This window comes from Rhodococcus sp. T7 (assembly GCF_009872365.1).
Classification (GTDB): Bacteria; Actinomycetota; Actinomycetes; order Mycobacteriales; family Mycobacteriaceae; genus Rhodococcus_F.
In genome coordinates this window covers 1-56,119 of record NZ_WXYH01000198.1, presented here as the reverse complement: position 1 = coordinate 56,119, position 56,119 = coordinate 1, and the positions used below count along the sequence as shown (strand labels likewise).

Here is a 56,119-nt window from a genome sequence, read left to right as displayed (position 1 = left end):
AAGGAGACGGACAAGGCGTCCGTCGTCTACCGGCGGCACGCGTTCGACTACGGATTGATCCGTCTGGCGTGACGTACTCCCGTTCCGTCTGACGATCCGAGCGGTCGGTCTACTCGTCCGATCGCGGAAGCGCCTACCATGGAATCCGGCCGGGGTTCTCGGACCTCCGGCCGGATTTTGTGTGTCACCCATCCACTGCCGAAGATTGAGGACGAACAAGACTGTGCCGTCGCTGTCGCTATCGAAGCTGCTCCGTGTTGGTGAAGGTCGCATGGTCAAGCGGCTCAAGCACATCGCCGACCACGTTTCCTCGCTGTCGCCCGAGGTCGAAGACCTGACCGACGAGCAACTCCGCGCGAAGACCGAGGAGTTCCGCGCCCGCTACCGTGACGGCGAGACGCTCGACGAACTGCTGCCCGAGGCGTTCGCCGTCGCCCGCGAGGCGTCCTGGCGGGTCATCGACCAGCGGCACTTCCACGTGCAGATCATGGGCGGCGCCGCCCTCCACTTCGGCAACATCGCCGAGATGAAGACCGGTGAGGGCAAGACCCTGACCTGCGTGCTGCCCGCGTACCTCAACGCGATCGCCGGGGACGGCGTGCACGTCGTCACGGTCAACGACTACCTCGCCAAGCGCGACTCCGAGTGGATGGGCCGCGTCCACCGCTTCCTCGGACTCGACACCAGCGTGATCCTGTCCGGCATGTCGCCCGCCGAGCGTCGCGCGGCCTATGCGGCGGACATCACATACGGCACCAACAACGAGTTCGGGTTCGACTACCTGCGCGACAACATGACGCACTCCCTGGACGATCTCGTCCAGCGCGGTCACAGCTTCGCCGTCGTCGACGAGGTCGACTCCATCCTCATCGACGAGGCCAGGACCCCCCTCATCATCTCCGGCCCCGCCGACGCGTCGAGCAAGTGGTACGCGGAGTTCGCCCGCATCGCGCCGCTGCTCAAGCGTGACGTGCACTACGAGGTCGACATCCGCAAGCGCACCATCGGCGTCCACGAGGCCGGCGTCGAACTCGTCGAGGACCAGCTCGGCATCGACAACCTGTACGAGGCCGCCAACTCGCCGCTCGTGAGCTACCTGAACAACGCCATCAAGGCCAAAGAGCTGTACACGAAGGACAAGGACTACATCGTCCGTGACGGCGAGGTGATCATCGTCGACGAATTCACCGGCCGCGTCCTCGTCGGCCGCCGCTACAACGAGGGCATGCACCAGGCGATCGAGGCCAAGGAGAAGGTCGAGATCAAGGCCGAGAACCAGACCCTCGCCACGATCACGCTGCAGAACTACTTCCGCCTGTACGACAAGCTGTCGGGCATGACGGGTACGGCCGAGACCGAGGCCGCCGAGCTGCACCAGATCTACAACCTCGGCGTCATCCCGATCCCCACCAACCGGCCGATGGTCCGCGTCGACAACGGCGACCTGATCTACAAGACCGAGGAAGCCAAGTTCGACGCCGTCGTCGACGACGTGGTGGAGCGGCACGAGAAGGGCCAGCCGGTCCTCATCGGTACGACCAGCGTCGAGCGGTCCGAGTACCTGTCGAAGCAGTTCACCAAGCGCGGGGTGGCGCACAACGTGCTGAACGCGAAGTTCCACGAGCAGGAAGCCCAGATCATCGCCGAGGCCGGCCGGTCGGGAGCGGTCACCGTTGCAACCAACATGGCCGGTCGTGGTACCGACGTCGTGCTCGGCGGCAACCCCGACATCATCGCGGACATCGCGCTCCGCAAGCAGGGCCTCGACCCCGTCCATACCCCCGACGACTACGAGGCGGCGTGGGACGACGTCCTCGACCAGGTCAAGGCCGAGGTGAAGGCCGACGCCGACAAGGTGCGCGAGGCCGGCGGGCTGTACGTCCTCGGCACCGAGCGGCACGAGTCCCGGCGAATCGACAACCAGTTGCGCGGCCGGTCCGGCCGTCAGGGCGATCCCGGTGAATCGCGGTTCTACCTGTCCCTCGGCGACGAGTTGATGCGACGGTTCAACGGTGCGGCGCTCGAGTCGATCATGACCCGGCTCAACCTGCCCGACGACGTTCCCATCGAGGCGAAGATGGTCTCGAAGGCCATCAAGAGCGCTCAGACGCAGGTCGAGCAGCAGAACTTCGAGATCCGCAAGAACGTCCTCAAGTACGACGAGGTGATGAACCAGCAGCGCACGGTCATCTACAACGAGCGCCGTCAGATCCTCGAAGGCAAGGACATGGAGGGCCAGGTCGAGAAGATGATCACCGACGTGGTCACCGCCTACGTCGACGGCGCCACCGCGGAGGGTTACGTCGAGGACTGGGATCTCGAGCAACTGTGGACGGCCCTCAAGACGCTGTACCCGATCGGCGTCGATTACAAGGAACTGGTCGGCGACGGCGACGACGAGACGAAGGACATCACCGCCGACGAGTTGCGCGAGACCCTGCTGAAGGATGCGCACGACGCCTACACACGGCGTGAGGCCGAGATCGACGGCGTCGCCGGTGAGGGATCGATGCGCGAACTCGAGCGCCGGGTCCTGCTGAGCGTCCTCGACCGGAAGTGGCGTGAGCATCTTTACGAGATGGACTACCTCAAGGAGGGCATCGGCCTGCGGGCGATGGCTCAGCGTGATCCGCTCGTCGAGTACCAGCGCGAAGGTTTCGACATGTTCGGCGGGATGCTCGAGGGCCTGAAGGAGGAGTCGGTCGGATTCCTGTTCAACCTTCAGGTCGAGGCGGCCGCCCCGCAGGCGGCGCAGGCCCCGGGCGTCAGCGTCACTGCGGCTTCCGCTGCGGCGACGGCGTCGGCTGCACCCGCTCCGGCGGCGCCTCGACCGCTACCCACCCAGGAGGCCGCGCAGCAGGCGCAGGGCACGGCGGCACCGTCCGCCCTCCGCGCGAAGGGACTGGACGACGGGGAGCCCCGCGGGCTCACGTACTCCGGGCCTGCCGAGGACGGCAATGCCCACCTCAGCCGCCGCGGAGCGGCCGAATCGGACGACGCCGCCGACGCCGGAACCCGTCGTCAGCGGCGGGAGGCCGCGCGGTCGCAGTCGAAGGGTAAGAAGGCCCCGCGCACCAAGCGCAAGCGCTGACCACAGGCGAGCCGATCAGCCGATCATCAGCGAGGTGACGGTCCAGCCCGTGTCGGACTGTTGTTCGACACGGGCTGCGATCACGAAGACCCGTGGTCCCCGGCCGTAGGTGCCGAAGGCCTCGAACACACAGGGCTCCACCGCGCGCAGATGCACGCGGACGAGTGTCGCGACACCGAGTCGCCGGGCAGGTGATTCCGCGAGCGCGAACGTGCGCACCACGTCGACGAGTGACGGCGTCACCATCGGCCGCAGTTGCCGGACGTTGCGTCGCCGGTCCAGCACTTCGAGGACGAGCCGGAACGCCTGCTCCGTGAACCGCTGAACGTCCGGCGACGGAATCGGCAGAGTTCCCGGGTGCGTCGCGGCGCCGCGCGGCGACGCACCCGAGTGGGGCGACGACCGGTGCCTGGCGTGCCCGCGAGTATGCAGCGCACCCGGCGGCTCCGAATGCCCCGGCAGGATCGGCGCGGCGTCGTCGCCGACCGCCGGCTCGAAGCGTGGCACCCGTGACAGGAACGTGTAGGACTCACTCATTTCTTACCCCCCGGTTTCGGCATGAGACGGCCGTCGTAGCGGTCATGATCGCACGGATCCCGTCGTCGTGTCGCTGAACCGCGGAGCGGACTCGTGTCGCTGAACCGCGGAGCGGACTCGTGTCGCCGAACCGCGGAGCGGCCCATAGGGTGGGGACGTGCGGGGATTGATATTGGACTTCGGCGGCGTTCTCGCGGGTCCCGGTTCGGACATGGACGGCCTGTCGTCCGTCCTCGCCGGTGCCCGGACCCGTGGTGTGCGGACCGCGATCCTCAGCAACGATCCCGGCGGTCCCGGCGCGCAGTGGTTGCGGGAACTCGGCGACGGCCGGCTGGTCGATCAGGTCGTGCTGTCCGGGGATGTCGGTGTCGCCAAACCTGATCCGCGGATCTATCGGCTGACGGCCGAATCGCTCGGTCTGGATCCGGGCGACTGTATCTTCGTCGACGACCTGCCGGTCAACGTGCGGGGCGCGGTGGCCGTCGGGATGGTGGGCATCCACCACGTCGACGGCGCGGCCACGGCGGACGAGATAGCGATACTTCTCGAGGTGGATCGAGACGGGATGCAAGGGGAACAGGCGCCGACATGGTGACGAGACTGACTACGCAGGATGCATCGTTCTACTTTCTCGAGGCGAGCAGTACGCCGATGCACGTGGGATCGCTGGCGATCTTCCGGAAGCCGCGAAACGGGTTGTCCTACGAGGAATTACTGAGCCTCGTCGAGGAGCGGTTGAGCCTGGTGCCCCGCTACCGGCAGAAGGTGCGGGAGGTGGCGCTGGGACTGTCGCGTCCGGTGTGGGTGGACGATCAGGACTTCGATATCGAGTACCACGTCCGGCGGTCGGCGCTGCCGAAGCCCGGATCGGACGCCCAGTTGCACGATCTGGTCGCACGGCTCACGTCCCGGCCCCTCGACAACACGCGTCCCCTGTGGGAGATGTACCTGGTGGAGGGGTTGTCGAACAACCGCTTCGCCATCTTCACGAAGTCGCATTCCTCGCTGGTCGACGGCGAGACGGCGCTCGAGATCGGTCAGGTGATCCTGGACCCGGCGAAGACCCGGCGGCCGATGGCGGAGGAACTGTGGATGCCGAGCCCCGCCCCCAGTGAGTCCACTCTCATCGCGGGGGCGCTGGCGGAGATGGTGTCGAGGCCGGGGGAGGGTCTGGCGGCGCTGCGGATGACGTTGGGTGACATGGCGTCTGCGCTCGGTGAGACCGTGCGGACCGTCGGCAAGCTCGCCGCCGTGGTCCGCACCGCGACACAGGTGGCGCCGTCGAGTCCACTGAATGCGACGATCTCCCGCAACCGGCGCTTCGCGGTGGTCAAGACCGAATTGGGCGACTACCGGAAGATCCGCGCACAGTACGGGTGCGAGGTCAACGACGTCATCCTCGCCGTCGTGTCGGGTGCGATGCGGTACTGGCTGCTGTCCCGCGGCGAACCGGTGGCCGAGTCGACCACGGTCCGGGCCATGGTCCCGATGTCCGTGTACGCGACGGACCCCGAGGCTGACGACGAGGGGTCCCGCCGCGGCGAGTGGGCGGACCCGCGGAGCATGGTGTCGTCCTTCCTCATCGACCTGCCGGTCGGCGAACCGAACGCGGTGGTGCGGCTGTCGCACGTGGCGCACGCCATGGAGGCGCACGCGAAGCAGAGTCAGCGGGTCACCGCGGAGACCCTGGTGCGGTTGTCGGGGTTCGCGCCCGCCACGCTGCACGCGATGAGTGCCCGTGTCGCGAGCAGCTTCTCGCAGCGCATGTTCAACCTGATGATCACCAACGCGCCGGGTCCGCAGATGCCGCTGTACGTGGGTGGAGCGCGGATGCTGGAGATGTATCCGGTGTCGCCCCTGCTGAAAAACCAGACTTTGAGCATCGGCCTCACGTCCTACGACGGCAACGTCTACTACGGTTTGAATGCAGACCGTGACGCCATGGCCGACGTGGACGTGGTGGCGGCGCTGCTGTACGAATCTCTCGAGGAGTTGTTGGATGCCAGCCGGTGAGAAGTCCGCGGTGCGAATGACGGGTGACGCATGACGAGGGTGTACGTTCCCGCGACGATCGAGATCCTCCAGCGGCTCGTCGCCGACCAGGAGTTCGATCCGATGAGCCGTACCGCCTTCGCCGTCACCGCCACGCTCCGCGAGGCGTACTCGTCGGGCGACGACGACGAACTGGCCGAGGTCGCGATGGCCGAGGCCGCCCGGGCTTCGCTGCGTCTGATCGCGGGCCGGGTGGGGGAGAGCGGGACAGACGGGGTCCGCTTCCGCCGTGCCGTGGTTGCCGCGGACATCGACGACGTGACACCCCGTCCGGATCTCGACGACGCCGTGGTCCGGTTGCCCGGTCCGGTGACGATCGGCCGGGTCGCGTCGGTGCACGTGGACCTCGCGGAGGCGGAGCCCGACATCGAGCGGGCCGTGTCCGCGATCGACGAAGCGGATCTCGGAGATCCGGACGCCGAGTTCGTTCTCGGTGACGCCGAGGATCACGTACTGGCGTGGTACGCCATCCAGGAGCTTCCGTTCCTGCTCGAACTGCTCTGACCGGTACGTCCTCTTACCTTGGGGTAACCTACGGTACCGTAACTTAAAAACCTACGGTAGCGTAGGTGGTGACGGAAAAGGTGGAGGTCGGATGGGTCTGAAGGATTGGATCGAGGCGCCCGCAGCAGCGGTCGTGCCCGCCAAGCGGTCCAAGCTCAATTGGTTGCGCGGTGCGGCGGCACGTCTGACGACGCCGTTGCTCCCCGACGACTACCTGCACCTGGCCAACCCGCTGTGGTCGGCCCGCGAACTGCGCGGACAGATCGTGGAGGTGCGCGCGGAGACGGCGGACTCCGCCACGATCGTCATCAAGCCGGGCTGGGGATTCGATTTCGACTACGAGCCCGGCCAGTACATCGGCATCGGCCTGCACATCGACGGACGCTGGCACTGGCGTTCGTACTCCCTCACCTCGCCCCCGAACTGGGACGACAAGCTCATCTCCATCGCCGTCAAGGCGATGCCCGAGGGATTCCTGTCCAGTCACCTCGTCAACGGTGTGCCGTCGGGGACGATCGTCCGGCTCGCGACGCCCACGGGCAACTTCGCGCTGCCCGACCCGCCGCCGCAGCGCATCCTGTTCCTGACCGCGGGCAGCGGTATCACGCCGGTCATGGCGATGCTCCGCACGATGAACCGGCGCGGCCAGCTTCCCGACGTCTTCCACGTCCACTCGGCGCCCACCGACGCCGACGTGATGTTCGCCGACGAACTCACCCAGCTCCACGAGGAGCACGACGACTTCCGGTGCAAGATCCAGCTCACCCGCAGCCAGGGCAAGTTCGCGTTGTCCTCGCTCGACGAGGTGTGCCCGGACTGGCGCGAACGGCAGACGTGGGCCTGTGGGCCGCTGCCGATGCTCGACGAGATCGAGACGCTGTGGCGCGACGAGAACATCGAGGACAAGCTGCACCTCGAGCGTTTCGCCGTCTCCCGTGCGGACACGTCCGGCGAGGGTGGGACGGTGACGTTCGCCAAGGCCGACAAGACCGTCACGATCGACGGTGCCACCACTCTTCTCGAGGCCGGTGAGAAGGTCGGTGCACTGATGCCGTTCGGCTGCCGGATGGGGATCTGCCAGACCTGTGTCGTTCCGATTCTCGCCGGGCACGCCATCGACCTGAGGTCCGGCAAGCAGCACGCCGAAGGTGACCGAGTCCAGACTTGTATCTCGGCGGCGGCAGGGGACTGCACGCTCGACGCATGAGCGTGAGCGTGTTGTTCACCTGACTCCGCTATTCTCGGACTCTCACCAGACGGAGGAGCACGGTGGCGATCACCGACATCAAAGAGTTCGCGCATCTGACCGAAGCGGACATCGAATCGCTCGGACGTGAGTTGGATGCGATCCGGCTCGACGTGGAGGATTCGCGCGGCGTCCGCGACGCCCGATACATCCGCCGGGCCATCAGGGCGCAACGACTGCTGGAACTCGGTGGCCGGCTCGCGCTGTTCGGCAGCCGATACCGGCCGGCCTGGCTCGCGGGCACCGCGATGCTTTCCCTCTCGAAAATCATCGAGAACATGGAACTCGGCCACAACGTGATGCACGGCCAGTGGGACTGGATGAACGATCCGGAGATCCACTCGATGTCTTGGGAGTGGGATCAGACGGGCCCCTCGGAGCATTGGAAGCGGGCCCACAACTACTCCCACCACACGTTCACCAACATCGTTGGAATGGATTCCGACGTCGGTTTCGGCATCCTCCGGATGACCCGCGACGAGGAGTGGCGGCCGATCAATCTGCTGCAGCCGTTCGCCAACATCGTCCTGGCCGCCACGTTCGAGTGGGGGATCGCGCTCCACGACCTCACGTTCGCGGCCGAGTTGGAGGGCGCCGAGAAGGGGCAGCTCAACTCGCAGGCCAACAAGGATTTTGCCCGCAAGATCTTCCGTCAGGTCGGCAAGGACTTCCTCCTGTTCCCGGTGCTCGCGGGGCCGGCGTGGAAGTCGACGCTGACGGCGAACACGACCGCCAACCTCATGCGGAACCTGTGGGCGTACGTGGTGATCTTCTGCGGGCACTTCCCGGACGGCGCCGAAAAGTTCACCGTCGACGAATACGAGAACGAGACCCGGCACGAGTGGTACCTCCGGCAGATGCTCGGCAGCGCCAACTTCGACTCCGGCAAGATCATGGGTTTCATGAGCGGAAATCTCAGCTACCAGATCGAGCATCATCTGTTCCCCGATCTGCCGAGCAACCGGTACCCGGAGATCGCCGTGAAGGTGCGGGCGCTTTGCGAGAAGTACGACCTCCCGTACACCACGGGGTCGCTCGCCAAGCAGTACCTGCTGGCACTGCGCACGATCCACAAACTCGCCCTTCCCGACCGCTTCCTGCGTGCGACGGCGGACGACGCCCCCGAGACGTCCTCGGAGCGGAAGTTCCGCGATGCCCGTGACGCGGGTGCCGCGATGGTCGAGACGCTGCGCACCGATCCCGTCACGGGACAGCGCCGGGGTCTGCTGTCGGCGCTGCGCGCCCACGCGGAGGCCAAGATCCCGCGCCGTCGTCGGTGATTTCACTCACACCTACAATCAAGTAACCTACGGTGCCGTAACTTACGGTACGGTAGGTCATGTCAGCGCCTATCCGGTGTGAACTGTCGACCCAGCCAGGAGGAGGTTCCCCATGGCGATTGCAGATGTCAAGGAATACGCACATCTCACCGAAGCCGATGTCGAGGCGCTCGGGCGCGAGTTGGATGCGATCCGCCGCGATATCGAAGAATCTCGCGGGGAGCGCGACGCGCGCTACGTGCGGAACACCATCAGACTGCAGCGTGGACTCGAGATCAGTGGCCGCGCAATGCTGTTCGCGAGCAAGCGGCGTCCCGCCTGGCTGGCGGGCACGGCTCTGCTCTCCCTCTCGAAGATCATCGAGAACATGGAACTCGGCCACAACGTCATGCACGGCCAGTGGGACTGGATGAACGATCCCGAGATCCACTCCACCTCGTGGGAGTGGGACGTGACGGGACCGTCCGCTCACTGGAAGCAGACGCACAACTACATCCACCACAAGTACACCAACGTCCTCGGTATGGACGACGACGTGGGATACGGCCTGCTGCGCGTCACGCGTGACCAGCGGTGGAAGCCGTTCAATACCGGCAATCTCCTCTACAACACCCTGCTCGCGCTGTTCTTCGAGTACGGCATCGCGGCGCAGCATCTCGAACTCGGCAAGGTCGCCAAGGGGCGCGTGCCGAGCGAGGAGACCCAGCGCAAGCTCCGCGAGGTCGGCGAGAAGGTCGGCAAGCAGATCCTCAAGGACTACGTGATCCACCCCGCGGTCACCGGTCCTGCGTGGAAGAGCACGCTCACCGCCAACATCGCCGCGAACATGATCCGCAACGTGTGGACCAACGCGATCATCTTCTGTGGGCACTTTCCGGACGGCGCCGAGAAGTTCACCAAGGCCGATATCGACAAGGAAACGCCCGCGCAGTGGTACCTCCGGCAGATGCTCGGTAGCGCGAACATCGACGGCGGCAAGCTGATGGACTTCATGTCCGGCAACCTGAGCTACCAGATCGAGCACCACCTGTTCCCCGACCTGCCGAGCAACCGCTACGCGGAGATCGCCGTACGGGTGCGGGAGTTGTGCGAGAAGTACGACCTGCCGTACACCTCCGGGCCGTTCCTGGTGCAGTACGCGAAGTCGTGGCGCACCATCGCCAAGCTGTCGTTGCCGAACAAGTACCTCAAGGCGACCGCGGACGACGCGCCGGAGACGGCGTCGGAGCGCAGGTTCGGTGGAAACACCACGGCGACAATCGATCCCGTGACCGGTCGCCGTCAGGGGCTGAGTTCCGCGATCAAGCGCACCCGCAAGCGTCGCGGTCTGCGCGCACTGCTTTCCCGCTAGGCAACTCCGCTAGACAGTTCCGCCACGGCGCGGTTCGTCCCTCACCAGGCCTCGTTTGACGCGATGGCCGTGAGGAGGTGACGGACCGCGTCGACGCGTTTGGCGGCCTTGCCCTCGAGGTGGTCGAGCGCGCATTCCGGGTCCGCGGGCGGGCCGAGATGGGTACAGCCTCGCGGGCAGTCCTCGATGGCCGCGGCCAGATCGGAGAACGCGGCCACCACGTTCTCCGGGGAGATGTGGGCCAGCCCGAACGACCGGATGCCCGGGGTGTCGATCACCCAGCCGCCCGACGGGAGCGGCAGCGCGACCGACTGCGTGGACGTGTGCCTGCCCTTGCCCACGCCGGAGACCACGCCGACGGCACGGTCGGCGTCGGGAACGAGGCGGTTGACGAGAGTCGACTTCCCGACCCCCGAATGCCCGATCAGCGCGGTGAGCCTGCCGGACAGCATCGACAGGACCTCGTCGACCGGATCGTCGCGGCCCGCCACGACCACGGGGACGTCGAGGTCGGCGAACGTGCTCGCGAACTCCTCGGGCGGCTCGAGGTCGCTCTTCGTCAGGCACACGACGGGGCTCAGCCCGCCCGCGTATGCGGCGACTAGCGCGCGTTCGACGAATCCCGTCCGCGGCGGCGGGTCGGCGAGCGCCACGACGATCAGCAACTGCTGCGCGTTGGCCACCACGATCCGCTCGTAGGGGTCGGTGTCGTCGGCGGTGCGCCGGAGCACGGTGGCGCGCTCGGCCACCCGCACGATCCGCGCGAGGGTGTCGGGTTTGCCGGACAGGTCGCCGACGACGCTCACCTCGTCGCCCACCACGATGGGGGTGCGGCCCAGTTCGCGGGCGCGCATGGTCACGAGGGGACGGTCGGGGTCGCCGCCGAGAACGCAACCCCACCGGCCCCGGTCGACGGCGACGACCATCGCCGACTCCGCGGCGAGGTGCTCCGGCCGGGTTTTCGTGCGCGGGCGCGTTCCTCGGCCCGGGCGCACCCGGACGTCGGACTCGTCGTACTGCCTGCGACTCAGAAGCTCGCCTTCCGACCGGTGCCCGCGGCCGCGGACAGCATTGTGGCCCACAGGTTCTCGAAACCGGGCAGTGTCTTCGCCGTGGTGCCGATGTCCTCGATCTCGATGCCGTCGACCCGCAGGCCGACGATGGCTCCCGCCGTCGCCATCCGGTGGTCGGCGTAGGACCGCCACGTCCCGCCGTGCAGGTCGGCGGGCACGATGGTGAGGCCGTCCTCGGTCTCGGTGACGTTTCCGCCCAGCGAATTGATCTCGTGTGCGAGCGCGGCCAGCCGGTCGGTCTCGTGTCCGCGCAGATGCGCGATACCGCGCAGGTGGGACGGGCCGTCCGCGAGCGCGGCGAGCGCCGCGACGGTCGGGGTGAGTTCGCCGACGTCGTGCAGGTCGATGTCGATGCCGGTCAGCTGCTGCGGGCCGCGGACGGTGAGGTTCGCCCCGTCCCGCCGGACGTCGGCGCCCATCGCCAGCAGGATCTCGCGGATCGCGTCGCCGGGCTGCGTCGTCTCCGCCGGCCACAGCGGAACGGTCACCTCACCGCCGGTGACGGCGGCGGCGGCGAGGAAGGCGGTGGCATTCGACAGGTCGGGCTCGATCACCCGGTCGACGGCCCGCACCGGACCGGGGCTAACCCGCCACGTGTCGGCCTCCCCGCCCGTCGCCGGGGTGGAGACCTCGACACCCGACTCGCGCAGCATCTCCACCGTCATGTCGATGTGCGGCATCGACGGAACCGTCTTGCCGTCGTGATGAACCGTGACGCCCTCGTCGAAGGCGGCCGCCGACAGCAGCAGCCCGGACACGAACTGCGAAGAACCGGACGCGTCGATCGTGACCCGGCCCCCGCGCAGCGAACCCGCGCCGCGGACCGTGAACGGCAGGGAGTCGCCGTCGATGTCCGCGCCGAGACCGCGCAGCGCGTTCAGGATCGTGTCGAGCGGGCGGGTGCGCGCCTGCTCGTCGCCGTCGAAGTCGACCGTGCCGTCGGCGAGCGCGGCGACCGGCGGAAGGAACCGCATGACGGTGCCTGCCAGGCCGCAGTCGACCGCACCGCCCCGGAGGGGGCCGGGGGTGACCCGCAGCGTCGTGTCGTCGCCGGCCGTCTCGATGCCGATTCCCAGCGTCCGGAGTGCGTCGATCATGAGGTCGGTGTCCCGGCTGCGCAGTGCCCCGGTGAGGGTGGACGGACCGTCCGCGAGTGCGGCGAGGATCAGCGCGCGATTGGTGATCGACTTCGATCCGGGGAGGGCGACCGTCGCGACGACGGGCGCTTCGGCACGGGGGGCGTTCCACAGGCTCAGGCTCACGGTCTCCATCTTCGCCTATCGGGCGGGTGACCGGGCGGGGTGGGCGGCGTGTCGCAGGTGTCGGTGGTTCGTGCCACTCTGGTGGACATGTGCGGCAGGTATGCGACCACTGCGAATCCGGCGACACTCGCGGCCGACCTCGACGCGATCAACGAGGCGGGCGAGGAGGAGAGTCCGCCCGACTTCAACGTGGCGCCCACCACACAGGTCCTCACGGTGGTCGACCGGCACGACGCCCGTCGGATCCGGCGGATGCGGTGGGGTCTCGTGCCGTCCTGGACGAAGGAACTCGGCAAGGGCCCGGTGCTGTTCAACGCCCGGGCGGATTCGGTCGACAACAAACCCGCGTTCCGGACCTCCTTCAAGTACAAGCGCTGCCTCGTGCCGATGGACGGCTGGTACGAGTGGCAGACCGAGACCGAGCCGTCGGCCGCCGGGAAAAAGGCGGGCAAGGCGAAGAAGATTCCGTACTACATGTCCCCGGAGGACGGCTCACGCCTGTACATGGCCGGGCTGTGGTCGGTCTGGCACGATCCCGCGGTCGAGGAGTCGCCGCCCGTCCTGAGCTGCAGCATCATCACGGTCGACTCCGCCGCCCAGCTCGAGAACGTGCACGACCGGATGCCGCTCGTGATGCCCCGCGACCGCTGGGCCGCGTGGCTCGATCCCGAGCACCCCGCATCGACCGACCTGCTCGCGGTGTCACCCGACGCCATCGCCGACATCACCGTCCGGCGGGTGTCCACGCTGGTGAACAGTGTGAAGAACAACGGACCGGAACTCCTCGACCCCGACGCGGCCGGTCGTGACGACGCGCAGGTGGGGGAGCAGATCAGCCTGCTGTGACCGCCGCGGTGACGGCTCCGCTGAGCCGCACCAGATCGGCGGGCGCGAGTTCGATCTCGAGCCCGCGCCTGCCCGCGCTGCACAGCACCCTGTCCCAGTCGAGCGCCGACGCGTCGACGACCGTCGGAAGTGCCTTCCGCTGCCCGAGCGGGGAGATGCCGCCGAACACGTACCCGGTGGAGCGCTCGGCCTCGGTGCGGTCCGCCATCACGGCCTTGCCCGCGCCCAGCGCCGCGGCCGCCGCCTTCAGGGACAGTTTCTCCGGGACCGGCAGGACCGCCACCGCCAGCTTGCCCGTGTCGAGTTTGATCACGAGCGTCTTGAACACCTGATGGGCAGTGACGCCGACCGTCTCGCCCAGCGCGTCGACCGCCTCCGAACCGTACGACTCCGCCCGCTCGTCGTGCGCGTAGCTGTGCACGGTGTGGTCTATGCGCTGTGTGACGAGCAACTTCGTCGCGGGAGTGGCAGTTCCGGCCATGGACGAACACTCTGCCACGCGGTGCGGGAACACCGCGGACGGGAGCCGTGTTGGTACCTGCAGAAGACCCGTGCATCGAAGGGAGTGGTCCGTATCGTGATGTCCTCGGTAATCGAGCCCACGTCGCGTCTGCAGTTGGCGGTAACGTTGACGCCCACGGCGACCGAAGGGATCAGCGTGCAGGAACATGACCGTCCGACGGCAGAGAAGGCCGAGCCACAGGACGAGTTGATCGCGCGTTTCGAAAGGGATGCGCTCCCACTTCTGGATCAGCTGTACGGCGCTGCTCTGAGGATGACCCGGAACCCGGCTGACGCCGAGGACCTCGTGCAGGAAACGTACGTGAAGGCCTACACGGCGTTCCGTTCGTTCCGCGAGGGCACCAACCTCAAGGCGTGGCTGTACCGGATTCTCACGAACACGTACATCAACTCGTACCGCAAGAAGCAGCGGCAGCCCGCGCAGTACCCGACCGACGAGATCACCGACTGGCAGCTCGCGGCGACGGCGGAGCATTCGTCGACCGGGCTGCGGTCCGCCGAGGTCGAGGCACTGGACGCGCTCCCCGACGACGACATCAAGGAAGCCCTCCAGGCCCTGCCCGAGGAGTTCCGGATGGCCGTCTACTACGCCGATGTCGAGGGCTTTCCCTACAAGGAGATCGCCGAGATCATGGGCACCCCGATCGGGACCGTGATGTCGCGGCTGCACCGCGGGCGCAAGCAGCTGCGGGGTCTGCTCGCCGATGTCGCACGCGAACGAGGATTCAACCGCGGCACCGACGAGGTGGCCGGCGACAGTGTAGTGAGCGCGGAGCAGGAGGTTTCTCGGTGAGCGAGCAGGACGAATTCGAGCAGCTCGACTGCTCCGCCGTCATCGCGGACGTCTGGCTGATGCTGGACAGCGAATGCGACGAGGCCTCGCGGGCGCGGCTGCAGCGGCATCTCGACGAGTGCGGGTCGTGCCTCGAGGCGTACGGGATCGAGGAGAAGGTCAAGAGCCTCGTGAACCGCAAGTGCGGCGGTGAGCACGCACCGGAAAGTCTGCGTCAGAGGCTCTCCATCGAGTTGCGGCGGACGATCCTCATCACGAATACCGAACCCGAGTCGTAACCCGTCAGAACAGCAATCAGGGGCCGGAAAGCATCGCTGCTTTCCGGCCCCTGGTGCGTTCTACGGCGCGTCAGGCGTTGGGACGCTTGCCGTGGTTTGCGGCGTTGCCCTTGCGACTGCGCTTCTTACGACCACGCTTACCCATGAGTAGATCTCCCTTCTTTTCACCACAGTCTTCCACGTGTGGTTGGGTGTCCTTGCAACAGGGCTTTCTCGACACCCGGGAGTGAAGGATCACAATGGCAGAAGACGTGCGCGCCGAAATGGTTTCGACGGTGTATCAGGTTGTGGTGAGCGCGGGTGACGAGGTGAAGGAAGGCGACACCCTCGTCATCCTCGAGTCGATGAAGATGGAGATTCCCGTCATCGCCGAAGAGCCCGGCACGGTCACCTCCGTGGACGTCAAGGTCGGCGACGTGATCCAACAGGGCGACCTGATCGCGGTCATCTCCTGAGCTGACTGACACACCCCACGATGTCGACCCTGAGCGATCTGCTCGCCGAACACACCGACCTGCCCGGCGAGGCCGTCGACCACCTCCAGCGCGTCGTCGGCGAATGGCAGTTGCTCGCCGACCTCTCCTTCGCGGACGTCCTGCTGTGGGTCGGAGCGGACTCCGCGGCCACCAACCCGACCGGCACCGTGATCTGCGTCGCGCACTGCAGGCCCACCACCGCGTCGACCGCATTCCCGGAGGACGTCGTCGGGACCGTCGTGTCGGAGTCGGAACACCCGCAGGTACTGCAGGCGCTGCTCGAGGGCAACGTCGTGCGCCCCGAGGACGGCGGCGGGCACGCGGGTCTGCCGCCGCGCGGCGACGCGGTCCCGGTGCGGTGGAACGGCGAGGTGATCGCCGTCCTGAGCCGGGACACCAACCTGTCGCACCAGCGGGCGCAGAGTCCTCTCGAGGTCGCGTATCTGGACTGCGCCGAGGACCTGTGCCAGATGATCAGCGACGGCACGTTCCCGATCCGGGAGGCCCGCTCGGACACCAACTCGAGCCCCCGCGCCGGCGACGGCTTCATCCGCCTGGACACCGACGGCAGCGTCGTCTACGCGAGTCCCAACGCGCTGTCGGCGTACCACCGGATGGGCCTGAGCTCGGACCTGATCGGCCAGAACCTCGCCGCCACCACGCGATCTCTCGTGACGGATCCGTTCGAGTCGCAGGAGGTCGCCGGGTACATCCGCGACACGATCGCCGACAAGCCGGGCCGCCGGATGGAGATTGAGGCCAGGGGAGCGACCGTCCTGCTGCGGGCCCTGGTACTCAAACCCGGCGGGAAGCGGGTCGGCGCCGCCGTCGTCGTGCGGGACGTCACGGAGGTGAAGAGGCGGGATCGCGCCCTGCTCAGCAAGGATGCAACGATCCGCGAGATCCACCACCGGGTGAAGAACAATCTGCAAACGGTGGCGGCGCTGCTGCGGCTGCAGGCCCGCCGCACCAACAACGAGGAGGCCCGTCAGGCGCTCAGCGAATCGGTGCGACGTGTCACGTCGATCGCCCTCGTGCACGACACGCTGTCGATGTCGGTGGACGAAGAGGTGAACCTCGACGAGGTCGTCGACCGGCTCGTGCCGATCCTGTCCGACGTGGCGACGGTGAGCACGCCGATCAAGGTCCGCCGGGAGGGCAGCTTCGGGGTGTTCTCCGCGGAGCGGGCCACCCCGCTGGTGATGGTGCTGACCGAACTCGTGCAGAACGCGATCGAGCACGCCTTCGAACCGGGCGCCGCGGGCACGGTCACCATGAGGGCGGAGCGGTCGGCGCGCTGGCTGGACGTCGTGATCCACGACAACGGCAGGGGATTGCCGCCCGGTTTCAGTCTCGAGCGGTCCGACCGGCTCGGTCTGCAGATCGTCCGGACCCTGGTGGCCGCCGAACTGAACGGTTCACTGGGGCTGCACCCGGGCGCGGAGGGGGGAACGGATGCCGTGTTACGGGTACCGCTGGGCCGTCGTGGACCGCGGTACTGACCGGCGGGCAAGCAAAAGGCCCGGCACCATGTGGTGCCGGGCCCGTCTCCTTCTGAAGTATCAGACGGTGGTGCGGGCACGCGTCCGAGCGTTGCGGCGCTTGAGTGCGCGACGCTCGTCTTCGCTCATGCCGCCCCACACACCGGCGTCCTGGCCCGACTCGAGTGCCCACGAGAGGCAATCGGCGGTCACCGGGCAGCGGTTGCAGACAACCTTGGCATCAGCAATCTGCGCGAGAGCCGGACCGCTGTTGCCCACAGGGAAGAACAACTCGGGGTCTTCGTCGCGACAGATTGCCTTGTGGCGCCAGTCCATCCTTCTGCTCCTTAACTGGGTGCGTCGTGCACCGTTTCGTCTTCATGAGTTCATGTGTGCGTAGAGAATGTTTCCGCACTGTTGCTTGTGAATGCTTTCACGAACTGGCGGGATGTCAATAGAAAACCGCCGCACCGTGGGGGAGCTCACGTAGTTAGGCTGCCCTTCGAGGCGCGCCGTCCTTTTTACCCTGCGCCGGTGCTTCCCGCTAGGTGAAAACAGGGATTCTCGAGAATTGCTCAGGGTCGCGGCGGCGCGACGACATCCAGCGCGTCGGGCACCGACACGAACTCCACCACATTGCGAAGTCCGATGTAGTCGCCGTCCATCTGCAGTCCGATCGGCTCCGACGCGGAGATCCGCACACACGGCACGTCGTCGACCCGGACGAGTTTCTTCGCCTTCGGGCGGGTGCCGGGGGACAGCAGCTGGCGGGCGACCCGCAGGGTGGTGAGGATCGCGGTGGACCGCATCGCGAACACACCGAGGCCGGTGTCGTACGTGGTGTCGGGATTGGTGTGGACTTCCCGCTTGTTCAGATACGTCCAGGGACTCGCGTTCGACACGAAGGCGTAATGAACACCCTCGACGGGATCGCGATCGGGAACCTCGACGGTGAGCGTCGGCTCCGCGTACTTCGACCGGAAGAACACGCGCACCGCCGCGCGGACGTATTGCGCCGGTGTGGCGGGGCGCCCGTTCTTGCGGTGCAGGTCGACCGCCTCACACACCTGGGCGTCCCAGCCGACGCCCGCGTTGAACGTGAACCAGCGGTGATCGCAGTGGGCGAGCCCGATCCGGCGACGCTGCCTGTTGGAAAGGAGATCGATGAGCTGGTTGGTGGCGTCCACGGGGTCGGGCGCGATTCCGAGCGAGCGGGCGAACACGTTCGCCGACCCGCCGGGGACGACGGCGATCGGGGGGATCGGCCCCAGCGTCACCGCGCTCATCGACCTCGGGTCGGGGGTGCCGAGCAGCCCGTTGACCACCTCGTTCACGGTGCCGTCGCCGCCGTGCACGATGATCAGGCCCATCCCGTCGACGCAGGCCTGCTGTGCCAGTTCGGCAGCGTGGCCGCGATGCGTCGTGTGCGCGACCGTCAACCGGACCCGGCTCGACAGCGCGTGCGCGAGCAGGTCCCGCCCGGCCGGGGTCGTCGATGTGGCATTGGGGTTGACGATCAGCAGCGCGCGCACGGGGCCCAAGCCTAGCCGGGGCGGCACGTGTCACCGTCCGAGGCCGCCGGCGGCGCGGTGTTCTAGGCTGGCCGACGTGCCGAAGCCGTCTCTCAGCAAGTCCACGCCCACCACGGTCCGCGCGGCGGGCGCCCTGGTGTCGCTCGAGGGCGCGGTGGCGGTCGGTGTCGCCGTGGTACTGGTGGTCCGGGGGTTGCTCGGACACGACCAGAGCGTCAGCAGCGGATACGGCACCGCGGCCTGGTTCGCCATTCTCGGTGGCGCCGTGCTCGCCGCCGGGCTCGCCCTGATCTTCGGCAGGCGCTGGGGGCGGGCGATCGCGATCGTCGCCCAACTGCTGCTGCTTCCGGTGGCGTGGTCGCTGCTCACCGATTCGCACCAGCCGTTCTTCGGTGTGCTGCTCGGTGTCGTCGTGGTGGGAGCCCTCGGGTGCCTGTTCAGCAGCCCGACGTCGAAATGGATGGCCGCCGAGTACGGCGAGGAAGCCGACGTCGACAACCCGACGGAGCGCTGACCCACCGCGCGCGGAGCGCTAATCCACCTCGGACGCGAGGCGGCCGAGCGGATCCCCGGTGAGCCGGTACGTCGTCCACTCGTCCTGCGGGTGCGCGTCGAGGGACTCGTAGAACGCGATCGATGGCTTGTTCCAGTTGACCACCGACCACGACAGCCGCGTGTAGCCGTTGTCGACGCACTCCTTCGCGAGCGTGGCGAGTAGGGCCTTGCCGTGACCGGAACCGCGTTCGGACGGGCTGACGAACAGGTCCTCGAGGTAGATGCCGTGCGTTCCGTCCCAGGTGGAGAAGTTCCGGAACCACACCGCGATCCCGACGACCCGGTCGTCGTCGTTCGTCGCGACGTGGGCGAACGTGGACGGCTGCGGACCGAACAGGGCGTCGTCTATCTGGTCGTCGGTGACGGTGCACTTGTCGCGGGCCTTCTGGTGTTCGGCCAGTTCGTAGATCATCGCGGTGATCGCGGAGACGTCCTCGGGTACAGCGCGTCTGATCATCGGGCACCTTCCGTCGTCACGTTGTGGCTGACCACCTGTTGCGCCCCGTGCTCGAAGCCGAGAACGGAGTACGCGCCGGGCGACATCGCGAACCGGCGCCCCTCGCTGATGGGAAGCTCCGCCCAGCGGGCGATGAGCGCGCGGGAGAAGTGGCCGTGTCCGACCAGGATCACGTCGCGGTCGACGAGCTGGGAATGCGCGACGGACAGGACGAGGTCGCAGCGGGTGTGTACCTGCTCGGCCTGTTCGCCGCGCGGACACGGATGCGTCCACACGGTCCAGTCCGGCACCTGCTGCCGGATCTCGGGCGTCGTCATGCCCTCGTAGATGCCGTAGTCCCATTCGGCGAGCGCGTCCCAGGTGCGCTGGATTTTCAGACCCGCCAGCTGCGCCGTCTCCTGGGCGCGTTGCCGCGGGCTGACGATGACGAGGGGGTCGCGCAGGGCGAGGGCGTCCATCGCCGGGCCCACCTGCCGCGCCTGGGATTCACCCAGTTCGGTGAGGTGGACGTCGGTCCGGCCGGTGTGTTTACCCCAACGGGCCCATTCCGTTTCGCCGTGCCGGAGGAGGACGATCCGACGGCCGCGCGGCGAATCACTGGGTGGCATCCATCCATCATGTCAGTCAATCTGCGTGTATGGCTCGCCTCCGGCGACGAAGTAGGTAAGGATCGAGCCGTGACAACGGTTCTTGCAGTGGCAAATCAGAAGGGTGGGGTCGCGAAGACCACCACGGTCGCCTCTCTCGGCGCAGCGCTCGTCGCGCTGGGTCAGAAGGTTCTGGTGGTGGATCTCGACCCGCAGGGGTGCCTGACCTTCTCCCTGGGACACAACCCGGACCGCCTGGACGCCTCCGTCCACGAGGTGCTGACGGGTGACCTGGGGGCGCGCGAAGCGGTGATCGACACCGAGGACGGTGTCGCGCTCCTGCCTGCGACGATCGACCTCGCGGGCGCGGAAGCGTTGCTGCTCATGCGTCCCGGTCGTGAGTTCGCCCTCAAACGCGCACTGGCGCCGCTGCTGGACGACTACGACACGGTCATCATCGACTGTCCGCCGTCGCTCGGTGTGCTCACGCTCAACGGGCTCACGGCGGCGCAGTCGGTACTGGTTCCGCTGCAGTGCGAGACGCTCGCCCACCGCGGTGTGGGGCAGTTGCTGCGGACGGTCACCGAGGTGCAGCAGATCACCAACCCCGACCTGGTGCTGCTCGGCGCGCTGCCGACGCTGTACGACGCGCGCACGACCCACAGCCGGGACGTGCTGTCCGATGTGTCCGACCGCTACAACCTGCCGGTCCTCGCGCCGCCGATTCCGCGGACGGTACGGTTCGCGGAGGCGACGGCGTCGGGTGCCACGGTGCTGGCGGGGCGCAAGAACAAGGGCGCCCAGGCGTACCGGGACCTGGCCGAGAACCTCGCCAAGCACTGGGCGGGATCCGAGCTCGCTACGTTTTCGCCTGGAAGTGCCGAGTAAGTTCCTCCGGCGTGGGATTCCACGCGGCGGGCCAATCCTGTTGGCGTAACTGGGCATCCGTGCCGCCGTCGGCGAACACGACGCTTCCGCAGAACAGTGTCGACCCCGGTCCGAGCAGGAATTCGACGAGTGCGGCGATTTCGTCCGGACGGCCGCGCCTGCCGAGCGGCACCGGATAGAAGTCGAGGGCCTTCGCCAATTCGGGGTCGAGGTCGTCCCCACTGGTCATCGGCGTGTCGATCATTCCCGGCGCGATCGCGTTGAGCCGGATTCCGTTGCCGATCCAGTCGGGCCGCACCGCTTCCCGTCGAATCCACCAGGCCAGCGCGAGCTTGGACGCCGGGTACGCGGGGATGGCGGTCACTTCGTCACCGATCCGCACCGCGTCCGCCTCGGCGGCGCGCAGGCACGCGGTCACCAAATTTTCGGGAACTCCGGGCTGGGTGGTGGTGCTGCTCGACGAGATCACCACCACCGAGGCGCCGTCGGCGCGTTCGAGGGCGGGCTTCAGGGCCGTCACGAGTTCCACGGCCCCGAAATAGTTGACGGCGATCAGCTTGCCGCCCGGGACCTGGGACAGCGACCCGAGTCCGGCGCAGCAGACGAGGCCGTCCACGACACCGCCGCTCGTCTCGGTCACGGCGGCGGCCGCCGCGGCCCGGCCGCCGGGGGTCGACAGGTCGGCTGTCACGTCGGTGTGTGCGAGGTCGACGCCGATGACGGTGTGGCCGCCGGCCTCGAGGGTGCGGCGGCTCGCCGCCCCGATGCCCGAGGCCGCGCCGGTGATCACGTAGGTTGCCATGCCGTGAATTAGAACACGTTACACCGCGCAGTGGGTGGGGACTTCGGCGTCCGATCCGCGTGTCCCGGACTTCGCGTCGGTGTAATGGGCGCGCAGTCCCGTGACGCCGGGTGCCCGGTCCTCGCGGAGCACGAACCGATCGTCGTAGTCGCCGCCGTTCTGCGAGCGGAAGGGCAACGGCGCGTCGGTGAACAGGCTGGACACGCGATCGATCAGGCGGGCCGCGACGCCGGGGTAGTGCTCGGCGGCCAACCGGTCCGCACTGTCGATCAGGGCCGGCGGCAGCACGGACATCCCTGTGTACCAGAAGATTCCGTGGTGGATCGGGAACAGGACCTCGTCCATCTGGCCGTTGATTCCGCGCGGGCCCGCGCTGTCGGCGCTGCCGCCGAAACTGACGACGGTCATCGCCCGCTTGCCGGCGAGGGTCCCCTCGCCGTACCGCCGGGTGGAACCGTCCTCGCGGCGTATCCCGTACCCGTAGCCCTCGACGAACACGCGGTCGAACCAGCCCTTGAGGATCGCGGGCATGCCGTACCACCACAGCGGGAACTGCACGATCACCGCGTCGGCCCACCCGAGTTTGCGCTGCTCGGCCAGGATGTCGGGAGCCAGGGTGCCCTCGGCCAGCGCCTGCCCGGACCGTGCCCCCACCAGCAGGCGGCCGCTCGGATCGTGTGCGAAGTCGTCCGCGGTCACCACGGGATTCCATCGCATCGCGTACAGGTCCGAGGTCCGGATCTCGTGGCCGGCGCCGCGCAGTGCCGCGAGGGCATCGCTGCGCAGTGCCGCGTTCAGGGACTTCGGCTCGGGATGTGCCGACACCCACAGGATCTTCATGGTCCACCTTTCGCTCGGTCGCCTTCGGCACTTCCGATCATGGATCCGCGCACGCCGCCGCACCAGTGGCCGGCGAGACACTATGTGAAATAATCGGGCCATGTACGAATCGAGGGGTGAGCGGGCCGGGCGACGGCATCGCGTGGTCGTGTTCGTGCGCGACGGCCTGCTCCCGATCGAGTTCGGTATCGTCCACCGACTGTTCGGCGAAGCGCGATCGCGGGACGGCGAACCGCTGTACGAGGTCCTCACGTGCGCCCTCGCTCCCGGTCCCGTTCGCACCGACACCGACGTGACGCTGTCGGTCGAGCACGGCCCGGCGCTGCTCGGCACCGCCGACACGGTCGTGGTCCCGGCGTCCGATCAGGATTACGACCCGCCGGCGGACGGCGGGCTGCCCCGCCACCTCGCGGACGCCTTCGCGCACATCCGGCCGGGCACGCGCGTGGCCTCGATCTGCACCGGTTCGTTCGTTCTCGCGGCCGCCGGTCTGCTGGAGAACCGGCGCGCCACGACGCACTGGAAGTCGGCGGACGCGTTCCGGCGGCTCTACCCGGACGTCCACCTGGACCCCGGCGTGCTCTACACCCACGACGGCCCCGTGCTCACCGCCGCCGGCGTCGCCTCCGGAATCGATCTGTGCCTGTACATGATTCGTGTCGACCACGGTGCATCGGTGGCCAACGAGGTGGCGCGCGGAACGGTCGTGCCGCCTCATCGCAGCGGCGGTCAGGCGCAGTTCGCCACCGCGCCCGTCCCGGAAACGGACGGTGCATCGACATCGGGAGCGCGGGCCCGGGCGCTGGCCCGCCTCGATCAGCCGCAGTCGCTGCGGGAACTGGCCGCGGGGGAGTCGATGAGCGTGCGCACGTTCACCCGGCGATTCCGCGCCGAGACGGGGATGTCGCCGACGCAGTGGATTCTCGAGCAGCGGATCACCCGCGCCCGTGAACTGCTGGAGAACACCGACCTGCCGGTGGACGACGTGGCCGGGGCCGCGGGATTCGGCACCGCGACGTCCTTGCGGCAACACCTCGCGCGCACCGTCGGCGTCTCACCTTCCGCGTACCGAGCCACCTTCCGCTGACGGGCACGCGGTGTGCCCATTCGTCCAAGTGCGGCGCAGTGCCCGGCGCTAACGTCGGGCCCATGACGGACACGCCTCGGAACAACGCTCTGACGATGCGCGCTCAGCCGCTCCTCACCGTCGACGACGTCGAACGGGCAGGCGAGTGGTACCGGAAGGTCCTGAACGCGCGCAGCGGTCACGGTGGACGGGAATACGAGCAACTCCTCGTCGACGGGCACATGATCCTGCAACTGCACCGACTCGACGAGGGCCATCACCACGGCACCATCGGCGATCCGTCACTCGCGAGGGGAAACGGGGTGGCGATCTGGTTCGAGACGACCGACTTCGACGGGACCGTCGCGCGGGTGCGGGAGGCGGGAGCCGACGTGGTCACGGACGTGCACGTCAATCCCAATGCAGGACATCGCGAGATCTGGCTCCGCGATCTCGACGGCTACCTCGTGGTGTTCGCCGAACCCGCCTGAGCGGCGACCTCAGCGCAGCGCCACGACACCGTCGCCGCGCTGTTCGAGCACGACGTCGCCAGCCACGGTCGTGGTGATCGGCTCGGTCGTGGTATCCCGCGCGACCGGGATCGTGCGCAGCAACGCGCCGTTCGACAGATCGAGCACGGCGATCCCGGATTCCACCGGAACCAGCAGGTTCCCGGCCATCACGGCGCCCGGGCCGAGAGCGCCCGGGAAGGTCCAGCGGGGAACGAGATCGGACGCGCCGAGCGCGACGACATCCGAACCGGTCCACCAGGTGACCACCGAACTGCTCGCCGACGTGACGGAATCCGGTCCGATCTTCAGGGCCAGCGCGTATTCGGACACGGCGTTGCCGGTGCCGTCGAACAGGCCGATCCGTGGTCCGGTCGTCCTGCCCGCGGGCAGATAGACGGCGGTGGTCTCACCCGACACCCCGAGGATGCGCGCACCCTCGACGCCGGCATCGACACCCGCCAGGACGCTGGACCCGTACTCCTCGGGTTCCTGATTGTCCTTCGGCGAGGGGTTCATGACCGTCAGCCGATCGGCCACCTCGCCGGGGCAGCGCTCGAGCACGGACAGCTTGCTGCTGCTCGAACCGGCGTCGATCAGCGTGCATCCGTTGCGGGGCTGCTTCTTGGGATTCACCGGAGCGTCCACCCGCCCGTACTCGACGGTGCGCACGAGGTCGGAGCGCCACAGTTCCAGACGGCGGTCGCCGAGGGACGCCACATAGGTTCCGTCGGCGGTCAGCGTCACATCGGGATCGGCGTCGCTGTTCCGCTGCGCCAAACGCTCACCGGTGCCGCCGTCGAGTTCGGTGACCTGGGAGCATCCGCGGTCGTCGCGGTAGACGGCCACGACCTTCTCCCACGACGCCGTCACACCGCACAGGTCGAGATCACGCTCGTACCGCCACAGCTCGGTGCCCGACATCCGGTCCCGGCCCACGACGTCGCCGCCCTCGGCGGTGACGACGGCACCGCCGACGACGAGAGGCGCGGTGGTGACGGAACTGGCGGAGTCCCAGATCGGGCTCAGCGTCTCGGGGACCGTCAGGGCCGTGACGAGCGCAGGCGGCGGTTCTGCGGCGGTGATCGAGGTGGTACCGCGGGCATCGCTGCGGAACCACACCACGGTGAGGGCGACCACGACCGCGACGGCGATTCCGGCAGCGACGACGAGATCGGCGCGTGTGCGCCGCTCAGGTGCGAGCACGGTGGTTGGTTACTCCGCGTTCGTCGCGGCGGCGCCGACCTTCGTGGTTCGGCGGCGACGGCGCCGGCGGGGCTTGGAACCCTCGCCGTCGGCGTCCGTGCCGGGCGCTGCGGATTCGGGTGCCGTCGGCTCCGGCGACTTGGGGCCCACGGAATCCGCGGGACGGCCACCACGCGTGCGGCGACGGGTGCGGGTGCGGGCCGGACGCTCCGTGCGCTCGGCCTTCTCACCCTTCTCGCCGTTCTCGGTGTCGGTGTTCTCGGTCTGGGCGGGCGCAGCCTTCTCGGCCCGGGGGCGCTTGATCGTGCCGGTCGCCTCGGCCGGGATCGACAGTTCCTCGAACAGGTGCGGGGAGCTCGAGTACGTCTCGACCGGATCCGGGATACCGAGGCCGAGAGCCTTGTCGATGAGCTGCCAGCGGGGGATGTCGTCCCAGTCCACGAGCGTCACGGCGATGCCGGTGCGGCCTGCGCGACCGGTGCGGCCGATCCGGTGGACGTACGTCTTCTCGTCCTCCGGGCACTGGTAGTTGATGACGTGGGTGACGTCGTCGATGTCGATACCGCGGGCCGCGACGTCTGTCGCGACGAGCACGTCGATCTTGCCCGAGCGGAACGCCTTGAGGGCCTTCTCGCGGGCCACCTGGTTGAGGTCGCCGTGCACGGAACCGACGGCGAAACCGCGCTCGGCGAGTTCGTCCGACACCTTCTGCGCGGTCCGCTTGGTGCGCGTGAAGATCATCGTCGCGCCGCGGCCGTCGGCCTGCAGCACGCGGGCCACCATCTCCGCCTTGTCGAGCGCGTGCGCCCGGTAGATGTGCTGGCTCGTACGGTCGTGGACCGCCGAATCGTCGGCCTGCTCGGCGCGGATGTGCGTCGGCTGGGTGAGGAACGTGCGGGCGAGCGTGATGATCGGTCCCGGCATGGTCGCCGAGAACAGCATCGTCTGGCGCTTGTCCGGCACCATGTTCAGGATGCGCTCGATGTCGGGCAGGAAGCCGAGGTCGAGCATCTCGTCGGCCTCGTCGAGAACGAGCACCTCCACCTTGCCGAGGATCAGATGACCCTGGTTGGCGAGGTCGAGCAGACGGCCGGGGGTGCCCACGACGACGTCGGCGCCCTTCTGGAGCGTCGCGATCTGGGTCTCGTACGGGCGGCCACCGTAGATGGCGAGGACCTCGAGGGGCTTGTTCTTCTCGCCCTTCAAGTACTTCGCGGCACCCTCGAGGTCCTTGGTGACCTGGATGCACAACTCGCGGGTGGGGACGATGACCAGCGCGCGGGGAGTGCCGTCGAGTGCGGCCGTCCCGGTGGTGCCGGTGGAGATGCGGTGGAGCAGCGGGACGCCGAACCCGAACGTCTTGCCCATGCCCGTGCGGGCCTGACCGATCAGGTCGTCGCCGGCGAGGGCGAGAGGGAGCGTGAGCTCCTGGATGGCGAACGTGCGCTCGATGCCGATCTCGTCGAGAGCGCGGACGATCTCGTCACGAACTCCGAGTTCGGCGAAAGTGGGGGCGACGTGCGTGGAGTCGAGTTGCGCCGACAGTGTGGTCTCGGTTGCGTCGTCTTCATGGTCGACAGTGATCTTGCTCAGGGGTCTAGCCTTCCTCGTAGCTGCACGCACGCACGAGGTAAGGGCCAGGCCGCTGGTCGGCCCGATTTCCCAGTCGACGCTCGTCGATGTCCTCTTCCGAGTCGATCCTGCCTCTGCCTCAGCGCAGAAATCGAAGATTTCGGCGAGGCGCGGCTGGGACCGTCGATCAGGTGCGCGCACATTATCGGTGGGAACCGCCGATCGGATCGTGATAGATCATCACTCGAACCGCGTTCTCTACGGAGACGAACGTGGTGACGAGCGGTTGCCCACGATCATTGTAGCCGGAGAACGCTCCACAACTGGTTACGCATGGCAAACATCACTGCCCGACGCACTAGGCTGTGGCGCCATGGAGCCCAACACCCCTGCATCCACTGATTCCACGATTCCCGCTGATCACCCCGGTGTCAGTGAACTCTTCGCGGTCCTCGCATACGGCGAGATCTCCGCGTTCTACCGGCTGTCCGAAGACGCGCAGATGGCGCGGACCCTGCAGGGCAAAGTGGCGCTCGCAAGCATGGCGGCCGCCGAGATGGGCCACTTCGAGATGCTCGAGAAGGCGCTGACCGCACTCGGCTTCGACATCTTCGAGGCCATGGATCCGTTCGTCCGCGCCCTCGACAACTACCACGCGTCCACCACCCCCTCGACGTGGCTCGAGGCGCTGGTGAAGGCGTACGTCGGTGACGGGATCGCGGCGGACTTCTACCGCGAGATCGGCCACTCGATGCCCGCCGAGGTCTCGCGGACCATCGAGGAGGTGCTCTCGCAAACCGGCCACTCCGAGTTCGTCGTCCACGAGGTGCAGCAGGCCATCAAGGCCAGCAACCGCGACAAGGACCGCCTCATGCTGTGGGGCAGGCGACTGCTCGGCGAGGCCATCACGCAGGCGCAGTTCGTCCTGGCGCAGCGGGAGGCGCTGACCGAACTCGTCATCTCGGCATCCGGCGACCTCAACGGCGTCGTCGCACTGTTCGACCGCATGCAGGAGATGCACGCCGAACGCATGGCCGTGCTGGGACTGGTCTAGACGGCACCGGTTTGCCGGTGTTCGCTCAGGGCACAGCCCACAGACGCGCACCGGCGACGGCCACTGCATTAGCCTGGCCAGGACAGCTGATGTTTCTCGGAGAGTTCGGAGGTTGACCGTGGAGGTCAAGATCGGTGTAATCGACAGCCCGCGTGAGCTCATCGTCAGCAGCGAGCAGACCCCGGACGAGGTCGAGACATTGGTCTCGGGCGCCCTCACCGGTGGCGACGGGATCTTGTCTCTGGAAGACGACAAGGGGCGTAAGTACCTCATCCAGTCCAGCAAGATCGCCTACGTGGAGATCGGCCCGTCCGATATCCGCAAGGTCGGATTCGCTCCGACGAAGTGAACGCAGTCGGACTCGCTCCGACCACGTGAACACACGAGAAAGGGCCCGCAGTCGAATCGACTGTCGGGCCCTTTCTCGCGTGTGATCAGCGCTGTTCGGGATGCAGCGGCACGCGGGACAGACCGCCCCACGCGAGCGTGACCGTCGTGTCGACCGCTTCTTCCTTCGGGATCGGGCGTGCCGCCTCGAGCCAGTACCGCGCGGTGAACTGGCTGGCGCCGACGAGGCCGACGGCGAGGATGCGGGCCCGGTAGGGGTCGAGCCCGGAGTCGTGGCTGACGAGGTCGAACACGGCGTCGACGCACGCCTCGGTGGCCTGCTCGACGCGGGTCTGTACCTGCGGTTCACCCATGAGGTCGGACTCGAACACGAGCCGGAAGCCCTGCGAGTCGTTGTCGACGAAGTCGAAGAACGCCTGCACCGCGGCGCGGACACGCTGCTTGTTGTCGGTGGTCGAGCGCAGCGCCTGCCGGACACCCGAGATCAGGCTGTCGACATAGCTCTGCAGCACGGCCACGTACAGCTCGAGCTTGCCGGGGAAGTGCTGGTAGAGGACGGGCTTGCTCACACCGGCGCACTCGGCGATCTCGTCCATACCGGCAGCGTGGTATCCGCGTGTGACGAAGACCTCGCTGGCTGCGGCGAGTAGCTGCAGTCGCCGGGCGTCGCGGGGGAGTCGCGTGCTGCGACGGGCCCCGGTGCCCTTTCCGGTGTTGGCATCGCGATCGGAGTTCGTCCGATCCGCGAGTTCAGTCATAGCGCTTCCTATCTGCACAAGTATTCCGCGTCACATTCTGTGTAACTGTGTGAACGATACCCGCGCGTAGTGAACCGTTCATGGTGGACTCGCAGGACTCGCCCGGTCAAGGATATTGCCTGTCCGGTAACTGGGGTACCGCAGGGGTTCGGGGCAGCTGGTGATCCGGGTAGCCGCGACGTTGCGGGCTGCATTCCCGTGACACGCCGGATGACCTGCGGACGATGCACTGGGACGGGGCGGCGCCGGACTGTGAGATTCTGGGCTGCGTGACTGACCGAGGAGGACCGCGTGTTCGCGGCCGGGCTCCCCAGAGTTCCGAGGACGGGGAGCGACGATCGCGCAGCATCGACCAGCGTGACGTCGGTCCCCGCGCCTCGCAGTCGGCACCGCAGGCGCAGTCGCATCAGCCGCTCCGCGCGCAATGGGACCCGACCAGCCGCGACGTCGGCCGTCCCCGCACCCCGCGCCCCGAACGGCAGGCCCGGAAGCAGAGCCGGATCGGCCGGTTCGTCTCCACCTACGGCTGGCGGGCGTACGCGATCCCGATCCTGCTGGTGGTCACCGTGCTCGTCGTGTTCGACGCGGTCCGCGACACCGGCGGCGGCGAGACCGCGGCGGCAAACGATTCCCCCGGATTCGGCACCCTGTCCCGCGACACCGACGGTTCCAGCGTCATCGGGGTCCCGCCGGAGGCCGACGGAAACTTCGCCGCCGAACTACCTTCGGGCGCGTTGCCCGAGGGCGGTCCGTTCACTGCCGTGGGCGCCGGCACCTGGCACGTGGTTCCCGGCAACGGGACCAAGGTCGGGCAGGGCACCGAACGCGAGTTCACGTACAGCGTCGAGATCGAGGACGGAGTCGACACGTCCGGATTCGGCGGCGACGAGTCGTTCGGCCGGATGGTCGACCAGACGCTGTCGAATCCGAAGAGCTGGACGAAGGACCCGCGGTTCGCGTTCCGCCGCGTCGACCAGGGGGATCCCGACTTCCGGGTGTCGCTGACGTCGCAGATGACCATTCGCGAGGCGTGCGGCTACGACATCCAGCTCGAGGTGTCCTGTTACAACCCCGGCATCGACCGTGTCGTCCTCAACGAGCCCCGCTGGGTGCGCGGCGCCATCGCGTTCCAGGGCGACATCGGGTCGTACCGGCAGTACCAGATCAACCACGAGGTCGGGCACGCCATCGGCTACCAGGACCACCAGCCGTGCGAGACCGAGGGCGGTCTCGCGCCGGTGATGATGCAGCAGACGTTCGGGACCGCCAACAACGACATCGCCCAACTCGACCCCGAGGGCGTCGTGCCGATGAACGGGCTGACCTGCCATTTCAATCCCTGGCCCTTCCCGCGGGCATGAGTCTGGACCGGTCCCGCGCGACTGTGGGCGGGAGGGGAAGAATGGACCCTGTCGGGGAGTTGAAGTCAATGCTGTCCGACATATCGGAAGCCGTCGCGCAATCGTCAGGAGTGGGCCGTGTCGCTTGACCGTTCTGTGAAGACCACCGAGGCGCTGCCGCCGCTGGTGGAACCGGACGCCGAACTTTCCCGCGACGAGGTGGCGCGGTACAGCAGGCACCTGATCATTCCCGACGTCGGCATGGCCGGCCAGAAGCGTCTGAAGAACGCGAAGGTCCTCGTCATCGGCGCGGGCGGCCTCGGCTCACCTGCGCTGCTGTATCTGGCGGCCGCCGGGGTCGGGACGCTCGGCATCGTCGAGTTCGACGAGGTCGACATGTCGAACCTGCAACGCCAGGTGATCCACGGCCGCTCCGACGTGGGCCGTCCCAAGGGCGAGAGCGCGCGCGACTCGATCCGCGAGATCAACGACAACGTCGACGTCCGGTTGCACGAGTTCCGCCTCGAGCCCGACAACGCCGTCGAACTGTTCGAGCAGTACGACCTGATCCTCGACGGCACCGACAACTTCGCGACCCGGTACCTCGTCAACGACGCCGCCGTCCTCGCGCACAAGCCGTACGTGTGGGGCTCGATCTACCGCTTCGAAGGCCAGGCGTCCGTGTTCTGGGAGGACGCGCCGAACGGGCGCGGACTCAACTATCGCGACCTCTACCCGGAGGCGCCCCCGCCGGGCATGGTGCCGTCGTGCGCCGAGGGCGGCGTGCTCGGCGTGCTCTGCGCGTCGATCGGTTCGATCATGGCCACCGAGGCGGTCAAGTTGATCACGGGCATCGGCGAATCGCTGCTCGGACGGCTGATGGTCTACGACGCGCTCGACATGACGTACCGCACCATCGCGTTGCGCCGGGATCCGGCGCGCACTCCGGTGACCGAGCTGATCGACTACGACGCGTTCTGCGGGGTGGTGTCCGACGAGGGGCAGGCCGCGGCGGCCGGTTCGACGATCACGGCCACCGAACTGCGCGACCTCCTCGACTCCGGCAAGGAGATCGAACTGATCGACGTGCGCGAGCCCGTCGAGTGGGACATCGTGCACCTGCCCGGTGCGGTGCTGATCCCCAAGGACCGCATTTTGTCGGGGGAGGCGCTGTCGGAGCTTCCGCAGAACAAGCCGATCGTGCTGCACTGCAAGACCGGCGTCCGGTCGGCGGAGGCACTGGCAGCGCTGAAGAAGGCCGGGTTCTCCGACGCCACCCATCTGCAGGGTGGCGTGATCGCGTGGGTGAAGCAGGTGGACACGAGCCTGCCCGTCTACTGACCCCTGCCCGTCTGCCGGCCCGGTCGCGGCGTATTGCCGTCGCCGGGCCAGCGCGCCTTGCGCTGTCACCGGCCCACCCGGCGGTAGCGTTGAGTACGTGAGCACCGGTCAACCCCCTCAGCACGTGTGCTCCACGTTCGGCCTCCGGGAAGTCGAGCCCATCCCACTCGGTGCGGACTGGGACGGCGGGTGGCTCTGTGGAGACGTGGTCCTGTCAGCCGTCGCCGACCACGCGCGCGCCGCGTGGTCCGCCAAGGTCCGCGAGACGCTCGAGGTGGAAGGGGTGCGGCTCGCCCGTCCCGTGCGGTCCACCGACGGCAGGTACGTGGTGTCCGGGTGGCGCGCCGACACGTTCATCGAGGGCACACCCGAACCACGTCACGACGAGGTGGTGTCGATGTCGGGGCGGCTGCACGCCGCCACCTCGCAACTCGACCGTCCCCGATTCCTGGTGCAGCCCCCGGTCGCGCCGTGGGCGGAGGTCGACGTGTTCGTGGCGGCGGACCGGGCGGCCTGGGAGAAGATCCCACTGCGCAGCGCGAAGGGCGCCGAACAGCTCGAGACCCCGTCCCCGGACGGTCGCAAGAGTCTGGAGCTGATCACCGGGCTGGCGACGTTGCGCAAGCCCGTCACGTGCCCGGATCAGCTCGTCCACGGCGACTTGTTCGGCACCGTCCTGTTCGCCGGTGCGCTCGCGCCGGGGATCACCGACATCACGCCGTACTGGCGCCCCGCGTCCTGGGCGGCGGCGGTGGCGGTGGTGGACGCCATCTCCTGGGGCGGGGCCGACGAGGCCCTCATCGGGCGGTGGGAAGACCTGCCCGAGTGGCCGCAGATGCTGCTGCGGGCGGTGCTGTTCCGCCTCGCCGTCCACGTGCTGCACCCGCGGTCGACCGCGGAGGCGTTCCCCGGACTGGCCCGCACGGCCGACGTGGTGCGCCTCCTGCTCTAGGTGGTGAGCAGTTCGGCGAACAGGTCGCGGGCGGCGGTGGTCGCCGCGGACTCGTCGCCGTCGACGATCGCCTGGATCAGGTGCCGGTGCTCGTCGTGGAATCCCGCCCCCGTCGCGTGCACGTGCAGGTCGACGGTCTGGGCGATCGAGGGCAGCAGCGAGTCGTAGAACTCGAGGTACACGGCGTTGTGGCTCGCTTCGACGATCGCGCGGTGCAGGGTGACGTCGGCCTCGACGGCGGTCTCGGTGTCGGACTCGGCCCAGCATCGGAACCGCTCGTCGAGCAGGCTCTGCAGTCGGGTGATGTCGTCCGGGGTGCGTCGCCGGGCGGCGAGGGCGGCAGCGGTGACGTCGAGCGCCTGCCGCAGTTCCGTGACGTCGCGCTCGTGCGCACCTGCGAAGTACTTGCCGAGCGTGCCGCCGACGTCGGAGGTGGCGACGACGTACGTGCCCGATCCCTGCCGCCGTTCCAGCAGCCCCGTGTGGACGAGGGCCTGCACCGCCTCACGGACGGTGTTGCGTCCCGTTCCGGTGAGTTCGGACAGCGCCGGCTCGGTAGGAATCTTCGCGCCCACCGCCCACCGGCCGCTGCAGATCTCGTCGCGCAACTGCTCGGTCACCTGTGAGATGAGACTCGAGCGACGCACGGGTTTTCCAAAGGTCATCCTGTCATCCTATGATTTCTCTCGTGACTCTTCTACGCGGCCGCCTCCTCGTCTTCTGCGCGATCGCCATGTCGGCTCTCGTATTGAGACTTGCGGTGACCTCGTTCACCCCGCTGGCCTCGCAGATCCGGGAGGACATCGGATTCTCGCCCACCGTGGTCGGAGTGTTCGGGATGGTGCCGACGGCGATGTTCGCGCTGTTCGGCCTGGGAACGCCGGCCATCGCCAAGCGGTGGGGCCTGGAACGGACCGCGCTCGTGGCGATGCTGATGGCCGGAGTCGGCATGCTCACGAGAGCGCTGATGAGCGACACCTGGTCGTTGCTGGCGCTCTCGGCGCTCGCGCTGGCCGGCATGGGAATCGGCAACGTGGTGATTCCGCCGCTCGTCAAGCGGTACTTCTCCGACCGGTTGGCCGCGATGAGTTCGGTGTACATCGTCGGGGTGCAGATCGGCACCATCGCACCGGCCTTCGTGGCCGTCCCGCTCGCCGAGGCGTTCGGCTGGCGCCTCTCGATCGGAATCTGGGCGCTCCTCGGCTTCGCCGCGGCGCTGCCGTGGATCTTCCTGCTCACCCGCGAACGACGTCGCACCGTGGTCGTCGCGGCGGAACCGCCGACCGATGTGCAGACCGAAAGCCCGCACGGAAAGGCCTGGCGTTCGCCCGTCGGCTGGGGGATGGCCGGCATGTTCGGGATGACGTCGATGATCACGTACTCGATGTTCACCTGGATTCCCGACATCCTCTCCGACGCCGGCGCGAGCGAGGCGTTCGGCGGCGCCATGGTGGGACTGTTCTCGTTCATGGGTCTCGTCGCCGCGTTCGGCGCCCCCACCCTGTGCGCCCGCATGCGCAACCCGTTCCCGGTCGTGATCGGATGCGCGGTCTGCTACCTGGTCGCCTTCAGCGGACTGCTGTTCGCCCCGATGAGCGCACCGATCCTGTGGATCGTGCTGCTCGGGCTCGGTCCGAGCACGTTCCCCATGGCGCTGACGCTCATCAATTTCCGCACGCGCAGCCACCTCGGCTCGGCGACACTGTCCGGTTTCACCCAGGGCGTGGGCTACGCCGTCGCGTGCCTCGGACCGCTACTGTTCGGGGTGTTCCACGACGCCTCCGGCGGATGGACCGTGTCGTTCGGATTCCTGACGTTCGGCGTGGTGATCCTGCTCATAGCGGCGTTCCAGGCGTGCAAGCCGCGCATGCTCGAGGACAGCTGGCACGTCGAAAACGAGCCTGTGGACGCTCTTCGACACGTCTAGGAAACATGCAGGAAACCTCACATCGCCCCCGTCGAAAAGTGAGGATCAGTTGACGTTGCGGTCACCGACCGCAGCACCGCCGCAACACCGGTTTTCTACCTTTGGGTCTCCCACACAACGAGGAGGCCCGGGTGAACAAGCACTACATCGAGCACTGGGACGCGGAAGACGTCGACGCCTGGGAGGCGGGCGGCAAGGACATCGCCAAGCGGAACCTGATCTGGTCGGTAGTCGCTGAGCATGTCGGCTTTTCCGTCTGGTCGATCTGGTCCGTCATGGTGTTGTTCATGCCGACCGACGTCTTCGGGATCGACGCGGCGGGCAAGTTCTTCCTCGTCGCCGTCCCCACTCTCGTCGGCTCGATCCTGCGGATCCCGTACACGGTCGCGACGGCCCGCTTCGGTGGCCGCAACTGGACCGTCTTCAGCGCCCTCGTCCTGTTCGTCCCGACGCTGTTCACCCTCTACCTGATGATGAACCCGGGGGCGTCGTACACGACGTTCATCCTCGTCGCCGCACTCGCCGGCGTCGGCGGCGGCAACTTCGCCTCGTCGATGACGAACATCAACGCGTTCTACCCGCAGCGGCTCAAGGGCTGGGCACTCGGTCTCAACGCGGGCGGCGGCAACATCGGTGTCCCAGTGATCCAGGTCGTCGGTCTGCTCGTGATCGCCACCGTGGGCAACACGGACCCGTGGATCGTGTGCGCCGTCTACCTGGTCTTCATCGCCGTCGCCGCGGTCGGAGCGGCCCTGTTCATGGACAACCTCGGCAACCAGAAGTCCGATCTCCGGGCGATGGCCAAGGCGCTGAAGTTCTCCGACTCGTGGGTCATCGCCTTCCTCTACATCGGCACGTTCGGATCGTTCATCGGATTCAGCTTCGCGTTCGGCCAGGTGCTGCAGATCAACTTCCTCGCCGGTGGCGCCACGCCCGCCGCGGCCGCCCTGCACGCCGCGCAGATCGCGTTCATCGGACCGCTGCTCGGCTCCATCGCCCGCCCGATGGGCGGCAAGCTCGCCGACCGCATCGGCGGCGGCAAGATCACGCTGTACACGTTCGTCGCCATGGCGCTCGCCGCCGCAGTGCTGGTGACCGCGGGCACCGTCGACGACGGCACGCCCGGTGCGGCCACCGCCGGAGTACTGGTCGCGTTCGTATTCGGCTTCATCACCCTGATCCTGCTGGCCGGCATCGGCAACGGCTCGGTCTACAAGATGATCCCGTCGATCTTCGAGGCCAAGGCGCAGGGGCTCGAAGGGCTGAGCCGCGACGCCAAGGCGGCGTGGTCCCGGGCGATGTCCGGTGCCCTCATCGGTTTCGCCGGTGCCATCGGCGGCCTCGGCGGCGTCGGAATCAACCTGGTGCTCCGCGCGTCCTACGGCGGCACCGCGAAGTCGGCGACCATGGCGTTCTGGGTGTTCCTCGCCTTCTACCTCGCCTGCATCCTCGTCACCTGGTTCGTCTTCCTGCGCCGCCCGTCCGTCACCCGTGGTCTCCCCGTCACCGACGGCGACGACGAAAAGGTGTCCGTCTCGGCGTGACCTCCCGCAGTACCGCACGAACTCGAGTAATTCAGCTAGAAGGAGCGACGGCATGAGCCGCAAGTCAGCAGTGGTCATCGGGCACGGAATGGTCGGACATCGATTCGTCGAGGCGTTGCGGGCACGCGACGAGTCTGACGACTGGTCGGTGACGGTGCTCTGCGAGGAGCCCCTCCCCGCATACGACCGGGTGGGACTGTCCTCCTACGTGGGGGCGTGGGACCCCAAGGAGCTTGCGCTCGCGGGTAACGACTACCCGGACGACGCCCTCGTCGACCTCCGGATCGGCCGCAGGGCCGCGACCATCGATCGGGAGTCCCGCAAGGTCACCACCGATTCGGGTGAGGTCGTCGGGTACGACGCCCTCGTGATGGCCACCGGTTCCTATCCGTTCGTGCCGCCGATCCCCGGCCACGACCGGCCGGAGTGCTTCGTCTACCGCACGCTCGCCGACCTCGACGGCATCCGCAAGCGGGCCGACGCGGCCGGTCCCGGCGCCGTCGGTGTCGTGGTCGGCGGCGGTCTGCTCGGACTCGAGGCCGCGAACGCCCTCAAGTTGATGGGCATGACCCCGCACGTGGTCGAGTTCGCTCCCCGGCTGATGCCGCTGCAGGTCGACGAGGGCGGCGGCGCGCTGCTCGCCAACCTCGTCACCGATCTGGGGCTCACCGTCCACACGGGCGTCGGCACGGCGGGCATCACCGAGGGCCCGGACGGGATCAGCGTCGAACTGTCCGACGGCTCGGTGATCGAGGCCGCGCTGCTGGTGTTCTCCGCGGGTGTGCGGCCGCAGGACCAGCTGGCCCGCGACGCGGGACTCGAGGTCGGCGAGCGGGGCGGGATCATCACCGATCTCGGTTGCCGCACGTCGGACGAGAACATCTACGCGGTCGGCGAGTGCGCCGCGGTGGAGGGCAGGTGCTACGGCCTCGTCGCTCCCGGCTACACCACCGCGGAGATCGTCGCGGACCGGTTGCTCGGCGGGGCAGCGGAGTTTCCGGGCGCCGACCTGTCCACCAAGCTCAAGCTGATGGGTGTGGACGTCGCCAGCTTCGGCGACGCCCACGCTCAGACCCCCGGCGCACTGGAGGTCGTTCTCAGCGACGCCGCCAAGGGCACCTACGCCAAGCTCGTCGTGTCCGACGACGCGAAGACGCTGCTCGGCGGCATCCTCGTCGGCGACGCCTCCGCGTACGCGTCGCTGCGTCCCCTCGTCGGCCGCGAACTGCCCGGCGATCCGGCCTCGCTCATCTCGCCCGCGGGGGAGAAGCCCGGCGCCGGGTCCCTGCCCGACGACGCCGAGGTGTGCTCCTGCAACGGCGTCACCAAGGGTGCGATCTGCGGGGCCATCGCCGACGGCGCCTGCGACATCGCGCAGGTCAAGAGCTGCACCAACGCCGGCACCACGTGCGGCGGCTGCCTGCCGACCATCAAGCAGCTGCTCGCCTCGTCCGGAGTGGTGATGTCGAAGGCGCTGTGCGAGCACTTCGAGCAGTCCCGCGCCGAGCTGTTCGAGATCGTGCAGGCCACCGACACACGCACGTTCTCCGCGCTGATCTCGAAGTACGGAACGGGCTCGGGCTGCGACATCTGCAAGCCGGTCGTCGCGTCGATCCTGGCATCCACCGACTCGGACCACATTCTGCACCGCAACCAGGCGGGACTGCAGGACACGAACGACCACTTCCTGGCCAACATCCAGAAGAACGGCACGTACTCGGTGGTGCCGCGGATGCCCGGCGGCGAGTGCACGCCCGAGCAGCTCATCGTCATCGGCGAGGTGGCCCGCGACTTCGGCCTGTATACGAAGGTCACCGGCGGTCAGCGCATCGACCTGTTCGGCGCCCGCGTCGAGCAGCTGCCCGCGATCTGGAAGCGTCTCGTCGACGCCGGCATGGAGTCGGGCCAGGCGTACGGCAAGTCGCTGCGCACCGTGAAGAGCTGCGTCGGATCCACCTGGTGCCGGTACGGCGTGCAGGACTCGGTGGGTATGGCGGTCGACCTGGAGAACCGGTACCGCGGTCTGCGGTCCCCGCACAAGATCAAGTTCGGTGTGTCGGGTTGTGCCCGCGAATGCGCCGAGGCGCGCGGCAAGGACGTCGGCGTCATCGCCACCGAGAACGGCTGGAACCTGTACGTCGGCGGCAACGGCGGCCAGTCCCCGAAGCACGCCCAGCTGCTCGCGGGCGGTCTCGACGACGAGACCCTGATCCGGTACATCGACCGGTACCTGATGTTCTACATCCGCACCGCGGACCGGCTCCAGCGCACCGCGCCGTGGGTCGAGTCGCTGGACGGCGGACTCGACCACCTCAAGGCCGTGGTGTGCGAGGACAGCCTGGGCATCGCCGCCGAGCTCGAGGCGGCCATGGCCAAGCACGTTCTCGGTTACAAGGACGAGTGGGCGGGTGTGCTCGAGGATCCGGAGAAGCTGTCGCGGTTCGTGTCGTTCGTCAACGCACCCGAAGAGGCCGATCCGACCGTCGCATTCGACGACACGGGTGTCCGGAAGGTCCCGGTGTTGATGGGAATGCCGAAATTCGCAGCTTCTACGTCGGAGTAATCCCCGCTTAACGCTGCGGAAACACCCACCACGAACTATGTATCCAAGCACGGATACACACCAGCCCGAAGGAGGACTGTGATGACCGTCGTCGACATGAACGTCCACAGTGCCAGTGGAACCAGGTTCGAAAGCGTCAAGTCGGGCCGTCTCGAATGGACGTCCGCGTGTCCGCTCAGCCGGCTGATCCCCGGTCTCGGGGTGGCGGTGCTGCTGCGGGGCGGGGAGCAGGTCGCACTGTTCCTCCTCGAGGACGGATCCCTGCACGCCGTGGGCAACATCGACCCGTTCGGGCGCGCGGCCGTGATGTCCCGCGGCCTCGTGGGAGACCGGGCCGGGGAGCCCACCGTGGCGTCGCCGCTGCTCAAGCAGGTGTTCTCGCTGGTCGACGGTCGCTGCCTCGACGACGAGTCGGTGCGGCTGCCCGTGTACGACGTGCGGGTGTGGGCCGGCGTCGTCCAGGTCCACAGCACGCACGCGTGAACGACGCGGCGCCGCTGTGCGGGTTCACGATCGGGATCACGGCGTCCCGGCGTGCGGAAGAGTTCGCCACACTGCTGACCCGGCGGGGTGCCACCGTGGTGCACGCTCCGGCCATCCGCATCATCCCGTTGGCCGACGACACGGAACTCGAGCGCGTCACGCGCCAGATCATCGACAACCCGCCGGAGATCGTCGTCGCGACCACGGGGATCGGTTTCCGCGGCTGGATGGAGGCCGCGGACGGCTGGGGTGAAGCGGAGGAGCTGGGCCGGGCCCTGGCCGCGAGCCGACTGCTGGCCCGCGGACCCAAGGCGAAGGGCGCGATCCGGGCGGCGGACCTGCGGGAAGAGTGGTCGCCCGCGTCGGAGTCGTCCGCCGAAGTGCTCGATCACCTGCTCGGCGAGGGCGTCGAAGGCAAGCGCATCGCGGTCCAGTTGCACGGCGCCACCACCGAGTGGGAGCCCGTCGCGGACTTCTGCGAGGTGCTCCGCTGTGCGGGCGCCGACGTGATCGCCGTCCCCGTCTACCGGTGGACGCCGCTCGAGGACCAGGCCCCGATGGACCGGATGATCGAACTGATCGCCTCCGGCGGTCTCGACGCGGTCAGCTTCACCAGCGCACCGGCGGTGGCCTCGCTGCTGACCCGCGCCAAGGAGACCGGAATGATCGAGATGGTGCTGCACTCGTTCCGGCACCGGGTCCTCGCGGCCTGCGTCGGACCGGTCACCGCCGGACCGCTCCGCGAACTCGAGGTCCCGACGACCATGCCGGCCCGCTCGCGGCTGGGTGCGCTCGCCCGCCACATCGCCGACGAGCTGCCGCGGCGGGCGAACAAGATCCACACCGCCGGACACGAGCTGAGCATCCGCGGCGGATGCGTCGTCGTCGACGGCGAGGTGCGCCAGCTGCCGCCCGCCGCGATGTCGCTGATGCGCACGCTCGGCGCCCGGCCCGGCCGGGTCGTCCCCCGGGACGAACTGCTCGCCGCACTGCCCGGCGGCGGCGGCGACACCCACGCCGTGGAGACGGCGGTGGCCAGACTGCGTGCGTCCCTGGGCGCACCGAAAGCAGTCCAGACGGTGGTCAAGCGGGGATACCGCCTCGCGCTCGATCCCGTCGACTGCGTCGATTCACGTGAGGAGGGACAGCAATGAACGAGACAGCACTGGTACTGGTGGCACACGGCACGCGAAGTCCCCGGGGCGTGGAAATGATCGCCGCGCTCGCCGACGCCGTCGCCGAGCAGGTCGGACCGACCCGGGTGTCCTTCGTGGACGTTCTCGGGCCGTCACCCGCCGAGGTGCTCCGCGACATCACCGGGCCCGCCGTCGTGGTGCCGGCATTCCTCGCGTCGGGCTACCACGTGCACACCGACGTTCCGCGGGAGGTCGCCGACAGCGGCCATCCCTCCGTCGCCGTGACCCGGGCGCTGGGACCGGACCCCGTTCTCGCGGACGTCCTGCTGCGGCGGCTCGTCGACGCGGGCTGGCGGCCCGGCGACGCGGTCGTGCTCGCCGCGGCCGGCTCGTCCGACCCGCGGGCGCTGCGCGACGTCCGGCGCGCCGCGGCGATGCTGTCGGAGCTGGTGGCGTCGCGGGTCCGGATCGGCTACGTGGCGACCGCGCAGCCGCGCGTCCCCGACGTGGTCGCCGGATTGCGGGCCGACGGCGAGAAGCGGGTGTTCGTCGCGTCGTACCTCCTGGCCCACGGACTGTTCCACGCCCGCCTCGCCGACGCCGGTGCGGACGGGGTGGCGGAGCCGCTCGGCGTCGATCCGGCGATCGTCGATCTCGTCGCGGACCGCTACCGCAGCGCAATCCCGGCCGCGGTGCGCGCCTTGTCGTACCAGCGCTGAACCGTCCGGTCAGCGCGGTAGCGGCACCAGCTCGGCGAGATCGCCGTCGACGGCCCCCGCCGGGACCAGCGCCAGCGCCTGGCGGTCGATCAGGCCCGCGAGATGCGCGGTCCGGATTCCGGGGTCGACGCGCCACGTGCCGTCCGGCTGCGGGACAGCGGGCAGGATTCGGGTGGCGTCGCCGCTGACCTCGGACGCATTCGCGATGCGCCCCAGCTGAATCGGTGCCGGGGTCCGACCGGTGAGCGCGGCCGCGATGGACGGAACCGTGGTCAGCAGTGTCACGACCGCGGCGTACGGGTTGCCGGGCAGCCCGAGCACCACCCGGCCGTCGGGCAGCAGGGCGGTCACCTGGGAACCGCCCGGGCGGCACCGCACCCTCCCCACCACGATCCGGGCGTCCGCGCGGTCGAGCGCCGCACGCAACTGGTCGGCCGCGCCGCCGCCGGTGGCCCCCACGATCACGATCAGGTCGGGCCGGCGGACTTCCCGGAACAGCTCGTCGAAGCTGTCGGACGTGTCCCGCAGGTGCGTGTCGGCGACCGTGTGGATGCCGCACCACGAGAGGAACTGGGGAAGAACGGGTCCCAGGGCATCCCGCGTCTGCCCGTGCCGCAGCGGGCCGTCGCGCCGGATCTCGTCTCCCGTCACCACGACGTGCGCGCGGACCGGTCCGCGGACCCCGGCGGTGGTCACCTCCGCGCTCGCGGCCGCGGAGACGAGCGCGGGCGTGACGGCGGTACCCTCCGCCGCGAGCCGGTACCCCTCGTGCCAGTCCTCACCGCGCCGCCGCGCGTCGTCGCGCACGGGGGCGTCGGCTCGCCGGGACAGTCGCGGCCCGTCGGAAGTGTCTGTCGTCTCGGCGAATTCGTCCCGCACGACGGTGGAGGCGCCGCTGGGCAGGTGCGCCCCGGTCGCGATCCGCGCCGCCTCGCCCTCCGCCAGTTCGAGTTCCTCGTCGCTGCCGGCGTACCGGATGGCGTCGCGCAGCACCCACGGACCGTCGCCCGCGACGGCGTACCCGTCCATGGCGGACACCGCGATGCGCGGCAGGGCTTCGGCGGCGAGCAGCGGCTCGGCCAGCGTGGCGCCGAGCGACGTGCCGAGCGCCGCGGCGCGCGGTGACAGTGGCGGGACCGCGGCCAGGATCGCGGTCCGGGCCTCGGCGATGGTGACCGGCACCGCCGCGGCCGTGCTCCGGGCCCGCTCGACGTCCTCCGGTGTGTCGCAGTCGGTGACGCCGCGGAAGAGCACCGTGTCGAACGATTCCGGAACGAGGGCCTTCATGGGCTGGTTCACGGCGGAGCCGAGCGCGCGGAGCCGGTCGGTGAGCGCGCCGACGCGCCACGCGGACAACAGGAACTGCAGGCGGCCCGACTCGTCGACCGCGAACACGGTGTCTGCGTTCTGCACGGCGGCGGCGAGGGCCTCGGCCATCGCCGGTTCCGCGAACGGCAGGTCCGACGCGAGGAGGATCACCCGGTCGGCCGGGTCGGCGTCGAGCACGGCCAGCCCGGCGGCCACCCCCGCGACCGGGCCCGCACCCGGCGGGTCCTCCTGTGTCTGGAGCACCGTCGAATCGAGGTCGGCGCGGCGAGGTCCCACGACGACGATGCGCTCACAGTCGTCGACCGCGTCGAGAGCGGTGTCGAGCATCCGGCGTCCGCCGACCACCACGGCCGGTTTGTCGACGCCGCCCATCCGAGTGGCTCGTCCACCGGCGAGGACTATCGCGTGAACGGGCGCCGCAGAGTTCATTCCCTCATGCTGCCGCACACCCTCAGTCGCTGTGCAGGTGGCTGCGCGGAGGACCGGCGAGCCCGGACCGTCCGCCCTGCGCTGTGGTGACGCAGAGCCAGGCCACCGACGCCAGGCTGAGGGCCGAGAGGATTCCAATTACCAACATGTATCGATTGTCGGCCCGAAGTGGACCGCGATTTCCAGTCCTCTGTGGAAAAGTGGCCTGTATGCGTAGTGAACCGGTCCGAACCGTCTCCGCGGCCGAGTTGGCGGTGCTGCTCGGTGCGGCGCCCGCAGGCGGGCAGCCCCTGTACCGCGGGCTCGCCGACGCCCTCCGTGAGCGGGTCGCCGACGGATCCATGGCCGTCGGAGTCCGGCTACCCGCCGAACGGGCCCTCGCGGAGGAACTCCGGCTCAGTCGGGTGACCGTTAGCGCCGCCTATCGCGAACTGAGAGAGGCGGGTTGGGCGTCGGCGCGGCACGGATCGGGGACATTCGTGGCGATGCCGTCCGGTCCGCCTGCCTGGGGGAGCATGGTCGGGTCGCCGGTCGACGGCGTGATCGACCTCGTCAACGCCGCACCGGCGGCCGCCCCCGAACTCCGGGAGGCGTACCTCGACGCCGTCGACGAGTTGCCCCGCTTCATGCCCCAGCACGGATACCACCCCGGGGGACTGACCACACTCCGGGCCGCGATAGCAGGCCACTACACGCGCCGCGGCCGCCCGACCACGACCGACCAGATCCTCGTCACCGGGGGCGCGGGCGACGCCACCGAGGTGGTGTTCGAGGCACTCGTCGAGGCGGGCGACCGCGTCCTGATCGAACACCCGACCTATCCCGGCGCGGTCGAATCCGTGCAGGCGGCCGGCGGCAGACCCGTTCCGGTGCCGATCGACGCGACCGACCCGGACGCGTTCGTCGCCGAAGTGGACCGGGCCGCCCGGCAGAGCGCCCCCACTGTGGCGTACGTGATGCCGGACTTCTCCAATCCGTCGGGAGCCAGGGCGACCCCCGAGGGTAGACGGCGGCTGGCCGCGACCCTCGCCCGCCACGGAGTGGTGACCGTCGTGGACGAGGTGGCGGCGGAGATCGTGCTGGACGGTCCGGACGACGTCGAGCCGTTCGGTGTCCCGGTCCCGGAATCGGCGACCGTGGCGATCGGCAGCCTCAGCAAGACCGTGTGGGGAGGTATCCGCATCGGCTGGGTGCGTGCGGAGGCTGCCCGCACCGCGCAGATGGCCAAGATCATGGCCCGCAGGCAACTGTCGGTCTCCGTGCTGGATCAGCTTGCGGCCGTGCGCCTGTTCGCGTGGCACGACCGACTGGTCGCGCAGCGCCGCCGCGACCTCCGGGTGCAGCGGGACGCACTCGCGGCGGCGGTCGACGAGCGGTTGCCCGGGTGGAGTTACGTGCTGCCCGCCGGGGGGGCTGTCCCTGTGGTGCACGTTGCCGGCCGGTACGAGTTCGACGGACCTCGTCGCCGCCGCGCGGTCGAGGGGCCTGTTCCTGGCGCCGGGCCCCCGGTTCGGCACCGGCCATCTGTTCGACGACCATCAGCGGATGCCGTTCACGCGGCCGGTGTCCGAATTGACCGCCGCCGTGAATGTCCTTGCCACCCTGGTCGTGTCCGCCGACGTCGCGATGTCCGTGACGCCGACGCTGGTCGTGTGACGTGCAGGCGTGTGACGGAAAAGTATCTGTGAATCGAAGTATCGGTCAGAGACCTGTTCGGTACCAGGAAAGGGGCGGATCCTTATCGACGCTCTGGCATAGTGATGCCGTCGACCGGTCGCTGAAATGTGGGGTATGTCATGGGCTCGTTGTTCCGCAGATCCTTCGGCTCCGCTGTAATCGGCTCGGTCCTCGCGCTGACAGCGGCCCTCGGCGGCGCAGGAACTTCCGCGGCGCAACCACTGGTGCCGTTGCCGCCCTTGCCGACCCCGCCCGCCGCCGACGCGATCTTCCCGGTCGCCGACCCGGACCCCTTCTACATCCAACCCACGGACATCGCCGACCACGCTCCGGGCGACGTGCTGAAGATCCGCCAACTGCCGCCGTCGTACTACTTCCCCGGTAGTGCGATGTGGGAGTTGCTGTTCCGGACCACCGACTCCGAGGGCAGGCCGATCGCGGCGAACACCACGTACGTGTTGCCCCCGAACCACGTCCCGGACGGCCCGCTGGTGTCGTACCAGCACATCATCAATTCGCTGGGCAACAAGTGCAAGATCATCACCGAGCTCTACACCACCGACCCCCTGCATCAGATCCGCGAGGCCGCAGGCCTCAACATCGCTCTCGCGCGCGGCTGGGCGGTGGCGCTGCCCGACCATCTGGGACCGCGGATGGCCTACGGCGCAGCCAAGCTCGGTGGCCAGATCACGCTGGACGGCGTCCGAGCCGTGCAGCGGGTCCCCGAACTGCAGGTGCAGAACAGCAAGGTCGGACTGGGCGGCTACTCCGGTGGCGGCATGGCCACGGCATGGGCGGCGGCGCTGGCGCCGAGTTACGCCCCCGAACTGAACATCGTCGGCGCCGCCGAGGGCGGAACCCCGATGAACCTGGTGAAGATGGCGGAGGCGCTGGGCACCAACCCGCACCCCGCGTTCGGTCTCGCGATGGCCGCCGCACTGGGTCTGGAACGCGAATACCCGGATCGCATCGACGTCACCGGCCAACTCAACGACGAGGGCCGCCGGATGAAGCAGATGATCGGCAATGGATGCACCAACGAGATCATGCTGTTCGGAATCGGGCACAGCGCTTCGGAAATGACCGACAACCAGAACTTCATGGAGGACCCGGAAGCGTGGAAGGTGATGGAGGAGAACAGCCTGGAGCTGTATCCGGGCGTGCCCACCACACCGATCTTCGAATGGCACAGTCCGACGGACGCGCTGATCCCGGTCGACTCGATCGACACCACCCTGCGACGGTACTGCGACGCGGGCACCCCGGTGCAGACACTGCTCACGCCGACACCCGACCATCTGTCGGCGGCGGCGCTGGGACTGCCCCAGGGACTGGACTGGATGGACGCCCGGTTCCGCGGCGACCCCGCGCCGAGCACCTGCTGAGGCGGGGACCGTCAGCCGGGCGGATCGAACCGGTACCGCGCCGCCGTGAGATCCACGCGGCCGTCCCGGATGGGCACGCCCTCCAGTTCGAGCTTCGCGATCTGCTTGTGCGCAAGGTGCGGCGCCGGCCGCCCCGAGGCGCCCAGCACGCGGTGCCAGGGGAGGTCGGCGGAGTCGGTGCGCATGATCCAGCCCACCGTCCGCGCACTGGACAGCCCGGCCGCCGCGGCGATGTCGCCGTAGGTGACCACCCGGCCGGGCGGAATCGAGCCGACCAGCGCGCGGACCGCCTCGACCTGTTCCTCGGTCGTCGCGACCATCAGAGCAGTGTGCGGATGAGCTCGGCCACCTCGTCGGGCCGGGCCTGCGGCACCATGTGATCGCAGTCGAGGTCGACGGCGGTGAGGTTGTCGCCAAGGTGGTCGACGAGGGCCGTGCGGAACTCGGGTGTGACGTACGGCGGCTGCACCTTCGACGCCTGCACGAGCACGGTCGGCAGATGCGCGGGCGGCAGGACCGCCTCGCGGGCCAGTTCGCCCCACGCCGTGACGACGGCCGGGGTGGACAGTCGCCAGTTGACCCGGCCGTTCTCGAGGGGCACCAGGTGCTCGGCGATCTCGTCCTCGAGGACGTCGCGGGCCACCTCGCCCCACGAGCCGTGTAGCTTGTCGGACCGGGCCTCCTCGACGTCGGTGTAGTCGGGGGAGGAGATGGTGAGATCGGCCACCGACTGCATCTGCGCGGGATCGAGCCCGATCGCCGGGTCGAGCAGCACGAGGCCGCGGACCCGGTCGGGGACCGCGCGGGCCAGGTGCAGCGCCAGGGCGCACCCGAACGAGTGGCCCACCACCAGGACCGGTCCCCGGGCGTGCGCGTCGAGGGTGTCGACGAGGCTCGCGACGTGAGCTTCGAGGTTCCACGGCGGCGACCACGTCGAGCGGCCGTGCCCGAGCAGGTCGGGGGAGATCCACCGGGCGTCGGGCAGCTGGTCGGTGGCCAGCGCCTCCCACCGTCTGCCGTGGCCGGTCAGTCCGTGCAGGGCGAGGATCTCCGTGCCGTCCTCGGCGCCGAACAGGTACGTATTCAGTGCTGACACGTGACCCATGATGCCGGATCGGGCCGCCGCAGGAGATGTCGGACCGCTCTGGTGGAATGCTGCCCATGACGGAATCGGCGGTGCGCACCAGGACGTCGGCTCCCCGGGCCCGGCTCTTTCACCTCTCTCTACTCTCCCCCCTGGCCCGGGTGTGGGACGACTCCACACGCCGGGTCCTCACCGCGCCGCCGCTCGGCATGGGATGGAATCCCTGGCAGGTGCTCGGCGGCCCGGGAACCGGCAAGACGTCGCTGCTCGTGGACGTCGCTGTCGACCGGATCGCCGGCGGCGAGGACCCGGAGTCGGTGCTCGTCCTGACACAGTCGAAGCGAGCGGCGGGCCGGGTGCGCGAAGAGGTTACGGCCGCCCTCATCGGCCGCGACGAGCACCACGGGCCCCGGGCCACGCGCGAACCGCTCGTCCGCACCGTCCACTCCTACGCGTTCGCGGTGCTGCGGTTACAGGCCGCCGCCCACGGCAACCCGCCGCCGCGCCTCATCACCGGCGCCGAGCAGGACGCCGTCCTCCGCGAGATGCTGCAGGGCGACATCGAAGACGGCGGCGAGATGTGGCCCGACCGTCTGCGTCCCGCACTGGCGCTGGGCGGCTTCGCCGTCGAACTGCGCGACCTCATGTTGCGCTCGAGCGAGCGGGGACTCGGCCCGGAAGATCTGATCAAGCTGGGACGGCGGCACAACCGCTCCGAGTGGGTGGCGGCGGGCAGGTTCGCCGCCCGGTACGAGCACGGCATGCTGCTGCGCGGAGCGGTGGGTGTCGAGGCCCCCGAGGCCACGGCGCCGGCGCTGGACGCGGCCGAACTCATCGGTGCGGCCCTCACCGCATTCGCCACCGACCCGGACCTACTGCGCGCGGAACGGGCCCGGGTGCGGCACCTGCTCGTCGACGACGCCCAGCACCTCGATCCGCAGGCCGCGGAACTTGTCCGGCTCGTCGGCACCGGTACCCGCACCACAGTCGTGGCCGGCGACCCGGACCAGTCGATCTACGGGTTCCGCGGCGCCGACCCCACGTTCCTCGCCGACCTGGCCGGCAAGGGCGATCCCCGGCAGGTGCTGCTACCGGTCAACTTTCGCAGTTCGGCGGAGGTCGCGACCACCGCGGCCCGGATCACGTCCCGACTGCCGGGGCATCTGCCCCACCGGACCTGGACCCCGTCGCAGGACGGCGGCAGGACGTCGGTCCGGGTCCTGGGCACCGCGGCGAAGGAGGCGGCACTGATCGCCGACACCCTGCGCCGCGCCCACCTCCTCGACGGGGTGCCGTGGTCGGAGATGGCGGTCATCGTGCGCTCGGTTCCGCGGGCGCTGGCTCCGCTCCGGCGGGCGTTGCTGGGTGCGGGGGTGCCCGTTACCACCGCGGCGTCCGAGTTGCCGCTGGCCCGTCAGCACGGGGTGTCGGGGCTGATGCTGGTGCTGCGGGCACTGTCGGGGCAGGAATTCACGGGCGAGGACGCGCTCGCCCTGCTCGCAGGTCCGGTCGGCGGCGCGGAACCCGTGGCGCTCCGGCGTCTTCGCCGGGGTCTGCGGCGCGCAGAGCTGGCTTCCGGTGGCGACCGTGACTCCGCGGAACTGCTCCGTCTCCTGCTGGTCGGCGACGCGGACAGCACCCGCAGGGTCACCGCGAAACTGACCGACGTCGAAGCGGCGTCCCTGAACCGGGTGCTGTCCGTGCTGCGCAAGGCGAGGGTGCCGCTCGAGCGCGGGCGCGGCATCGAGGACGTGCTGTGGGCGGCGTGGCAGGCCACCGGACTCGAACGTCGCTGGGCGGCGGCCTCCGCCCGCGGCGGTCCGATCGGGGCGCAGGCCGACCGCGACCTCGACGCCGTGGTCGCCCTGTTCGACGCCGCGGCGAGTTACGTCGACCGTCTCCCTCGCGCACAGCTCGCCGGGTTCGTCGACTACCTGACCGGGCAGGCGATTCCCACCGCGCGCCCCGTCTCCGTCGTTCCGGGCGACGCCGTGTCGGTGCTCAGCGCCCACTCCGCCGCCGGCCGCGAATGGGACGTCGTCGCCGTCGCGGGGGTGCAGGAAGGGCTGTGGCCGAGCCTGCGGGCCCGCGGAAGCCTGCTCGGCACCGAGGCGCTGATCGACCTCACGGGCGGCGTGTCCGACGGCAGCGAGACCGCGGCCGACCGGATGTCGCGCACCGCGCCGCTGCTGGCCGAGGAACGCAGGCTGTTCCTGGTGGCGTGCAGCCGGGCGAGGCGGAGTCTGCTCGTCACCGCGGTCGACTCGGCCAGTGGTGACGCCGACCTCGTCCACTCCCGTTTCGTCGACGAACTGCTCGCCGGAGACCAGGATCCGGACGCCGAGGAGGTGGTCGTGCCCGCGGAGGACCCGGCGACCCGGGTCCTCGCGTTGCCCGCGCTCGTCGCCGAATTGCGCAGCGTCGTCTGCGATCCGGATGTCGCGGAGGCCGACCCCGCCCGCCAGGACCGCGCGGCCCGCCAACTCGCCCGGCTCGCCGAAGCCGGGGTGCGCGGCGCCCACCCGGACCAGTGGTACGGCACCGCCGAACCGAGCACCGGCGTGGCGTTGTGGAACGCGGAGGACGGACCGGTGTCGCTGTCGCCGTCCACCGTCGACCTGCTCAACACCTGTCCGTTGCGGTGGCTGCTCGAACGGCACGGCGGCCGGGACGGCGACAACACCCATGCCATCGCCGGGACGCTCGTGCACACGCTGGTGCAGGCGCTCGCAGGCCGCATCCCACCCGATCAGGTGGAACGTGCGCTCGAGAACGCCTGGGAATCGATCGATCTCGGCTCCCAGTGGTACTCGCGGCGCGAACTCGACCGCACCCGGGACATGCTCGCCACCTTCACCGCCTGGCTCGGGAACACCCGGTCCGAACTCACCGAGGTCGGCGTCGAGGTGGCTGTCGACGGCGTCCTCGAGCCGCGGGAGGAGGGTTCCCCGAAGATTCGGTTGCGGGGGCGGATCGACCGGCTCGAGCGCGACGCCGAGGGCAGGCCCGTCATCGTCGACGTGAAGACCGCCCGCTCGCCCGTCACCAAGGACGACGCCCAGCAGCACGCCCAGCTGGCGGCGTACCAGGTGGCGGCGGCCACCGGTGCCATCGACGGGGAACCGGCGTCGAAACCCGGTGGGGCGCGGCTGGTCTTCGTCGCCAAACCACACAAGAAAGAAGGCGCGACGCAGCGGGCGCAGGCACCGCTGTCGGAGGAGGACCTCGAGACGTGGCTCGCGGTCATCCATGCGGCGGCCGCCGCCACCAAGGGTCCGGAGTTCCTCGCCCGCGTCAACGACGGATGCAGGCACTGCCCGGTGCGGACGAGTTGTCCCGCGCACGACGAGGGACGGCAGGTGACGTCGGAATGACCATCCGCATCGATCCGGTGGAACTCGCGATCGGACTGGGGCAGCATCCGCCGACCCCGGAACAGGCCGCGGTCATCGCGGCCCCCCTCGGCCCGACCCTCGTCGTCGCGGGGGCAGGCGCGGGCAAGACCGAGACGATGGCCGCCCGCGTCGTGTGGCTGGTGGCCAACGGGGTCGTCGACCCCGAGGCGGTACTGGGCCTGACATTCACCCGCAAGGCGGCGCAGCAGCTGACCGCCCGGATCAGGAGACGCCTTGCCCGGCTCGCGGGTTCGGACCTGCTCCGCAGGGTCGATCCGAGCGGCGACCTGCGATCGCGCATCCTCGCCGGCGAACCGGAGGTCAGCACGTACCACTCCTACGCCGGGCGACTGCTGTCCGAGCACGGGCTCCTGCTGCCCATCGAACCGTCGGCGACGCTGCTGTCGGAGACGGAACTGTGGCAGCTGGCGCACCGGGTGGTCAGCTCGTGGGACGGCGACCTCGACACCGACAGGAATCCGGCGTCCGTCACCGAGGCGGTGCTCGCGCTGGCCGGGCAGCTCTCCGAGCACCTCGTGGAACCGGACGATCTGCGGGAGGCGCACACCGAACTCGACAAACTCGTCCACACCCTGCCCGCCGGACCGCGGCAGCGAGGCGGTCCCGGCAAGGAACTGCTCGACATCCTCGACGCCCAGCACCGCCGAGTCGAACTCCTGCCGCTGGTGCAGCGGCTCGCCGACACCCTGCGGCGGGAAGGCGCGCTCGACTTCGGCAGCCAGATGTCGCTGGCGGCACGCGTGGCCGCGGACCACCCCGAGGTCGGCCTCGCCGAGCGCACCCGTTTCCGGGTGGTGCTGCTCGACGAGTACCAGGACACAGGACACGCGCAGCGGGTGTTGTTGTCGTCGCTGTTCGGCGGCGGCCTCGACGGCGAACTCGCGCTCACCGCAGTGGGCGACCCCATGCAATCGATCTACGGCTGGCGTGGTGCGTCGGCGGCCAACCTGCCGCGCTTCGCCACGGATTTCCCACTGAAAAACGGGGATCCGGCGCCGACGCTGGAACTGCTCACCAGCTGGCGCAACCCGCCGGAGGCCCTGGCGCTGGCCAACATGGCGTCCTCGTCCCTGCGCGAGCGGGGCGTGGCGGTCAGCATGCTGCGGGCGCGACCGCAGGCCGAACCCGGGGACGTGCGACTGGCCCTCACCGGCGACGTCGTGCAGGAACGGCAATGGGTGGCCGACCGCATCGCCGAACAGTACGCGGACGCCGCGACCCGGGGCGAGGATCCGCCGACCGCCGCGGTGCTGATCCGCCGCAACGCCGACGCGGCACCGATCGCGGAGGTGCTGCGGTCGCGGGGTCTGCCGGTCGAGGTGGTCGGTCTCGGCGGTCTGCTCCACACACCCGAGGTGGCCGACGTCATCGCGATGCTCCGGGTCGTCGCCGACCCGATGGCGGGCAGTGCCGCCGTCCGGATGCTGACCGGGGCGCGATGGCAGATCGGTGCCGCCGACCTGACGGCGCTGTCGCGGCGAGCATCCGAACTGGCCATCGGAACCGGCTACGGCACCACCGGCGCCGTCACGGATTCGGCCGCTCTCGCCGACGCCGTCGGCGAGGCGCTGCCCGGTGAGCACGCCGAGCAGGCGGGGCTTGCGGACGCGCTGGCGGATCCCGGCCCCGCCGAACGCTATTCGCAGGTCGGTTACGCACGGATCACCGCGGTGGCCGCGGAGCTGGCGTCGCTGCGCGAGCGAATCGGGCAGCCGCTCACCGAACTGGTGGCCGAGGTCGAACGGGTGCTGGGGATCGGCATCGAAGCGCAGGCCCGGACGCGGCACTCGGCGCGGGGGAGTGCGGGCCGTGAGCATCTCGACGCCTTCGCCGACGTCGTCGCCGGTTACGCGAACCGCACGTCGGCCACCGTCACCGGACTGCTCGCCTTCCTGTCCGCCGCAGAATCGGTCGAAAAAGGCCTGGCGCCCGGCGAAGTCGAGGTGGACCCGCACCGCGTCCAGGTGCTGACCGTGCACTCCGCGAAGGGGCTGGAGTGGGAAGTGGTGGCGGTGCCGCACCTCACGGCCGGTGTCTTTCCGTCGCGGACCGCGTCCGGGTCCTGGCTCGGTGCGCTCGGCGAACTGCCGCCGTCGCTGCGCGGCGACCGGGCGCGGCCGGGGGAGTCGGCCGACGGCGTGCCCGTCCTCGAACTCGAGAACCTCTACGACCGGAAAGACCTCGAAGAGGCCGTGAAGGCGCACAAGTCGGCGCTGGCGGCCCGCCGGCTCGACGAGGACCGCCGGCTGTTCTACGTCGCCCTCACCCGCACCGAACGGGTGCTGTTCGCGTCGGGTCACCACTGGGCAGAATCCGGAACCGAGCCGAAGGGGCCGTCGGAGTTCCTCACCGAACTGCGCGACACGGTGACGGACGAGGATCACGAGGGGATCGGGATCGTCGACCTCTGGGCGCCCGCACCCGAACCCGAGGAACAGAACCCGCTGACCAGCACCCCCAAGTCGGCTGTGTGGCCGCGGGATCCGCTCGGGCTGCGACGGGAGTCGGTCGAGCGTGGTGCGGCGCTCGTCGTCGCGGCACTGAAGAACGCAGACAAGCAGGCGCCGGCGGACCAGGACGACGATCCCGAGAACTGGGCGGCCGACGTCGACGCCCTCCTCGCCGAGCGGGAAGCGCGTGCGAACGCCCGCACCGAGGTGGTGTTACCCGGCCAGCTGTCGGTGAGCCAGCTCGTCGAACTCGAGGCCGACCCGGACGCCCTGGCCGCCCGGCTGCGGCGGCCGCTGCCGTTCCCGCCGAACCCGCTCGCGAGGCGCGGCACCGCGTTCCACGCCTGGGTGGAGCGCCGATTCGGGGCCACCCGGCTGCTCGACCTCGACGAGTTGCCCGGTGCCGCCGACACGGGTGCGGGCCCGGACGCTGATCTCGCGACGTTGCAGGACGCGTTCCTGCGCTCGCCGTGGGCCGACCGCAACCCGACGGAGGTCGAGGTGCCGTTCGAGACCTCGGTCGCCGGGACCGTGCTGAGGGGACGGATCGACGCGGTGTTCACCGACCCCGACGGCGGGTGGACGGTGATCGACTGGAAGACCGGCGCCGAACCGAGCGCGGCCAACGAGAAGGCCGTCGTGATGCAACTCGCCGCGTACCGGCTGGCGTGGGCCGAACTGATGGACGTTCCGATCGAGCAGGTGCGCGCCGCGTTCCACTACGTGCGGACCGGACGGACGATCGCGCCGGACCGTCTGCCCGGCGCCGACGCGCTCGCCCGCCTCCTCCGTACGGCGGGCGCCGGCGCCGGCGAACCGGATCCCGCCGACGGTGGTCCCGACGACGAGCTCAGGCGTGACGCCGGGCTTTGAGGGCCTCGGTGACCAACGGGATCTGCAGCGGAAGACGCAGCAGCGCACCGGTTTTCTGCACGGTCGTCGTCTTCGGGCTCTTCAGCCAGTCCGCTGCCATGTTGATGTTGGCGGGGAAGACGGCGACGAACAGCAGTGCGGCGAGACCGCCGCCGAGCCTGCGCGTGCGCGGCACTGCCAGCGCGGTGCCGATGGCGAGTTCGGCGACCCCGGACACGTAGGTGTAGGTGCGGGCGTCGCCCGGCAACTGCGTGGGGACCGTGGAATCGAAGAACTTCGGGGCGGCGAAGTGCATCGTGCCCGCGCCCAGCAGCAGTGCGGCGAGACGGAGTGCGTGCTTCTGGCTCGGTCGTGGTGTGACGCTCTCTCGTTGCATGACGCCAGCTTGCCCGAACCACCCGGTTCGCGACAACGAGGCTCCGACGTGTGTCCGGTGGGACAATCGGGGTTAGGCTGCCAGCCGATGTCGGAGTTCAGTGCAACGTGGAGACGAACATATGGCCGGTAGGCTGCGTGAGAGATTGACCAGGTCGGACACCCTCACCGACCGGCCGGACTTCGCGTTGGTGGGTGTGCTCCGGATTCCGGAGTTGCAGACGAGTCCGGCGCGGGCGATCTACCGCCGGGTGGGGATCGCCCTGGCGGCGTTGGCGTTGGCGGTTCTCATCGTCTACATCGACCGCGCGGGCTACCGCGACGTGCAGGACGACGAACTGTCGTTGCTCGACTGCATCTACTACGCGACGGTGTCGTTGTCGACGACGGGATACGGCGACATCACGCCGTTCACACCGTCGGCGAGGCTCGTCAACGTCCTCCTGATCACGCCACTTCGAATCTTCTTCCTCATCGTCCTGGTCGGTACGACTCTCTCCGCGCTCACGGCGAGCTCCCGGCAGGCGTTCAAAATTCAGCGTTGGAGGCAGCACGTGCGCAATCACACCGTGGTGATCGGCTACGGAACCAAGGGACGCACCGCGATCGACGCGATGCTCGGCGACGACGTTCCGCCGTCGGAGATCGTGGTGGTCGATACCGACCACGCCGTGCTCGACTCCGCGGCCAGCAAGGGCCTCGTCACGGTCCACGGATCCGCCACCAAATCGGACGTGCTCCGGTTGGCGGGCGCGCAGAACGCGTCGGCCATCATCGTCGCCGCCAACCGCGACGACACCGCGGTGCTGGTGACGCTGACGGCGCGCGAGATCGCACCGAAGGCGAAGATCGTCGCCGCGATCCGCGAATCCGAGAACACGCATCTGCTCCGGCAGTCCGGCGCCGACTCGGTGGTCGTGTCCTCCGAGACCGCGGGCCGGCTCCTCGGCATCGCCACGAAGACGCCGAGCGTCGTCGAGATGATGGAGGACCTCCTGACCCCGGAGGCGGGTTTCGCGATCGCGGAACGTCCCGTGGAGCGGGACGAGATCGGCGGTTCCCCGCGTCACCTCGCGGACATCGTGCTCGGTGTGGTGCGGGACGGCCGGTTGATCCGGGTCGGCTCGCCGGAGGTCGATTCGATCGAGGAGAACGACCGACTGCTGTACATCCGTCGGGTCGCCAACTGATCGGCAGTAGTGTCGACGGCGTGACTGCATTCCGGCTCAACGACACCCCGCTCCTGTCCCGCTCCGCCGTCGGGCGGGCCGAGGAATTGCGTTCGGACACGGACGCGCTGCGAGCGGGCTGGCGAGATGCGCTGCTGCTGCGCGTCAATCACCGCGGACAGGTGCGGGTGGGGGACGACGGTCTGGTGTTCGCCGAGGCCACCGAACTCGGCCCCGAACCGAAACCGGGGGCGGTGTTCCTCGGCATCCGCAAAGACCGGCACGTGTGGGCGGTGCGGGTACAGGCGCTCACCGGTGAGCTGGCCGATCTCCGGACTCTGGGCGGCACGCTGGACGACGCCGACGCCGGTGTGCTCACCGGCGCTCTCGCCATGCTCAACTGGCACGACAGCGCGGGCTTCAGTGCGCTCGACGGCGCGGCGTCGGAGCCGACGATGTCGGGGTGGTCGCGGATTTCGACGAGCACCGGTCACGAGGAATTTCCCCGCACCGATCCGGCGGTCATCTGCCTCGTGCACGACGGTGGAGACCGTGTGCTCCTGGCCCGGCAGCCCACGTGGCCGCCGCGGCGGTTCTCGATCCTGGCCGGATTCGTCGAGGCCGGTGAATCCCTCGAAACGTGCGTAGTCCGGGAGATCAAGGAAGAGGTGGGCATCGACGTTCGTGACGTGCGCTACCTCGGCAGCCAGCCGTGGCCGTTTCCCCGTTCGGTGATGATCGGGTTCGCGGCCGTCGGCGATCCCGACGCCCCGCTGACGTTCGCGGACGGCGAGATCGCCGAGGCCCGGTGGTTCACCCGGGACGAGGTGCGCACGGCACTCGAACTCGGCGACTGGGCGTCGGACACCGACGCCACACTGCTGCTCCCGGGCTCGATTTCCATCGCGCGCGGAATCATCGAGTCTTGGGCTGCGGCAGCGACGGAGTCCTAGACGCCGAG

Annotated in this window: 54 protein-coding genes (1 of these 54 cut by a window edge); 34 read left to right on the top strand and 20 right to left on the bottom strand. The window is 69.0% G+C overall.

The window, feature by feature from the left end; translation table 11 throughout:
• Together hpf and secA are read left to right on the top strand one after the other, a co-directional pair.
• Positions 1-72: the 3' end of a ribosome hibernation-promoting factor, HPF/YfiA family gene (gene hpf, locus MLGJGCBP_RS19240; RefSeq protein ID WP_087556696.1), read on the top strand. Its footprint begins 606 nt before the window's first position; 72 of the gene's 678 nt are visible here — the last part of the coding sequence; its start codon lies off the left edge, out of view; the stop codon is at positions 70-72.
• A gap of 151 nt (positions 73-223) precedes the next feature.
• Complete coding sequence (gene secA, locus MLGJGCBP_RS19235; protein ID WP_087556695.1) at positions 224-3,091, top strand: preprotein translocase subunit SecA; 2,868 nt, start codon at positions 224-226, stop codon at positions 3,089-3,091.
• 15 nt (positions 3,092-3,106) lie between these two features.
• Here secA and MLGJGCBP_RS19230 read toward each other — a convergent pair whose 3' ends face one another.
• Positions 3,107-3,628: an Rv3235 family protein gene (locus MLGJGCBP_RS19230; protein ID WP_160097599.1), complete on the bottom strand. Its 522-nt coding sequence runs from the start codon at positions 3,626-3,628 to the stop codon at positions 3,107-3,109.
• 157 nt (positions 3,629-3,785) lie between these two features.
• Between MLGJGCBP_RS19230 and MLGJGCBP_RS19225 the strand changes: the two genes are divergently transcribed.
• From MLGJGCBP_RS19225 to MLGJGCBP_RS19200, 6 genes are all read left to right on the top strand, one after another.
• Complete coding sequence (locus tag MLGJGCBP_RS19225; protein ID WP_087556693.1) at positions 3,786-4,223, top strand: HAD-IA family hydrolase; 438 nt, start codon at positions 3,786-3,788, stop codon at positions 4,221-4,223.
• Positions 4,217-5,641 (top strand): WS/DGAT/MGAT family O-acyltransferase, encoded by a 1,425-nt coding sequence (locus tag MLGJGCBP_RS19220; RefSeq protein ID WP_160097598.1) that lies wholly within the window; start codon positions 4,217-4,219, stop codon positions 5,639-5,641. Before MLGJGCBP_RS19225 ends, MLGJGCBP_RS19220 begins: the two co-directional genes overlap by 7 nt.
• Positions 5,642-5,671: 30 nt before the next feature.
• On the top strand, positions 5,672-6,184 hold the full coding sequence (locus tag MLGJGCBP_RS19215; RefSeq protein ID WP_160097597.1) for a DUF6912 family protein: 513 nt from the start codon (positions 5,672-5,674) through the stop codon (positions 6,182-6,184).
• 91 nt (positions 6,185-6,275) lie between these two features.
• Entirely contained in the window at positions 6,276-7,391 is a 1,116-nt protein-coding gene (locus MLGJGCBP_RS19210; protein WP_160097596.1) for a ferredoxin reductase, read from the top strand.
• Positions 7,392-7,453: 62 nt separating this feature from the next.
• Positions 7,454-8,710, top strand: coding sequence for a fatty acid desaturase family protein (locus tag MLGJGCBP_RS19205; protein ID WP_160097595.1), 1,257 nt, complete (start codon positions 7,454-7,456; stop codon positions 8,708-8,710).
• A gap of 112 nt (positions 8,711-8,822) precedes the next feature.
• Entirely contained in the window at positions 8,823-10,061 is a 1,239-nt protein-coding gene (locus MLGJGCBP_RS19200) for a fatty acid desaturase family protein (RefSeq protein WP_160097594.1), read from the top strand.
• 41 nt (positions 10,062-10,102) lie between these two features.
• On the opposite strand, the gene rsgA is transcribed toward MLGJGCBP_RS19200, so the two are convergent.
• The gene (gene rsgA, locus MLGJGCBP_RS19195; protein ID WP_160097593.1) at positions 10,103-11,143 is read right to left on the bottom strand and encodes a ribosome small subunit-dependent GTPase A; all 1,041 of its coding nucleotides are present in this window, start codon (positions 11,141-11,143) and stop codon (positions 10,103-10,105) included.
• Positions 11,089-12,405 carry a 3-phosphoshikimate 1-carboxyvinyltransferase gene (gene aroA, locus MLGJGCBP_RS19190; protein ID WP_160097592.1) on the bottom strand — a complete coding sequence of 439 codons (1,317 nt, stop codon included), beginning with the start codon at positions 12,403-12,405 and terminating at the stop codon, positions 11,089-11,091. The genes rsgA and aroA overlap by 55 nt, the downstream gene beginning before the upstream one ends.
• Positions 12,406-12,483: 78 nt before the next feature.
• Between aroA and MLGJGCBP_RS19185 the strand changes: the two genes are divergently transcribed.
• A complete protein-coding gene (locus MLGJGCBP_RS19185) occupies positions 12,484-13,242 on the top strand; it encodes an SOS response-associated peptidase (RefSeq protein WP_160097615.1) in 759 nt (252 codons plus the stop codon).
• On the opposite strand, the gene ybaK is transcribed toward MLGJGCBP_RS19185, so the two are convergent.
• A complete protein-coding gene (gene ybaK / locus MLGJGCBP_RS19180) occupies positions 13,229-13,723 on the bottom strand; it encodes a Cys-tRNA(Pro) deacylase (protein WP_160097591.1) in 495 nt (164 codons plus the stop codon). The two genes, MLGJGCBP_RS19185 and ybaK, sit on opposite strands and share 14 nt — an antisense overlap.
• A 99-nt stretch (positions 13,724-13,822) precedes the next feature.
• On the opposite strand from ybaK, the gene MLGJGCBP_RS19175 reads away from it, so the two are divergent.
• Both MLGJGCBP_RS19175 and rsrA read left to right on the top strand, forming a co-directional pair.
• Entirely contained in the window at positions 13,823-14,557 is a 735-nt protein-coding gene (locus MLGJGCBP_RS19175) for a sigma-70 family RNA polymerase sigma factor (RefSeq protein WP_087556772.1), read from the top strand.
• The gene (gene rsrA / locus MLGJGCBP_RS19170) at positions 14,554-14,835 is read left to right on the top strand and encodes a mycothiol system anti-sigma-R factor (protein ID WP_072937642.1); all 282 of its coding nucleotides are present in this window, start codon (positions 14,554-14,556) and stop codon (positions 14,833-14,835) included. Before MLGJGCBP_RS19175 ends, rsrA begins: the two co-directional genes overlap by 4 nt.
• Before the next feature lie 70 nt (positions 14,836-14,905).
• Here the strand turns inward: rsrA and MLGJGCBP_RS54335 are convergent, their stop codons facing one another.
• On the bottom strand, positions 14,906-14,980 hold the full coding sequence (locus MLGJGCBP_RS54335; protein ID WP_022597109.1) for a 50S ribosomal protein bL37: 75 nt from the start codon (positions 14,978-14,980) through the stop codon (positions 14,906-14,908).
• A 94-nt stretch (positions 14,981-15,074) separates the two neighbouring features.
• Between MLGJGCBP_RS54335 and MLGJGCBP_RS19160 the strand changes: the two genes are divergently transcribed.
• Both MLGJGCBP_RS19160 and MLGJGCBP_RS19155 read left to right on the top strand, forming a co-directional pair.
• On the top strand, positions 15,075-15,290 hold the full coding sequence (locus MLGJGCBP_RS19160) for a biotin/lipoyl-binding carrier protein (RefSeq protein ID WP_005240095.1): 216 nt from the start codon (positions 15,075-15,077) through the stop codon (positions 15,288-15,290).
• Between the two features lie 20 nt (positions 15,291-15,310).
• Entirely contained in the window at positions 15,311-16,813 is a 1,503-nt protein-coding gene (locus MLGJGCBP_RS19155; protein WP_072937643.1) for a sensor histidine kinase, read from the top strand.
• Positions 16,814-16,873: 60 nt separating this feature from the next.
• On the opposite strand, the gene MLGJGCBP_RS19150 is transcribed toward MLGJGCBP_RS19155, so the two are convergent.
• Entirely contained in the window at positions 16,874-17,128 is a 255-nt protein-coding gene (locus MLGJGCBP_RS19150; RefSeq protein WP_073359278.1) for a WhiB family transcriptional regulator, read from the bottom strand.
• Between the two features lie 239 nt (positions 17,129-17,367).
• Complete coding sequence (locus MLGJGCBP_RS19145) at positions 17,368-18,324, bottom strand: diacylglycerol/lipid kinase family protein (RefSeq protein WP_160097590.1); 957 nt, start codon at positions 18,322-18,324, stop codon at positions 17,368-17,370.
• A 76-nt stretch (positions 18,325-18,400) separates the two neighbouring features.
• On the opposite strand from MLGJGCBP_RS19145, the gene MLGJGCBP_RS19140 reads away from it, so the two are divergent.
• Complete coding sequence (locus MLGJGCBP_RS19140) at positions 18,401-18,838, top strand: hypothetical protein (protein WP_160097589.1); 438 nt, start codon at positions 18,401-18,403, stop codon at positions 18,836-18,838.
• Between the two features lie 18 nt (positions 18,839-18,856).
• On the opposite strand, the gene MLGJGCBP_RS19135 is transcribed toward MLGJGCBP_RS19140, so the two are convergent.
• Both MLGJGCBP_RS19135 and MLGJGCBP_RS19130 read right to left on the bottom strand, forming a co-directional pair.
• Positions 18,857-19,336 (bottom strand): GNAT family N-acetyltransferase, encoded by a 480-nt coding sequence (locus MLGJGCBP_RS19135; RefSeq protein WP_087556682.1) that lies wholly within the window; start codon positions 19,334-19,336, stop codon positions 18,857-18,859.
• Positions 19,333-19,944 (bottom strand): acid phosphatase, encoded by a 612-nt coding sequence (locus tag MLGJGCBP_RS19130; protein ID WP_160097588.1) that lies wholly within the window; start codon positions 19,942-19,944, stop codon positions 19,333-19,335. Before MLGJGCBP_RS19130 ends, MLGJGCBP_RS19135 begins: the two co-directional genes overlap by 4 nt.
• Before the next feature lie 69 nt (positions 19,945-20,013).
• Here MLGJGCBP_RS19130 and MLGJGCBP_RS19125 point away from each other — a divergent pair, with 69 nt between their 5' ends.
• Complete coding sequence (locus tag MLGJGCBP_RS19125) at positions 20,014-20,811, top strand: ParA family protein (protein WP_087556680.1); 798 nt, start codon at positions 20,014-20,016, stop codon at positions 20,809-20,811.
• On the opposite strand, the gene MLGJGCBP_RS19120 is transcribed toward MLGJGCBP_RS19125, so the two are convergent.
• On the bottom strand, positions 20,783-21,613 hold the full coding sequence (locus MLGJGCBP_RS19120; protein ID WP_160097587.1) for an SDR family oxidoreductase: 831 nt from the start codon (positions 21,611-21,613) through the stop codon (positions 20,783-20,785). The two genes, MLGJGCBP_RS19125 and MLGJGCBP_RS19120, sit on opposite strands and share 29 nt — an antisense overlap.
• A gap of 18 nt (positions 21,614-21,631) precedes the next feature.
• Positions 21,632-22,453 carry an NAD(P)H-dependent oxidoreductase gene (locus tag MLGJGCBP_RS19115; protein WP_160097586.1) on the bottom strand — a complete coding sequence of 274 codons (822 nt, stop codon included), beginning with the start codon at positions 22,451-22,453 and terminating at the stop codon, positions 21,632-21,634.
• 100 nt (positions 22,454-22,553) lie between these two features.
• On the opposite strand from MLGJGCBP_RS19115, the gene MLGJGCBP_RS19110 reads away from it, so the two are divergent.
• Together MLGJGCBP_RS19110 and MLGJGCBP_RS19105 are read left to right on the top strand one after the other, a co-directional pair.
• A complete protein-coding gene (locus MLGJGCBP_RS19110) occupies positions 22,554-23,540 on the top strand; it encodes a GlxA family transcriptional regulator (protein ID WP_160097585.1) in 987 nt (328 codons plus the stop codon).
• A gap of 95 nt (positions 23,541-23,635) precedes the next feature.
• The gene (locus tag MLGJGCBP_RS19105; RefSeq protein WP_160097614.1) at positions 23,636-24,010 is read left to right on the top strand and encodes a VOC family protein; all 375 of its coding nucleotides are present in this window, start codon (positions 23,636-23,638) and stop codon (positions 24,008-24,010) included.
• Between the two features lie 9 nt (positions 24,011-24,019).
• On the opposite strand, the gene MLGJGCBP_RS19100 is transcribed toward MLGJGCBP_RS19105, so the two are convergent.
• Positions 24,020-25,234, bottom strand: a complete 1,215-nt coding sequence (locus MLGJGCBP_RS19100) for an Rv3212 family protein (RefSeq protein WP_160097584.1) — start codon at positions 25,232-25,234, stop codon at positions 24,020-24,022.
• A 9-nt stretch (positions 25,235-25,243) separates the two neighbouring features.
• Positions 25,244-26,857, bottom strand: a complete 1,614-nt coding sequence (locus MLGJGCBP_RS19095; protein ID WP_160097583.1) for a DEAD/DEAH box helicase — start codon at positions 26,855-26,857, stop codon at positions 25,244-25,246.
• Positions 26,858-27,179: 322 nt separating this feature from the next.
• Between MLGJGCBP_RS19095 and MLGJGCBP_RS19090 the strand changes: the two genes are divergently transcribed.
• Together MLGJGCBP_RS19090 and MLGJGCBP_RS19085 are read left to right on the top strand one after the other, a co-directional pair.
• Complete coding sequence (locus MLGJGCBP_RS19090; RefSeq protein WP_124390358.1) at positions 27,180-27,860, top strand: ferritin-like fold-containing protein; 681 nt, start codon at positions 27,180-27,182, stop codon at positions 27,858-27,860.
• Positions 27,861-27,978: 118 nt separating this feature from the next.
• Positions 27,979-28,209, top strand: a complete 231-nt coding sequence (locus MLGJGCBP_RS19085; protein ID WP_015890119.1) for a DUF3107 domain-containing protein — start codon at positions 27,979-27,981, stop codon at positions 28,207-28,209.
• An 85-nt stretch (positions 28,210-28,294) separates the two neighbouring features.
• Here MLGJGCBP_RS19085 and MLGJGCBP_RS19080 read toward each other — a convergent pair whose 3' ends face one another.
• The gene (locus MLGJGCBP_RS19080) at positions 28,295-28,966 is read right to left on the bottom strand and encodes a TetR/AcrR family transcriptional regulator (protein ID WP_087556674.1); all 672 of its coding nucleotides are present in this window, start codon (positions 28,964-28,966) and stop codon (positions 28,295-28,297) included.
• A 224-nt stretch (positions 28,967-29,190) separates the two neighbouring features.
• Between MLGJGCBP_RS19080 and MLGJGCBP_RS19075 the strand changes: the two genes are divergently transcribed.
• The 3 genes from MLGJGCBP_RS19075 to MLGJGCBP_RS19065 all read left to right on the top strand — a co-directional run bounded on the left by MLGJGCBP_RS19075 (position 29,191) and on the right by MLGJGCBP_RS19065 (position 32,599).
• Complete coding sequence (locus MLGJGCBP_RS19075) at positions 29,191-30,327, top strand: DUF3152 domain-containing protein (protein WP_160097582.1); 1,137 nt, start codon at positions 29,191-29,193, stop codon at positions 30,325-30,327.
• 135 nt (positions 30,328-30,462) lie between these two features.
• Complete coding sequence (moeZ, locus tag MLGJGCBP_RS19070; RefSeq protein ID WP_160097613.1) at positions 30,463-31,647, top strand: adenylyltransferase/sulfurtransferase MoeZ; 1,185 nt, start codon at positions 30,463-30,465, stop codon at positions 31,645-31,647.
• A 97-nt stretch (positions 31,648-31,744) separates the two neighbouring features.
• Positions 31,745-32,599, top strand: a complete 855-nt coding sequence (locus tag MLGJGCBP_RS19065) for a TIGR02569 family protein (RefSeq protein WP_072937656.1) — start codon at positions 31,745-31,747, stop codon at positions 32,597-32,599.
• Here the strand turns inward: MLGJGCBP_RS19065 and MLGJGCBP_RS19060 are convergent.
• Positions 32,596-33,264: a FadR/GntR family transcriptional regulator gene (locus MLGJGCBP_RS19060; RefSeq protein WP_160097581.1), complete on the bottom strand. Its 669-nt coding sequence runs from the start codon at positions 33,262-33,264 to the stop codon at positions 32,596-32,598. The two genes, MLGJGCBP_RS19065 and MLGJGCBP_RS19060, sit on opposite strands and share 4 nt — an antisense overlap.
• Positions 33,265-33,275: 11 nt before the next feature.
• Here MLGJGCBP_RS19060 and MLGJGCBP_RS19055 point away from each other — a divergent pair, with 11 nt between their 5' ends.
• From MLGJGCBP_RS19055 to MLGJGCBP_RS19030, 6 genes are all read left to right on the top strand, one after another.
• Entirely contained in the window at positions 33,276-34,526 is a 1,251-nt protein-coding gene (locus MLGJGCBP_RS19055; RefSeq protein ID WP_160097580.1) for a CynX/NimT family MFS transporter, read from the top strand.
• Between the two features lie 131 nt (positions 34,527-34,657).
• Positions 34,658-36,070, top strand: coding sequence for an MFS transporter (locus MLGJGCBP_RS19050; protein WP_087556670.1), 1,413 nt, complete (start codon positions 34,658-34,660; stop codon positions 36,068-36,070).
• 52 nt (positions 36,071-36,122) lie between these two features.
• On the top strand, positions 36,123-38,633 hold the full coding sequence (gene nirB / locus MLGJGCBP_RS19045; RefSeq protein ID WP_160097579.1) for a nitrite reductase large subunit NirB: 2,511 nt from the start codon (positions 36,123-36,125) through the stop codon (positions 38,631-38,633).
• An 81-nt stretch (positions 38,634-38,714) separates the two neighbouring features.
• Positions 38,715-39,116: a nitrite reductase small subunit NirD gene (gene nirD / locus MLGJGCBP_RS19040; protein WP_087556668.1), complete on the top strand. Its 402-nt coding sequence runs from the start codon at positions 38,715-38,717 to the stop codon at positions 39,114-39,116.
• Complete coding sequence (locus tag MLGJGCBP_RS19035) at positions 39,113-40,270, top strand: uroporphyrinogen-III synthase (protein WP_087556667.1); 1,158 nt, start codon at positions 39,113-39,115, stop codon at positions 40,268-40,270. Before nirD ends, MLGJGCBP_RS19035 begins: the two co-directional genes overlap by 4 nt.
• Positions 40,267-40,971: a sirohydrochlorin chelatase gene (locus MLGJGCBP_RS19030; RefSeq protein WP_160097578.1), complete on the top strand. Its 705-nt coding sequence runs from the start codon at positions 40,267-40,269 to the stop codon at positions 40,969-40,971. Before MLGJGCBP_RS19035 ends, MLGJGCBP_RS19030 begins: the two co-directional genes overlap by 4 nt.
• Positions 40,972-40,980: 9 nt before the next feature.
• Here the strand turns inward: MLGJGCBP_RS19030 and MLGJGCBP_RS19025 are convergent, their stop codons facing one another.
• A complete protein-coding gene (locus tag MLGJGCBP_RS19025) occupies positions 40,981-42,729 on the bottom strand; it encodes an NTP transferase domain-containing protein (RefSeq protein WP_160097577.1) in 1,749 nt (582 codons plus the stop codon).
• A gap of 22 nt (positions 42,730-42,751) precedes the next feature.
• Positions 42,752-42,877, bottom strand: a complete 126-nt coding sequence (locus tag MLGJGCBP_RS53245; RefSeq protein ID WP_268960759.1) for a hypothetical protein — start codon at positions 42,875-42,877, stop codon at positions 42,752-42,754.
• Between the two features lie 61 nt (positions 42,878-42,938).
• Between MLGJGCBP_RS53245 and yczR the strand changes: the two genes are divergently transcribed.
• Together yczR and MLGJGCBP_RS19015 are read left to right on the top strand one after the other, a co-directional pair.
• Complete coding sequence (gene yczR / locus MLGJGCBP_RS19020) at positions 42,939-44,417, top strand: aminotransferase-like domain-containing protein (protein ID WP_236581206.1); 1,479 nt, start codon at positions 42,939-42,941, stop codon at positions 44,415-44,417.
• Positions 44,418-44,525: 108 nt separating this feature from the next.
• The gene (locus MLGJGCBP_RS19015; protein ID WP_160097576.1) at positions 44,526-45,791 is read left to right on the top strand and encodes a lipase family protein; all 1,266 of its coding nucleotides are present in this window, start codon (positions 44,526-44,528) and stop codon (positions 45,789-45,791) included.
• Between the two features lie 11 nt (positions 45,792-45,802).
• On the opposite strand, the gene MLGJGCBP_RS19010 is transcribed toward MLGJGCBP_RS19015, so the two are convergent.
• On the bottom strand, positions 45,803-46,111 hold the full coding sequence (locus MLGJGCBP_RS19010) for an MGMT family protein (RefSeq protein ID WP_160097575.1): 309 nt from the start codon (positions 46,109-46,111) through the stop codon (positions 45,803-45,805).
• On the bottom strand, positions 46,111-46,896 hold the full coding sequence (locus MLGJGCBP_RS19005) for an alpha/beta fold hydrolase (RefSeq protein ID WP_160097574.1): 786 nt from the start codon (positions 46,894-46,896) through the stop codon (positions 46,111-46,113). Before MLGJGCBP_RS19005 ends, MLGJGCBP_RS19010 begins: the two co-directional genes overlap by 1 nt.
• Positions 46,897-46,952: 56 nt before the next feature.
• On the opposite strand from MLGJGCBP_RS19005, the gene MLGJGCBP_RS19000 reads away from it, so the two are divergent.
• Positions 46,953-50,249, top strand: a complete 3,297-nt coding sequence (locus MLGJGCBP_RS19000) for an ATP-dependent helicase (protein ID WP_160097573.1) — start codon at positions 46,953-46,955, stop codon at positions 50,247-50,249.
• Positions 50,246-53,614, top strand: coding sequence for an ATP-dependent helicase (locus MLGJGCBP_RS18995; RefSeq protein ID WP_160097572.1), 3,369 nt, complete (start codon positions 50,246-50,248; stop codon positions 53,612-53,614). Before MLGJGCBP_RS19000 ends, MLGJGCBP_RS18995 begins: the two co-directional genes overlap by 4 nt.
• Here the strand turns inward: MLGJGCBP_RS18995 and MLGJGCBP_RS18990 are convergent.
• Entirely contained in the window at positions 53,592-53,990 is a 399-nt protein-coding gene (locus MLGJGCBP_RS18990) for a DoxX family protein (protein WP_087556659.1), read from the bottom strand. The two genes, MLGJGCBP_RS18995 and MLGJGCBP_RS18990, sit on opposite strands and share 23 nt — an antisense overlap.
• A 121-nt stretch (positions 53,991-54,111) precedes the next feature.
• Here MLGJGCBP_RS18990 and MLGJGCBP_RS18985 point away from each other — a divergent pair, with 121 nt between their 5' ends.
• Positions 54,112-55,179, top strand: coding sequence for a potassium channel family protein (locus MLGJGCBP_RS18985; RefSeq protein WP_087556658.1), 1,068 nt, complete (start codon positions 54,112-54,114; stop codon positions 55,177-55,179).
• Positions 55,180-55,199: 20 nt separating this feature from the next.
• Positions 55,200-56,111: an NAD(+) diphosphatase gene (nudC, locus tag MLGJGCBP_RS18980; RefSeq protein WP_160097571.1), complete on the top strand. Its 912-nt coding sequence runs from the start codon at positions 55,200-55,202 to the stop codon at positions 56,109-56,111.
• Positions 56,112-56,119: the final 8 nt, after the last annotated feature.

Excerpts from the sequence above, each read along its gene's own strand:
- MLGJGCBP_RS18985 (WP_087556658.1), top strand. The coding sequence starts at position 54,112 with ATGGCCGGTAGGCTGCGTGAGAGATTGACCAGGTCGGACACCCTCACC.
- MLGJGCBP_RS19030 (WP_160097578.1), top strand. The coding sequence starts at position 40,267 with ATGAACGAGACAGCACTGGTACTGGTGGCACACGGCACGCGAAGTCCC.
- MLGJGCBP_RS19220 (WP_160097598.1), top strand. The coding sequence starts at position 4,217 with ATGGTGACGAGACTGACTACGCAGGATGCATCGTTCTACTTTCTCGAG.
- MLGJGCBP_RS19000 (WP_160097573.1), top strand. The coding sequence starts at position 46,953 with ATGACGGAATCGGCGGTGCGCACCAGGACGTCGGCTCCCCGGGCCCGG.
- MLGJGCBP_RS19025 (WP_160097577.1), bottom strand. The coding sequence starts at position 42,729 with ATGAACTCTGCGGCGCCCGTTCACGCGATAGTCCTCGCCGGTGGACGA.
- MLGJGCBP_RS19210 (WP_160097596.1), top strand. The coding sequence starts at position 6,276 with ATGGGTCTGAAGGATTGGATCGAGGCGCCCGCAGCAGCGGTCGTGCCC.
- MLGJGCBP_RS19105 (WP_160097614.1), top strand. The coding sequence starts at position 23,636 with ATGCGCGCTCAGCCGCTCCTCACCGTCGACGACGTCGAACGGGCAGGC.
- MLGJGCBP_RS19175 (WP_087556772.1), top strand. The coding sequence starts at position 13,823 with ATGTCCTCGGTAATCGAGCCCACGTCGCGTCTGCAGTTGGCGGTAACG.
- MLGJGCBP_RS19230 (WP_160097599.1), bottom strand. The coding sequence starts at position 3,628 with ATGAGTGAGTCCTACACGTTCCTGTCACGGGTGCCACGCTTCGAGCCG.
- MLGJGCBP_RS19200 (WP_160097594.1), top strand. The coding sequence starts at position 8,823 with ATGGCGATTGCAGATGTCAAGGAATACGCACATCTCACCGAAGCCGAT.
- MLGJGCBP_RS19215 (WP_160097597.1), top strand. The coding sequence starts at position 5,672 with ATGACGAGGGTGTACGTTCCCGCGACGATCGAGATCCTCCAGCGGCTC.
- MLGJGCBP_RS19015 (WP_160097576.1), top strand. The coding sequence starts at position 44,526 with ATGGGCTCGTTGTTCCGCAGATCCTTCGGCTCCGCTGTAATCGGCTCG.
- MLGJGCBP_RS19090 (WP_124390358.1), top strand. The coding sequence starts at position 27,180 with ATGGAGCCCAACACCCCTGCATCCACTGATTCCACGATTCCCGCTGAT.
- MLGJGCBP_RS19060 (WP_160097581.1), bottom strand. The coding sequence starts at position 33,264 with ATGACCTTTGGAAAACCCGTGCGTCGCTCGAGTCTCATCTCACAGGTG.
- MLGJGCBP_RS18995 (WP_160097572.1), top strand. The coding sequence starts at position 50,246 with ATGACCATCCGCATCGATCCGGTGGAACTCGCGATCGGACTGGGGCAG.
- aroA (WP_160097592.1), bottom strand. The coding sequence starts at position 12,405 with ATGGAGACCGTGAGCCTGAGCCTGTGGAACGCCCCCCGTGCCGAAGCG.
- MLGJGCBP_RS19055 (WP_160097580.1), top strand. The coding sequence starts at position 33,276 with ATGATTTCTCTCGTGACTCTTCTACGCGGCCGCCTCCTCGTCTTCTGC.
- MLGJGCBP_RS19130 (WP_160097588.1), bottom strand. The coding sequence starts at position 19,944 with ATGCCACCCAGTGATTCGCCGCGCGGCCGTCGGATCGTCCTCCTCCGG.
- MLGJGCBP_RS19135 (WP_087556682.1), bottom strand. The coding sequence starts at position 19,336 with ATGATCAGACGCGCTGTACCCGAGGACGTCTCCGCGATCACCGCGATG.
- MLGJGCBP_RS19155 (WP_072937643.1), top strand. The coding sequence starts at position 15,311 with ATGTCGACCCTGAGCGATCTGCTCGCCGAACACACCGACCTGCCCGGC.
- MLGJGCBP_RS19005 (WP_160097574.1), bottom strand. The coding sequence starts at position 46,896 with ATGGGTCACGTGTCAGCACTGAATACGTACCTGTTCGGCGCCGAGGAC.
- MLGJGCBP_RS19075 (WP_160097582.1), top strand. The coding sequence starts at position 29,191 with ATGCACTGGGACGGGGCGGCGCCGGACTGTGAGATTCTGGGCTGCGTG.
- MLGJGCBP_RS19080 (WP_087556674.1), bottom strand. The coding sequence starts at position 28,966 with ATGACTGAACTCGCGGATCGGACGAACTCCGATCGCGATGCCAACACC.
- MLGJGCBP_RS19120 (WP_160097587.1), bottom strand. The coding sequence starts at position 21,613 with ATGGCAACCTACGTGATCACCGGCGCGGCCTCGGGCATCGGGGCGGCG.
- MLGJGCBP_RS19185 (WP_160097615.1), top strand. The coding sequence starts at position 12,484 with ATGTGCGGCAGGTATGCGACCACTGCGAATCCGGCGACACTCGCGGCC.
- MLGJGCBP_RS18990 (WP_087556659.1), bottom strand. The coding sequence starts at position 53,990 with ATGCAACGAGAGAGCGTCACACCACGACCGAGCCAGAAGCACGCACTC.
- nirD (WP_087556668.1), top strand. The coding sequence starts at position 38,715 with ATGACCGTCGTCGACATGAACGTCCACAGTGCCAGTGGAACCAGGTTC.
- MLGJGCBP_RS19110 (WP_160097585.1), top strand. The coding sequence starts at position 22,554 with ATGTACGAATCGAGGGGTGAGCGGGCCGGGCGACGGCATCGCGTGGTC.
- nirB (WP_160097579.1), top strand. The coding sequence starts at position 36,123 with ATGAGCCGCAAGTCAGCAGTGGTCATCGGGCACGGAATGGTCGGACAT.
- MLGJGCBP_RS19160 (WP_005240095.1), top strand. The coding sequence starts at position 15,075 with ATGGCAGAAGACGTGCGCGCCGAAATGGTTTCGACGGTGTATCAGGTT.
- MLGJGCBP_RS53245 (WP_268960759.1), bottom strand. The coding sequence starts at position 42,877 with ATGTTGGTAATTGGAATCCTCTCGGCCCTCAGCCTGGCGTCGGTGGCC.
- MLGJGCBP_RS19010 (WP_160097575.1), bottom strand. The coding sequence starts at position 46,111 with ATGGTCGCGACGACCGAGGAACAGGTCGAGGCGGTCCGCGCGCTGGTC.
- MLGJGCBP_RS19115 (WP_160097586.1), bottom strand. The coding sequence starts at position 22,453 with ATGAAGATCCTGTGGGTGTCGGCACATCCCGAGCCGAAGTCCCTGAAC.
- MLGJGCBP_RS19150 (WP_073359278.1), bottom strand. The coding sequence starts at position 17,128 with ATGGACTGGCGCCACAAGGCAATCTGTCGCGACGAAGACCCCGAGTTG.
- ybaK (WP_160097591.1), bottom strand. The coding sequence starts at position 13,723 with ATGGCCGGAACTGCCACTCCCGCGACGAAGTTGCTCGTCACACAGCGC.
- yczR (WP_236581206.1), top strand. The coding sequence starts at position 42,939 with ATGCGTAGTGAACCGGTCCGAACCGTCTCCGCGGCCGAGTTGGCGGTG.